The 52,420-nt window shown below is 72.5% G+C and carries 47 protein-coding genes; 27 read left to right on the top strand and 20 right to left on the bottom strand.

The genetic code is table 11. The features are described from left to right. Positions 1-136: 136 nt before the first annotated feature. From ABT015_RS33300 to ABT015_RS33280, 5 genes are all read right to left on the bottom strand, one after another. Positions 137-2,266 carry a 3-hydroxyacyl-CoA dehydrogenase NAD-binding domain-containing protein gene (locus tag ABT015_RS33300; protein WP_350885863.1) on the bottom strand — a complete coding sequence of 710 codons (2,130 nt, stop codon included), beginning with the start codon at positions 2,264-2,266 and terminating at the stop codon, positions 137-139. A gap of 2 nt (positions 2,267-2,268) precedes the next feature. Further along, positions 2,269-3,513 carry a thiolase family protein gene (locus ABT015_RS33295; RefSeq protein ID WP_350885861.1) on the bottom strand — a complete coding sequence of 415 codons (1,245 nt, stop codon included), beginning with the start codon at positions 3,511-3,513 and terminating at the stop codon, positions 2,269-2,271. Between the two features lie 227 nt (positions 3,514-3,740). Continuing rightward, a complete protein-coding gene (locus ABT015_RS33290) occupies positions 3,741-4,985 on the bottom strand; it encodes a ribonuclease D (protein ID WP_350885859.1) in 1,245 nt (414 codons plus the stop codon). A 163-nt stretch (positions 4,986-5,148) separates the two neighbouring features. Then, entirely contained in the window at positions 5,149-5,883 is a 735-nt protein-coding gene (locus ABT015_RS33285; RefSeq protein WP_063349472.1) for a response regulator transcription factor, read from the bottom strand. A 320-nt stretch (positions 5,884-6,203) separates the two neighbouring features. After that, on the bottom strand, positions 6,204-6,866 hold the full coding sequence (locus ABT015_RS33280) for a DUF3000 domain-containing protein (RefSeq protein WP_350885856.1): 663 nt from the start codon (positions 6,864-6,866) through the stop codon (positions 6,204-6,206). A 146-nt stretch (positions 6,867-7,012) separates the two neighbouring features. On the opposite strand from ABT015_RS33280, the gene hemE reads away from it, so the two are divergent. After that, complete coding sequence (gene hemE, locus ABT015_RS33275) at positions 7,013-8,116, top strand: uroporphyrinogen decarboxylase (RefSeq protein ID WP_502897460.1); 1,104 nt, start codon at positions 7,013-7,015, stop codon at positions 8,114-8,116. A gap of 55 nt (positions 8,117-8,171) precedes the next feature. Here hemE and ABT015_RS33270 read toward each other — a convergent pair whose 3' ends face one another. Both ABT015_RS33270 and ABT015_RS33265 read right to left on the bottom strand, forming a co-directional pair. Continuing rightward, a complete protein-coding gene (locus tag ABT015_RS33270; RefSeq protein ID WP_350885854.1) occupies positions 8,172-9,134 on the bottom strand; it encodes a DUF4349 domain-containing protein in 963 nt (320 codons plus the stop codon). Positions 9,135-9,222: 88 nt separating this feature from the next. After that, positions 9,223-9,675 carry a 2-thiouracil desulfurase family protein gene (locus tag ABT015_RS33265; RefSeq protein WP_350885852.1) on the bottom strand — a complete coding sequence of 151 codons (453 nt, stop codon included), beginning with the start codon at positions 9,673-9,675 and terminating at the stop codon, positions 9,223-9,225. A gap of 55 nt (positions 9,676-9,730) precedes the next feature. On the opposite strand from ABT015_RS33265, the gene ABT015_RS33260 reads away from it, so the two are divergent. The 3 genes from ABT015_RS33260 to hemQ are packed head-to-tail and all read left to right on the top strand — an operon-like array spanning position 9,731 to position 12,493. Beyond that, positions 9,731-10,303 (top strand): Uma2 family endonuclease, encoded by a 573-nt coding sequence (locus tag ABT015_RS33260; RefSeq protein WP_350885850.1) that lies wholly within the window; start codon positions 9,731-9,733, stop codon positions 10,301-10,303. A 34-nt stretch (positions 10,304-10,337) separates the two neighbouring features. Next, on the top strand, positions 10,338-11,771 hold the full coding sequence (gene hemG / locus ABT015_RS33255; protein ID WP_350885848.1) for a protoporphyrinogen oxidase: 1,434 nt from the start codon (positions 10,338-10,340) through the stop codon (positions 11,769-11,771). Then, positions 11,768-12,493, top strand: a complete 726-nt coding sequence (gene hemQ / locus ABT015_RS33250) for a hydrogen peroxide-dependent heme synthase (RefSeq protein WP_350885846.1) — start codon at positions 11,768-11,770, stop codon at positions 12,491-12,493. The genes hemG and hemQ overlap by 4 nt, the downstream gene beginning before the upstream one ends. A 52-nt stretch (positions 12,494-12,545) precedes the next feature. On the opposite strand, the gene ABT015_RS33245 is transcribed toward hemQ, so the two are convergent. The 3 genes from ABT015_RS33245 to ABT015_RS33235 all read right to left on the bottom strand — a co-directional run bounded on the left by ABT015_RS33245 (position 12,546) and on the right by ABT015_RS33235 (position 15,872). Next, positions 12,546-13,328 carry a TIGR04222 domain-containing membrane protein gene (locus ABT015_RS33245; RefSeq protein WP_350885844.1) on the bottom strand — a complete coding sequence of 261 codons (783 nt, stop codon included), beginning with the start codon at positions 13,326-13,328 and terminating at the stop codon, positions 12,546-12,548. 69 nt (positions 13,329-13,397) lie between these two features. Beyond that, the gene (locus ABT015_RS33240) at positions 13,398-14,492 is read right to left on the bottom strand and encodes a TIGR04222 domain-containing membrane protein (RefSeq protein ID WP_350885842.1); all 1,095 of its coding nucleotides are present in this window, start codon (positions 14,490-14,492) and stop codon (positions 13,398-13,400) included. A 66-nt stretch (positions 14,493-14,558) separates the two neighbouring features. Continuing rightward, positions 14,559-15,872, bottom strand: a complete 1,314-nt coding sequence (locus ABT015_RS33235) for an MbnB/TglH/ChrH family RiPP precursor modification enzyme (RefSeq protein ID WP_350885840.1) — start codon at positions 15,870-15,872, stop codon at positions 14,559-14,561. 268 nt (positions 15,873-16,140) lie between these two features. On the opposite strand from ABT015_RS33235, the gene ABT015_RS33230 reads away from it, so the two are divergent. From ABT015_RS33230 to ABT015_RS33195, 8 genes are all read left to right on the top strand, one after another. After that, positions 16,141-17,061, top strand: a complete 921-nt coding sequence (locus ABT015_RS33230; protein ID WP_350885838.1) for a GNAT family N-acetyltransferase — start codon at positions 16,141-16,143, stop codon at positions 17,059-17,061. Between the two features lie 116 nt (positions 17,062-17,177). After that, positions 17,178-17,981 carry a hypothetical protein gene (locus ABT015_RS33225; protein ID WP_350885836.1) on the top strand — a complete coding sequence of 268 codons (804 nt, stop codon included), beginning with the start codon at positions 17,178-17,180 and terminating at the stop codon, positions 17,979-17,981. Positions 17,982-18,102: 121 nt separating this feature from the next. Further along, complete coding sequence (locus tag ABT015_RS33220) at positions 18,103-19,116, top strand: MBL fold metallo-hydrolase (RefSeq protein ID WP_350885834.1); 1,014 nt, start codon at positions 18,103-18,105, stop codon at positions 19,114-19,116. Between the two features lie 60 nt (positions 19,117-19,176). Beyond that, positions 19,177-20,997 (top strand): ATP-binding protein, encoded by a 1,821-nt coding sequence (locus tag ABT015_RS33215; RefSeq protein WP_350885832.1) that lies wholly within the window; start codon positions 19,177-19,179, stop codon positions 20,995-20,997. Next, the gene (locus tag ABT015_RS33210) at positions 20,994-21,425 is read left to right on the top strand and encodes a roadblock/LC7 domain-containing protein (protein ID WP_063349487.1); all 432 of its coding nucleotides are present in this window, start codon (positions 20,994-20,996) and stop codon (positions 21,423-21,425) included. The genes ABT015_RS33215 and ABT015_RS33210 overlap by 4 nt, the downstream gene beginning before the upstream one ends. Further along, complete coding sequence (locus ABT015_RS33205; protein WP_350885830.1) at positions 21,422-21,775, top strand: DUF742 domain-containing protein; 354 nt, start codon at positions 21,422-21,424, stop codon at positions 21,773-21,775. Before ABT015_RS33210 ends, ABT015_RS33205 begins: the two co-directional genes overlap by 4 nt. Before the next feature lie 55 nt (positions 21,776-21,830). After that, positions 21,831-22,484, top strand: coding sequence for a GTP-binding protein (locus tag ABT015_RS33200; RefSeq protein WP_350885871.1), 654 nt, complete (start codon positions 21,831-21,833; stop codon positions 22,482-22,484). Then, positions 22,481-23,671 carry a cytochrome P450 gene (locus ABT015_RS33195; protein WP_350885828.1) on the top strand — a complete coding sequence of 397 codons (1,191 nt, stop codon included), beginning with the start codon at positions 22,481-22,483 and terminating at the stop codon, positions 23,669-23,671. The genes ABT015_RS33200 and ABT015_RS33195 overlap by 4 nt, the downstream gene beginning before the upstream one ends. A 126-nt stretch (positions 23,672-23,797) precedes the next feature. Here the strand turns inward: ABT015_RS33195 and msrB are convergent, their stop codons facing one another. From msrB to ABT015_RS33175, 4 genes are all read right to left on the bottom strand, one after another. Continuing rightward, positions 23,798-24,202: a peptide-methionine (R)-S-oxide reductase MsrB gene (gene msrB, locus ABT015_RS33190; RefSeq protein ID WP_350885826.1), complete on the bottom strand. Its 405-nt coding sequence runs from the start codon at positions 24,200-24,202 to the stop codon at positions 23,798-23,800. Between the two features lie 22 nt (positions 24,203-24,224). Then, on the bottom strand, positions 24,225-25,655 hold the full coding sequence (gene murC / locus ABT015_RS33185; protein ID WP_350885824.1) for a UDP-N-acetylmuramate--L-alanine ligase: 1,431 nt from the start codon (positions 25,653-25,655) through the stop codon (positions 24,225-24,227). Between the two features lie 104 nt (positions 25,656-25,759). After that, a complete protein-coding gene (locus ABT015_RS33180; RefSeq protein ID WP_350885822.1) occupies positions 25,760-26,221 on the bottom strand; it encodes an indole-3-glycerol phosphate synthase in 462 nt (153 codons plus the stop codon). A gap of 66 nt (positions 26,222-26,287) precedes the next feature. After that, entirely contained in the window at positions 26,288-27,055 is a 768-nt protein-coding gene (locus ABT015_RS33175; protein WP_350885820.1) for a pyrimidine reductase family protein, read from the bottom strand. Between the two features lie 102 nt (positions 27,056-27,157). On the opposite strand from ABT015_RS33175, the gene zapE reads away from it, so the two are divergent. From zapE to ABT015_RS33155, 4 genes are all read left to right on the top strand, one after another. Continuing rightward, positions 27,158-28,204, top strand: a complete 1,047-nt coding sequence (gene zapE / locus ABT015_RS33170; protein WP_350885869.1) for a cell division protein ZapE — start codon at positions 27,158-27,160, stop codon at positions 28,202-28,204. 211 nt (positions 28,205-28,415) lie between these two features. Then, positions 28,416-30,509: an excinuclease ABC subunit UvrB gene (gene uvrB, locus ABT015_RS33165; protein ID WP_350885818.1), complete on the top strand. Its 2,094-nt coding sequence runs from the start codon at positions 28,416-28,418 to the stop codon at positions 30,507-30,509. Between the two features lie 282 nt (positions 30,510-30,791). Then, positions 30,792-31,370, top strand: coding sequence for a TerD family protein (locus ABT015_RS33160; RefSeq protein WP_350885816.1), 579 nt, complete (start codon positions 30,792-30,794; stop codon positions 31,368-31,370). 278 nt (positions 31,371-31,648) lie between these two features. Continuing rightward, positions 31,649-32,647 (top strand): TerC family protein, encoded by a 999-nt coding sequence (locus tag ABT015_RS33155; protein ID WP_350885814.1) that lies wholly within the window; start codon positions 31,649-31,651, stop codon positions 32,645-32,647. A 107-nt stretch (positions 32,648-32,754) separates the two neighbouring features. Here the strand turns inward: ABT015_RS33155 and ABT015_RS33150 are convergent, their stop codons facing one another. Continuing rightward, a complete protein-coding gene (locus ABT015_RS33150) occupies positions 32,755-33,408 on the bottom strand; it encodes an MBL fold metallo-hydrolase (protein WP_350885812.1) in 654 nt (217 codons plus the stop codon). 48 nt (positions 33,409-33,456) lie between these two features. Beyond that, positions 33,457-34,191: a maleylpyruvate isomerase family mycothiol-dependent enzyme gene (locus tag ABT015_RS33145; protein ID WP_350885810.1), complete on the bottom strand. Its 735-nt coding sequence runs from the start codon at positions 34,189-34,191 to the stop codon at positions 33,457-33,459. Positions 34,192-34,459: 268 nt separating this feature from the next. Between ABT015_RS33145 and uvrA the strand changes: the two genes are divergently transcribed. The 11 genes from uvrA to ABT015_RS33090 all read left to right on the top strand — a co-directional run bounded on the left by uvrA (position 34,460) and on the right by ABT015_RS33090 (position 47,517). Continuing rightward, positions 34,460-37,369 (top strand): excinuclease ABC subunit UvrA, encoded by a 2,910-nt coding sequence (gene uvrA / locus ABT015_RS33140; protein WP_350885808.1) that lies wholly within the window; start codon positions 34,460-34,462, stop codon positions 37,367-37,369. A 111-nt stretch (positions 37,370-37,480) separates the two neighbouring features. Then, complete coding sequence (locus tag ABT015_RS33135; protein ID WP_350885806.1) at positions 37,481-37,933, top strand: Rieske (2Fe-2S) protein; 453 nt, start codon at positions 37,481-37,483, stop codon at positions 37,931-37,933. Positions 37,934-38,029: 96 nt separating this feature from the next. Continuing rightward, positions 38,030-40,114 (top strand): excinuclease ABC subunit UvrC, encoded by a 2,085-nt coding sequence (uvrC, locus tag ABT015_RS33130; RefSeq protein ID WP_350885804.1) that lies wholly within the window; start codon positions 38,030-38,032, stop codon positions 40,112-40,114. 172 nt (positions 40,115-40,286) lie between these two features. Then, positions 40,287-41,117 carry an RNase adapter RapZ gene (gene rapZ, locus ABT015_RS33125; RefSeq protein ID WP_387816332.1) on the top strand — a complete coding sequence of 277 codons (831 nt, stop codon included), beginning with the start codon at positions 40,287-40,289 and terminating at the stop codon, positions 41,115-41,117. Positions 41,118-41,180: 63 nt separating this feature from the next. Continuing rightward, the gene (locus ABT015_RS33120) at positions 41,181-42,278 is read left to right on the top strand and encodes a gluconeogenesis factor YvcK family protein (RefSeq protein WP_350885867.1); all 1,098 of its coding nucleotides are present in this window, start codon (positions 41,181-41,183) and stop codon (positions 42,276-42,278) included. After that, on the top strand, positions 42,269-43,249 hold the full coding sequence (gene whiA, locus ABT015_RS33115) for a DNA-binding protein WhiA (protein ID WP_063349505.1): 981 nt from the start codon (positions 42,269-42,271) through the stop codon (positions 43,247-43,249). The genes ABT015_RS33120 and whiA overlap by 10 nt, the downstream gene beginning before the upstream one ends. A 300-nt stretch (positions 43,250-43,549) precedes the next feature. Next, positions 43,550-44,557: a type I glyceraldehyde-3-phosphate dehydrogenase gene (gap, locus tag ABT015_RS33110; RefSeq protein ID WP_063349506.1), complete on the top strand. Its 1,008-nt coding sequence runs from the start codon at positions 43,550-43,552 to the stop codon at positions 44,555-44,557. 150 nt (positions 44,558-44,707) lie between these two features. Next, complete coding sequence (locus tag ABT015_RS33105) at positions 44,708-45,910, top strand: phosphoglycerate kinase (protein WP_350885800.1); 1,203 nt, start codon at positions 44,708-44,710, stop codon at positions 45,908-45,910. A 5-nt stretch (positions 45,911-45,915) separates the two neighbouring features. Beyond that, on the top strand, positions 45,916-46,701 hold the full coding sequence (gene tpiA / locus ABT015_RS33100; RefSeq protein WP_350885798.1) for a triose-phosphate isomerase: 786 nt from the start codon (positions 45,916-45,918) through the stop codon (positions 46,699-46,701). A gap of 86 nt (positions 46,702-46,787) precedes the next feature. Continuing rightward, entirely contained in the window at positions 46,788-47,024 is a 237-nt protein-coding gene (secG, locus tag ABT015_RS33095) for a preprotein translocase subunit SecG (RefSeq protein WP_063349509.1), read from the top strand. 205 nt (positions 47,025-47,229) lie between these two features. Beyond that, positions 47,230-47,517, top strand: coding sequence for an RNA polymerase-binding protein RbpA (locus ABT015_RS33090; RefSeq protein WP_063349510.1), 288 nt, complete (start codon positions 47,230-47,232; stop codon positions 47,515-47,517). Positions 47,518-47,585: 68 nt separating this feature from the next. Here the strand turns inward: ABT015_RS33090 and pgl are convergent, their stop codons facing one another. From pgl to tal, 4 genes are all read right to left on the bottom strand, one after another. Further along, positions 47,586-48,374, bottom strand: coding sequence for a 6-phosphogluconolactonase (gene pgl / locus ABT015_RS33085; protein ID WP_350885795.1), 789 nt, complete (start codon positions 48,372-48,374; stop codon positions 47,586-47,588). Further along, positions 48,371-49,483 (bottom strand): glucose-6-phosphate dehydrogenase assembly protein OpcA, encoded by a 1,113-nt coding sequence (opcA, locus tag ABT015_RS33080; protein ID WP_350885793.1) that lies wholly within the window; start codon positions 49,481-49,483, stop codon positions 48,371-48,373. The genes pgl and opcA overlap by 4 nt, the downstream gene beginning before the upstream one ends. Continuing rightward, complete coding sequence (zwf, locus tag ABT015_RS33075) at positions 49,480-51,036, bottom strand: glucose-6-phosphate dehydrogenase (protein WP_350885865.1); 1,557 nt, start codon at positions 51,034-51,036, stop codon at positions 49,480-49,482. The genes opcA and zwf overlap by 4 nt, the downstream gene beginning before the upstream one ends. 64 nt (positions 51,037-51,100) lie before the next feature. Then, on the bottom strand, positions 51,101-52,240 hold the full coding sequence (gene tal / locus ABT015_RS33070; protein WP_063349514.1) for a transaldolase: 1,140 nt from the start codon (positions 52,238-52,240) through the stop codon (positions 51,101-51,103). Positions 52,241-52,420: the final 180 nt, after the last annotated feature.

Below are 52,420 nucleotides of genomic sequence, written 5' to 3'. Positions count from 1 at the left end.
GAGCTTCCTGGGCCCCTGCGGCTGCCGGTCCTCGCGGATCTCGAAGGTCATTGCACTCCCCAGCTGGGGTGTTGCAACGATCCCTAGAACTCAAGGTCCAGGTCACCGGGGCTCCGGCGTGCGGTGGCGCTGCGCGTTACGCGGGCACCGAGGCCACGCCGGGGGCGAGGAAGCGCTTGCCGTTCACCCGCTCCGAGACGCCCTCACGGTCCAGGTACGGGGTGATCCCGCCCAGGTGGAAGGGCCAGCCGGCGCCGGTGATCATGCAGAGGTCGATGTCCTGCGCCTCGGCGACGACACCCTCCTCCAGCATCAGGCCGATCTCCTGGGCCACGGCCTCCAGGGAGCGGTTCAGGACCTGCTCCTCGGTCAGCACGGTGTCGCCGAAGGACAGCAGCTCCAGCACCTCGGGGTCGAGGACCTGCTTGCCGTCCACCCAGGTGTAGAAGCCGCGCTTGCCGGCCTTGACCACCTTGCCGAGGTTCTCGGAGACGGCGAACCGCTCCGGGAACGCGCCGTGCAGGGTCTCCGAGACGTGCAGCGCGATGGCCGGGCCGACCAGCTCCAGCAGCACGATCGGGGACATCGGCAGGCCGAGCGGCTCGACGCCCTTCTCGACGGTGGCGATCGGAGTGCCCTCGTCGATGATGGTCTGGATCTCGCCCATGAAGCGGGTCAGGATCCGGTTCACCACGAACGCCGGGGCGTCCTTGACCAGCACCGAGGTCTTCTTCAGCTTCTTCGAGACGCCGAAGGCGGTGGCCAGCGAGGCGTCGTCGGTCTGCTCGCCGCGGACGATCTCCAGCAGCGGCAGGATCGCGACCGGGTTGAAGAAGTGGAAGCCGACGACCCGCTCGGGGTGCTTCAGCTTCGAGGCCATCTCGGTGACCGACAGCGAGGAGGTGTTGGTCGCCAGCACGCAGGTCGGCGAGACCACGTTCTCCAGGTCCGCGAAGACGGTCTGCTTGACGCCCATCTCCTCGAACACGGCCTCGATCACGAAGTCCGCGTCGCCGAAGGCGGCGGCCTTGTCGAGCGAGCCGCTGACCAGGCCCTTGAGCCGGTTGGCCTTGTCCTGGCCGATCCGGCCCTTGCCGAGCAGCTTGTCGATCTCGGCGTGGACGTAGCCGACGCCCTTGTCGACGCGCTCCTGGTCGATGTCGGTGAGGACCACCGGCACCTCCAGACGGCGGGCGAACAGCAGCGCCAGCTGCGAGGCCATCAGACCGGCGCCGACGACGCCGACCTTGTCGACCTGGCGGGCCAGCGACTTGTCCGGCGCGCCGACCGGGCGCTTGGCCCGGCGCTGCACCAGGTTGAAGGCGTAGATGCCGCTGCGCAGCTCGCCGCTCATGATGAGGTCGGCCAGGGCCGCGTCCTCGGCGTCGAAGCCCGCCTGGAGGTCGGAGTCCTTGACCTGCTGGATGATGTCCAGCGCCTTGTAGGCGGCCGGCGCGGCGCCGTGCACCTTGGCGTCGGCGACCAGGCGGCCCCAGGCGACGGCGTCGTCCCAGGCCTTGCCGCGGTCGATCTCCTCGCGCTCGACGACGACGTCGCCCTTGAGGACCTTGGCGGCCCACAGCAGCGACTGCTCCAGGAAGTCGGCCGGCTCGAAGATCGCGTCGGCGATCCCCAGCTCGAACACGTCCTTGCCCTTGAGCTGCTTGTTCTGGTTCATCGAGTTCTCGATGACGACCTTGATCGCCTTCGAGGGGCCGATCAGGTTCGGCAGCAGGGTGCAGCCGCCCCAGCCGGGGACGAGGCCCAGGAAGACCTCCGGCAGCGAGAACGCCGGGACGCCCGCGCTGACGGTGCGGTAGGTGGCGTGCAGGCCGACCTCGACGCCGCCGCCCATCGCCGCGCCGTTGTAGAAGGCGAAGGAGGGGACGGGCAGCGCGGCGATCCGCTTGAAGACCTCGTGGCCGCCCTTGCCGATGGCCAGCGCGTCCGCGTGCTCCTTGAGCAGCTCGACGCCCTTGAGGTCGGCGCCGACCGCGAAGATGAACGGCTTGCCGGTGACGGCGACGGCGACGACCTTGCCCTCGGCGGCCTCGGCCTCGACCTGGTCCAGCGCGGCGGACAGCTTCAGCAGCGAGCCCGGGCCGAAGGTGGTCGGCTTGGTGTGGTCGAAGCCGTTGTCCAGGGTGATCAGGGCCAGCTTGCCGGCCTGCAGCGGCAGGTCCAGGTGGCGCACGTGCGCGGTCGTGACGACCTCGCCGGGGAACAGCTCGGCGCCGTGCTGCAGCAGCTCAGTGGTGCTCGTCATGTTCACTTACCACCCTCGAGCTCGGACGACTTTTCCGCTCCGCTCCAGTGCGGGTTCTCCCAGATGACGGTCCCGCCCATGCCGAAGCCGATGCACATCGTGGTGAGGCCGTAGCGGACGTCCGGGCGCTGCTCGAAGCGGCGGGCCAGCTGGTTCATCAGGCGCACGCCGGAGGAGGCCAGCGGGTGGCCGAAGGCGATCGCGCCGCCGTACGGGTTGACCCGCTCGTCGTCGTCCGCGATGCCGTAGTGGTCCAGGAAGGACAGTACCTGGACGGCGAAGGCCTCGTTGACCTCGAAGGCCTGGATGTCGTCGATGGTCAGACCGGCCTTGGCCAGCGCCTTCTCGGTGGCCGGTACCGGGCCGATGCCCATGACCTCGGGCTCCACGCCCGCGAAGGCGTAGGAGACCAGGCGCATCTTGACCGGGAGGCCGAGCTCCTCGGCGACGTCCTCGGCGGCCAGCAGCGAGGCGGTGGCGCCGTCGTTGAGGCCGGCCGAGTTGCCCGCGGTGATGTTGCCGTGCGGGCGGAAGGGGGTCTTCAGTCCGGCCAGGCTCTCCATCGTGGTGCCCGGGCGCATCGGCTCGTCCACGGTGGCCAGGCCCCAGCCGGTCTCGCCGACCTCGGGGTTGGTGTTGCGGATCGAGATCGGCACCAGGTCGGGCTGGATGTCGCCGTTGGCGTACGCCTTGGCGGCCTTCTCCTGCGAGCGTACGGCGTAGGCGTCGCAGCGCTCCTTGGTCAGGTGCGGGAACCGGTCGTGCAGGTTCTCCGCCGTCATGCCCATGAACAGGGCGGACTCGTCGACCAGCTTCTCGGAGACGAAGCGCGGGTTCGGGTCGACGCCCTCGCCCATCGGGTGGCGGCCCATGTGCTCGACGCCGCCGGCCACGACGACGTCGTACGCGCCGAAGGCGATGCCGCCGGCGGTGGCGGTCACGGCCGTGAGCGCACCGGCGCACATGCGGTCGATCGAGTAGCCGGGGACGGACTTGGGCAGGCCGGACAGCAGGGCGGCGGTGCGCCCGATGGTCAGACCCTGGTCGCCGATCTGCGTGGTGGCCGCGATGGCGACCTCGTCGATGCGCTCGACGGGCAGGCTCGGGTTACGGCGCACGAGCTCCCGGATGCACTTGACGACCAGGTCGTCGGCGCGCGTCTCGTGGTAGATGCCCTTCGGGCCGGCCTTGCCGAACGGGGTGCGGACGCCATCGACGAAGACGACGTCCCTCACGGTACGAGGCACGGGGGCTCTCCTCCCAGGGACCAACATTTGAGGTGGGCGGGCTGCCGCCGGTGAAGACCCGAGCGGCGCCGCTTCACCGTCATGCTACCGGTCGGTAACCAACCTGCCCAGGCCTCACGGAGGGTTCACCCCGTGTGTCCCGCGACACGTCCGACCGGCGGAGGAGCCCGAATGCGCCGAAGGGGGCGCCGTCACAAGGACGGCACCCCCTCCGGACCCGCTCCAGGTCAGTCCTGGGCGGCCGCGGCCTCGGCGAACGCGGCGGCCACCACCGGCGCCACCAGGTCGACCTGCCACTGCCGGGCGCCGAGCCGGCGCAGCGCGGCGGCCACGCCGTCGGCGGCCGGATCGGCCGGCGGCTCCCAGGAGACCCGGCGCACCAGGTCCGGGGTGATCAGGTTCTCGGCCGGCAGGTTGTGCCGCTCGGCGAGGTCCGCGACGGCGGCGCGCGCCCCGGACAGCCGGGCGGCGGCCACCGGGTCCTTCTCGGCCCAGGCCCGCGGCGGCGGCGGCCCGTCGTGCGGCGCGGAGGCCGGCGGCAGCTGGTTCTCCGGGATCTCCCGGCCCCGCTGGACGGCCGCCAGCCACTGCTCCAGCTGGCGCCGGTGGACCCGCGGCCCGAAGCCCTGGACGCCCTGCAGCGCGGCGATGTTCAGCGGCATGGCCAGCGCGGCGTTGACGATCGCGGCGTCCGAGAGCACCCGGCCCGGCGAGACGTCGCGCTCCTGCGCCAGCCGGTCCCGGGCCAGCCACAGCTCGCGCACCACGGCCAGCTGGCGGCGCCGGCGGACCTTGTGCAGCTGCGAGGTGCGGCGCCACGGGTCGGTGCGCGGAGCCGGGCGCGGTGCGGCGGCGATCGCCGCGAACTCCTCCAGGGCCCAGCCGAGCTTGCCCTGGGCGTCCAGCTCCTGTTCGAGTGCGTCGCGCAGCTCGACCAGCACCTCGACGTCCAGAGCTGCGTAGCGCAGCCACGGCTCGGGCAGCGGGCGGGTGGACCAGTCGACCGCGGAGTGCTCCTTGGCCAGGCTCAGCCCGAGCACGCTCTCGGTCATCGGCCCGAGGCCGACCCGGGCGAAGCCGGCGATCCGCCCGGCCAGCTCGGTGTCGAACAGCTGCCGGGGTCTCATGCCGACCTCGGCCAGGCAGGGCAGGTCCTGGGTGGCCGCGTGCACCACCCATTCGGTGTCGGCGAGGGCGTCGCCCAGGCCGCTGAGGTCGGGGCAGGCGATCGGGTCGATCAGCGCGCTGCCGGCGCCCGCACGGCGCAGCTGAATGAGGTACGCGCGCTGGCCGTAGCGGTAGCCGGAGGCCCGCTCGGCGTCGACGGCGACCGGTCCGGTGCCCCCGGCGAAGGCGGCGACGGTGGCGGCCAGCGCCTGCTCGTCCGCCACGACGGGCGGGATCCCCTCCTTCGGTTCGAGGAGCGGGACCGGGGCTGCTTCTTCTGGGATGGCTGCTACGGCGTCGGTCACCCACCAAGGGTACGACGGTCCTCGCGGCCGGGAGTGTTGTCGGACTGGTCAGACCGGGTCCGTGACTATGCCACGGGGCCCGGTCGGCGGCCGAAGGGCACGGCCACGGCGGTCGAGGAGGAAACGTTCCTCCTCGACCGCCGTGGCGGGGCCGTCCGGGGACTCAGTGGATGATGCCGGTGCGCAGCGCGACCGCGACCATCCCGGCGCGGTCGCCGGTGCCCAGCTTGCGGGCGATCCGGGCGAGGTGGCTCTTGACGGTCAGCGCGGACAGGCCCATCGCCACCCCGATCGCCTTGTTCGACTGTCCTTCGGCGACCAGCCGCAGCACCTCGACCTCACGGCCCGACAGCTCGCGGTAGGCGGACTGCTGCGTGCCCGGCGCACCGGGCGCACCGGGGGCTCCATGGGTTCCGTGGGCGCCCGGCGCACCCACGGCGCCCGGCATGCCCGGCATGCCGGGGCGGCGCATCCGTCCGGCCAGCCCGGCGGCGCCGAGCGGCAGGCCCGGGCGGCCTGGCATCGCCACGTTGGTGCGGGTGCCCGTGACGACGTATCCCTTGACGCCGCCGGCCAGCGCGCTGCGGACGGCACCGATGTCGTCGGCGGCGGACAGGGCCAGGCCGTTGGGCCAGCCCGCGGCGCGGGTCTCGGCCAGGATGGTCAGGCCGGAGCCGTCCGGCAGGTGTACGTCGGCGACGCAGATGTCGCGCGGGGTGGAGACCCGGGGGCGGGCCTCGGCGATCGAGGACACTTCGATCACGTCCCGGACGCCGAGCGCCCACAGATGGCGGGTGACGGTGTTTCGGACGCGGGGATCGGCGATGACCACCATGGCGGTGGGCTTGGTCGGCCGGTAGGCGACCACGTTTGCGGGGTGCTCAAGAAGGACCGACACCAGGCCTCCTGCGGGGAGTGGCGGACGGAACCCCGAGGGGGCGGTCGGAGTGTTCCGCGTTCGGAAAGGGTCACAGTCTGCTTCGGCAGCTACCGTGCCCGGCTTTAGCGAAAGATCACGATCTAGTGAGTAACAATACGGACAAATCGCGCATATGAGTGATACGACCCGTCCCGAATTCGCACAAAATCGATCAGATCTGGTGCTAATCGGTCGGTTTCAACCGGTTAATTGACCCAGAGCGGGTTCGAAGTCACACTCCGTCAGCCCTGGGGGTGGCATCGGGCCGGCCGGGGCCGCCCGGCGCGGGGCGCCACTCCTCAGTGCGAACGAGGCCGCCGCCGCGCGGGCATCGGGACCACCCCACCGAGTGACGGCACATCGGCCGGCGCCTGCGGGGCCGGCGCGGCCGGCGGCAGGCCCGCGCTGATGCACAGCAGGTCCCCCCAGGCCGCCAGGTGCCGCTCGAACCGGCCGTCGGCCGGCGTCCAGGAGGCCCGGATCTCGATCTCGGTCGAGGACGGGCGGTCCGCCAGCCCGCCGAAGTACTGCGAGGCGCAGTGGCTCACCGTGCCGGACGGCTCCGCGTACCCGGCCCCGTGCGCCTGCAGCGAGTCCAGCAGCCAGGCCCAGCCGACCTCGGAGAGCATCGGGTCGCCGGCCATCTCCGGCTCCAGCTCCGCCCGGGTCATCGTCACCACCCGGAACTCCCCGTTCCAGGCCTCCTGCCCGGCCGGGTCGTACAGCAGCACCAGCCGGCCGTCCGCCAGCTCCTCGTCGTTCACCTCCACTGAGGCGGTCACCGCGAACGCGTACGGGGCCAGCCGGCGCGGGGCCGGCGCGGGGGAGAGCTGGATCTCGGGCCGCAGCCGGGCTCCGTCGAGGGCCTCCACGGCGGCCCGGAACTCGCTCGGAGCCCCCTCCCGACCTGTTCCGCCACCTGCTCCGCCACCCTGCGCGGGGTGCCCGCCGACCGCTGCCATGACCCGAAGACTAGGTCGAAAACCGCGGTTAAGGCCGCAACTTCCGTCCGAGCGGCGTGCCGGAACGGCAAACCCGGCCAGATCTTGGAGGAACCGACGAGACCGGCCGGGAGGAGCGCCCCGAGGCGCATGCGAAGATTTGGACCGTGAGCGAGACTACGGCAGACACCACGGCGGCCACCCCCGACGGCAGGCCCACCCCCGCGCGCCGCGGCGCCGCGTACGACTCCGCGTTCCTGCGCGCCTGCCGGCACGAGCCCGTGCCGCACACCCCGGTGTGGTTCATGCGCCAGGCCGGCCGCTCGCTGCCCGAGTACCTGAAGGTCCGCGAGGGCATCCCCATGCTGGAGTCCTGCATGCGGCCCGAGCTGGTCAAGGAGATCACCCTCCAGCCGGTCCGCCGGCACAAGGTGGACGCGGCGATCTTCTTCAGCGACATCGTGGTGCCGCTCAAGGCCGTCGGCATCGACGTCGAGATCAAGCCCAACGTCGGCCCGGTCATCGCCGACCCGATCCGCACCGCCGAGGACCTCAAGCGGCTGCGCCCGCTGGAGCCCGACGACGTCCCCTACATCACCGAGGCCGTCGGCCTGCTGGTGGACGAACTCGGCGAGACCCCGCTGATCGGCTTCGCCGGCGCCCCCTACACGCTGGCCAGCTACCTGGTCGAGGGCGGCCCGTCCAAGAACCACGAGCACACCAAGGCCATGATGTACGGGCAGCCCGAGCTGTGGGCCGCCCTGGTCGACCGGCTCGCCGACATCACCTCCACCTTCCTGAAGGTGCAGATCGAGGCCGGCGCCTCGGCCGTCCAGCTCTTCGACTCCTGGGTCGGCTCGCTCGCCCCCGACGACTACCGCCGCTCGGTCATGCCGTCCAGCACCAAGGTCTTCGACGCCGTCGCCTCCTACGGCGTGCCGCGGATCCACTTCGGCGTCGGCACCGGCGAACTCCTCGGCCTGATGGGCCAGGCCGGCGCGGACATCGTCGGCGTCGACTGGCGGGTGCCGCTGAACGTCGCGGCCGAGCGCGTCGGCCCCGGCAAGGGCCTCCAGGGCAACCTCGACCCGGCCGTGCTGTTCGCCCCCACCAAGGTCGTCGAGACCAAGGCCCGCGAGGTGCTGCACGCCGCCCAGGCCCTCGGCACCAGCGGCCACATCTTCAACCTCGGCCACGGCGTCCTGCCGTCCATGGACCCGGACGCCCTCTCCCGCCTCGTCGCCTTCGTCCACGAGGCCAGCGCCCGCTGACCCCGCGGCGTGCCCCCTCCCGACCGGGCGGGGGCACGCCTGTTTCAGTCGTCGCTCAGTCCTCCGCGGGCCCTTCCCGCGGGCCGGACTCCGGGGGCAGCGCGGCCGCCGGGCGGCGCCGGCGCCGCAACCGGTACACCAGCGCCGCCGGGACGCCCAGCACCAGCAGGAACGGCGCCACCGCCGCGAGCCCCACCGCCAGGGCGCGCACGATCGCCACCAGCACGTGCCAGCCGCCGCCGAGCGCGGAGCCGACGGACGCCCCGAAGCCCTCGCCGCCGCCCTTCGGCGGTCCCGGGGTGGGCGTCGGCGAGGCGTCCGCACGGCGCACGTCCAGCGTGACGGTCGAGAGCGAGGTCTTGCCGGCCAGCTCCTTCTGCTGCTTCTGCAGCGACTCCAGGTCGGCCTCCCGGCGGCTCAACTCGGCCTCCAACGTGGTCACCTCGCTCAGCGACTTCGCCTGCCCCATCAGCGCCCGCACCCGCTCCACGCTCGCCTGCTGGGTCTGCACCCGGCTCGCCACGTCCGCGACCTGCTGGGTCAGATCGTCCGCCTGGCTCCTGCGGGACACCACCTGGCCCAGCGCGGCCAGCTGGTCCAGCGTCTGCTGGTAGGCGGCGGAGGGGATCCTCAGCGTCAGCTGGCCGCCCGCCTCGCCCCCCGCCGCGCTTCCCGGCCCGCCCTCCACGGCGCCGGAGACCGACTCGGCGCCGACGTAGCCGCCCGCGGCCGCCGTCAACTCCCGGGCCTTCGCCAGCACCTGGGCGACGTCCCCGGTGCGCAGCGTCAACTGTGCCGTGTACGCGATCAGCCGGTTGTCCGCGACCGGCTGGGCGCTCGCCCCCGCCGGCGGCGCCGTCCCGGCGGCGCTCGGCGCGGCCGCCGGTGCCGCCGGGGCGACGGCGTCCGCCTTCGCCGCCTCCCCCGCCCGGCCCGCACCGCCGGCGCTGCACGCCCCGACCAGCAGCACGCCCGCGGTCGCTACCGCCAGCGCCCCCGCCCCTGCCCGTCTCCCCATTCCGAAGCCCTCCCCAAGTCCGCTGTGAGATCTCCCCATTGGACGAAGGAAAGCCCCGAGCGGACCCCGCCGGAAGGTCGCGACTCGATCACAGCTCGGCAGCGGACCGGACAACCTCGATGCCCGCCCGCCGCAGCAGCGCCGCCGTCACCCCGTCCCCGGGGCGCAGCTCCCCGGTGAACGTCCCGTCGTACACCCGCCCGCAGCCGCAGGACGGGCTGCGCGCCATCAGCACCGCCCGCCGCGCCCCCGCGGCCTCGGCCGCCGCCAACGCCGCCCGGGCCCCGGCCACGAACTCCGCCGTACAGTCCGCGCCCGTCGCGTCCACCACCCGGGCCCGCCCGTCCAGCACGTCCGCCCCGTCCCCGCCCACGATCTCCGCCGGAGCGCGCGGGGTCGGCAGCCCGCCCGCCCCCTCCGGGCACACCACCACCGCCCGCCCCGCCTCGACCAGCCCCACCACGTCCGGCGAGGTCTTCGCCCGCCCGTCGTACCGGCACGGCACCCCGGCCAGACACGCACTCACCACGATCGGTTCCATAGCACACAGCCTAGGCAGCGGCTCGCAGGGCCTCGGAACTCGCTATCTTGGGAGCATGAGCGAGCTGCCGGACTGGATGTACGCGCCCAGGGACGAGGGCTGGTTCGCCGATGACCTCGACCACCTGCCGCAGGCGCCGCGGCACACCGAACTGATCGATGGAGCACTGGTCTTCATGATGTCTCCGCAGCGCTGGTGGCACGGTGAAGTCGTCGACAACCTGAAGATGGCGCTGATTCCCCAGGTCCCGGAAGGGGTCAGGGTCGGGCGGGAGATGTCGATCAAGCTCGACAGGCGGAACCGTCCCGAGCCGGACGTTCTCGTCGTCAAGGCCAATTTCGAGAGAAAACGCACGCAGTTCACTCCTGATGAAGTCCTGCTCGTCATCGAGGTCGTCTCGCCAGAGTCCGTGGACCGTGACGGTTTCGTCAAGGTCCGCAAGTATGCCGAGGCCGGGATCCCGCACTACTGGATCGTCGAGGAGGAAGAGGGCGGTCGGCCAGCCGTACACGTCTACGAGCTGGACCAGGCGACCTCGGCGTACGTGCCCGCCGGGATCTTCCGGGAGTCGTTGGAGCGCCCGGTGCCGTTCCCGATCATGATCGACCTGAACGCGCTGGCGGATTGAGGGCCCGGTGTAAAGACCTGCGAGACTGCGAGGCATGTCGGATGCACAGGTCGTCGTCGTCGGTGGTGGGATCGCGGGGCTGGCTGCGGCCGCTTTTCTGAGCGGGGCCGCCGGGGGGCCGGTGCGGGCGCGGGTGACGCTGCTGGAGGCGTCGGAGCGGGTCGGCGGGAAGCTGCGGGGCGGCGAGGTCGGCGGGGTCCGGGTGGACCTGGGGGCCGAGTCGATGCTCGCGCGGCGGCCGGAGGCGGTGGAGCTGGCCCGGGCGGTCGGGCTGGGCGAGGAGTTGGAGCCGCCGACCACCGCGAAGGCCTCGATCTGGACGCGGGGCGCGCTGCGCCCGCTGCCGGGCGGGCAGGTGATGGGCGTCCCGGGCGATCTGGACGCGCTGGCGGCCTCCGGGGTGCTCACCGCCGAGGGGCTGGAGCGGGCCCGGCACGAGGGCGCCACCGAGGTCGGGGACGACGTGGCGATCGGCCGCTACGTCGCCGACCGGCTGGGCCAGGAGGTGGTGGACCGGCTGGTCGAGCCGCTGCTGGGCGGCGTCTACGCCGGGCGGGCCGAGGAGATCTCGCTGCGCGCCGCCGTGCCGCAGCTGCTGGCGATCGCGCGGGGTGGCGGCTCGCTGGTCGACGGGGTGCACGAGCTGGCCTCTCGGCCGAAGGTGGTCGGTACCCCGGTGTTCCAGGGCCTGCGCGGCGGGCTCGGCACCCTGCCGGAGGCCGTCGCGGCCGCCTGCCGGAAGGCGGGCGTGGACCTGCGCACCGGTACGGCGGTGGACGGGCTGCGCCGCACCCCCGAGGGCTGGCGGGTGGTGACCGGCGACGGCGAGGTGCTGCACGCGGACGCCGTGGTGCTGGCCGTCCCGGCACCGGCCGCGGCCCGGCTGCTGCGCGCGGACGCGCCGGCGGCGGCCGCCGAGCTGGACGCCGTCGAGTACGCGGGCATGGCGCTGGTGACCCTGGCGTTCCGCCGGGCCGACCTGGCGGAGCTGCCGACCGGCAGCGGGTTCCTGGTGCCGCCGGTGGACGGGCGGCGGATCAAGGCGTCGACCTTCTCCTCCAACAAGTGGGGCTGGCTGGAGCGTTCCGCCCCGGACGCGTTCCTGCTGCGCACCTCGCTGGGCCGCTACCGCGAGGAGGAGGCGCTGGAGCTGCCGGACGAGGAGCTGGTGGCCCGCTCGCTGGCGGACCTCGGGGAGGCGATCGGCCTCACCGCCCGGCCGTACGACACCGCCGTCTCGCGTTTCCGGGCGGGCCTGCCGCAGTACCCGGTGGGCCACCTGGACCGGGTGGCCCGGATCCGGGCGGCGGCCGCCGGGGTGGGAGGACTGGCGCTGTGCGGCGCCGCGTACGACGGGGTCGGCATTCCGGCCTGCATCGGCTCGGCGGCCGCCGCGGTGGCCGCCCTCGACAAACTGTTGACCCCGGCAACCGGGGAAGGTTCCACGGAGAGGACAATGGGCGCATGACTGAGACCGTTGAGCGGCAGCCGGAGCAGCAGCCCGAGAAGAAGAAGGCGCGCGACCTGAACCAGGTCATCCGCTACACCATGTGGTCGGTGTTCAAGCTCAAGGGCGCGCTGCCCGAGGACCGCACGGCGCTGGCCGCCGAGGTGGACGAGCTGTTCGCCCAGCTGGCCGCGAAGGACGTGACGGTGCGCGGCACGTACGACGTGTCCGGTCTGCGCGCGGACGCCGACCTCATGGTCTGGTGGCACGCCGAGGACTCGGACGACCTGCAGGAGGCGTACAACCGCTTCCGCCGCACCGGCCTGGGCCGCCAGCTGGAGCCGGTCTGGTCCAACATGGCGCTGCACCGCCCCGCCGAGTTCAACAAGTCGCACATCCCGGCGTTCCTCGCCGACGAGCGCGCGCGCGACTACGTCTGCGTCTACCCGTTCGTCCGCTCCTACGAGTGGTACCTGCTGCCGGACGCCGAGCGGCGCGCGATGCTCTCCGAGCACGGCCAGATGGCCCGCGGCTACCCGGACGTGCGGGCCAACACGGTGGCCTCGTTCGCGCTCGGCGACTACGAGTGGCTGCTCGCCTTCGAGGCGGACGAGCTGCACCGCATCGTCGACCTGATGCGCGACCTGCGCCCCTCCCGGGCCCGGCTGCACGTCCGCGAGGAGGTGCCGTTCTTCACCGGCCGCCGCAAGCCGCTCAGCGAGCTGCTCAACGGTCTGGCCTGAGTTCCGCGGGATCGGTGAACGGGGTCCGCTTCGGCGGGCCCCGTTTCGCGTGTCACGTCCGGTGGGGGCGCAGGGCGGCGCGCAGGCGGGGGTCGGGGAGGACGGCGGGGCCGTTCATGGCGACGGCGGTGAGCAGTTCGCGCTCCTCGTCGTCGGCGAGGCCGTGCTGGCGGGCCGGGCGGACCTCGCGCAGCACCTCCTGGCCGACCGGGGACGCCCAGCGGGTGTAGGGGTAGACGTCGACCCGGGCCATCAGCAGGGTGCCCGAGGTGAGCACCAGCGGCAGCGAGAACCAGGCGAGCGGGGCGACGGTGTCACCGCCGGTGAAGCCGGTGAGGGCCAGCGCGGCGGCCAGCAGGAGGAGCGTCAGCAGCAGTGCGTGCCGCACCTGCCGGACCACCAGGACGGTGCTGCGCTGGATCAGGGCCGGGGTGGCCAGGCCGGCCAGCGAGAGCCGGGCGCCGATCTCCAGGACGGTCGGGTGCTCGGCCATCGCCCGGCGCAGCCCGTCGGTGCGGCACTGGCCGTCGGAGCCGACGGTGATGATGACCGCGCGCTCCAGGCGGCTGCGGCCCCGGGGGTCGACCACCGTGGTCCAGCCGGTGTGCGCCAGGTGCAGCCGGCCCCGGCCGGCCATCAGGACGAGGGCGAGTTCGACCACCCGGTCCGGGCCGCCGGCCAGGTAGGCCGTCTCGTACAGCCCGATCCCGACGGCCTCGGGCGGGCGCAGGCCGTCCGCCTCGGCCAGGGCGTCGGCGGTGGCGGTCGTCCGGATGAGCCGGAGACACGAGAGGACCGCCGCGACGCACGCCGGTATCAGGAACAGCAACCACATGGGCTTGTTGTATGCCTGGGCCGACGGCGCGGGGAACGGCTTCCCGGACCGCGATACCGAACTGTGACGTCAGGAGCCGCAGCCGCCGCCACCGCAGCTCGACGAGGACGACCCGCAACCGGAGGAGGACGACCCGCAGCTCGACGAGGAGGAGCCGCAACTGCTGGAGCCGGAGCCGCAGCTGGAGGACGAGGATCCGCAGCTGCCGCTGCTTCCCCCGCAGCCGGAGGAACCGGAGTGGGAGGAGCCGCACCAGGCCGTGGAGCCCCCGCAGGAGGACCCGGACGAGCTGCACGAGCTGGGGGGAAAGCTGCTGGAGGAGCCCGTCGAGGAGGAGGCGGCGTAGGAGCTCGCGGCGGCCGACTTCATCGCCTCGTCCTGGGCGGCCGCAGCCAGCATCGCGGACTGCAGCTCGTCGTCCTCCAGCCCGGCGGCGGCCAGCCCGCCGAGCGCGAGGGCGCCCAGCAGCACGCCGCCGGTCATCTTCGGCGACAGGCCGGCGCTCGGCGTCCACGGCGTGCCGACCTTCATCAGGGAGAGTTGGCGCCGCCCGGCCGGGGTGATCCGGCCCTTGGTCGGCCAGGTGACGAGCAGGCTGAACGCGCCGAAGACCAGGAGCACCACCGGGATCCACGGCGCGGGGCGGTCGGAGCCGGCGCCGCCGTCGTCCAGCACGTGGGCGAGGACGGTCGAGACGGCGACGCCGAGCAGCGCGAGCCAGAGCAGCCGCCGGGCGGTGCGGGCCCGCCGCAGCCGCTCGGGGTGGCGCATCAGGCCGCGGTCGGCGAGCCGGTCGCCGATCTCCTGCACGGCGGCGGAGCGCATCACGGCTCGGCGCAGCGGCGCGAGTTCACGGCTGCGGCCCGGGCCGACGGCGTCCAGGACGGCCTGGTCGACGGCGTCGTACGGCTTGTGCCCGGTGAGGGTGACCAGGCCTGCACGGCTGATCACGGCCCGCTCGGAGAGGTGCATCCGGATCAGGGCGGTGTCGAAGACCCGGCCGGGGCCGCCGGACAGGAAGGCGGTGTCCATCAGCGGCAGGCCGCGGCCCGGCAGACCCTGGACGTGCGGGACGTGGCCGACCCGCTGCTTGGTGCGGGACGCGTACAGCGAGGCCGCCACCAGCAGGACGGCGGGGATGACGAAGTAGGTGTTGTGCCACATGGGCGGGTTCCCCCCGAAGGTGTGCGGTGAAGACGGGTGCCCAGCGCCTGCTCAGTGCCGCAGGGCTCAGTGCCGCAGGGCTCGGCGCAGGCGGGCGAACGCGCCGGGCGGCCGCTCGGCGGCCGGGTGGAGCCACTGCTCCAGGGACCGGCGGTTGTCGGCGGCGAGCGGGCCGCCGTCGGCGAGCGCCCAGGCGGCGAAGGCCCGGGCGTCGGCGCGGTAGCCGCCGGTCTGCGGGTGCCGGCGGGCGTAGTCGAGGAACAGCGGCCCGTACGGCCGGCCGAGCAGGCGGGGCAGTTCGGGGGCCACCTTGGCGACGGTGTCCCGCCGTTTGGCGGCCAGGCCGGTGGACTGGGCGCGGACCTGGTCCGGGTCGAAGCCGGGCGGGACGGGCCCGCCGGCCACCAGGGCGGCGAGCAGGTCCTCCTGGCGCCGCGCCAGCCGGGCGCGGGTGCCGCTCGGGCAGGCGCCCGCCGCGGTCTCCCGGGGTTCGGCGCGGGGGGCCGGTGGGGCCGTCCGCGGGGTGCTCCCCTCCAGCACCCGGCGGATGGCGTCCAGTTCGCCGGCCAGCTCGCTGGGCGGCGGGAAGTCGGCGTCCCGTTCCAGCAGGACGCCGGGTGGTGCGACCCGTGCGCAGAGTTCGGCCAGGACCTCCAGCACCGGTTCGGTGACGGGATGGGCGTGGGTGTCGTGCCAGACGCCGTCGACCAGGCTGCCGCCGGCGACGTGGACGTAGGCGAGCGCCTCCAGCGGCAGGCGGTCCAGTTCGGCGGCCGGGTCGATGCCGAGGTTGACCCGGTTGGTGTGCAGGTTGGCGACGTCGATCAGCAGCCGGACGCCGGTCCGCTCGACCAGTTCGGCGAGGAACTGCCCCTCGGTCAGCTCGTCGTCGGGCCAGGCCAGCTGGGCGGCGATGTTCTCCAGGGCGAGCGGCACCGGGAGCTGGTCCTGGGCGATCCGGACGTTCTCGGTGATCACCCGCAGCGAGTCCCGGGTGCGGGGGACGGGCAGCAGGTGGCCGGCCTCCAGGCCGCCGGCCCGGACGAACGCCAGGTGCTCGGTGACCAGCGGGGAGCCGAGGGCGAGCGCCGCCTCGGCGAGCTTGGCGAGCCGGGCGGGGTCGGGCAGGTCGGCGCCGCCGAGGCCGAGCGCGACGCCGTGCGGGATGACGGTGACGCCGCGGGCGCGCAGGACCGTCAGGGACTCGGGCAGGTGGTCGGCGCAGATGTTCTCGGCGACCACCTCGACCCAGTCCAGGCCGGGTTGGCGCTCGACGACGGTGTCGATCTCGCTGCGCCAGCCGAGGCCGACGCCGAGGCGGGGTGCGCCGTCCCGCGCCGGGGTGGCGGAGCCGGGCAGGTCCAGGGCAGGGGAGGTCATCGGTTCGCCCCCTTTCGGAGGGCCGGGTGGGGAGGCCGCCCGGTGGTGCGGGCTTCGTCGCCAGGACCGCGCGGCCGTGTTGCTGAGGATGTCCCCGGGTGGGGCGGCTGCCAAGCCCCGCCCGGTCTTCTCAGAGCATTATTTGAGCTTGCCGCTGCGGGGGTGAGGGACTTTGGTCCCGAGCCGGTGCCGTTGCCGCAGGTGAGGCGCATCGGCGAGGGGGAAATCCGAAGGCGCCGGACGGGCAACGGAGCTAGCGTGGGAACCCATGACTTCTTTGACGATCCGTGACTTCCGCCCCGCCGACGCCGAGGCCGTGGCCGCCGCCCACCGGGCCGGGCGCGAGCACCTGGTGATGACCGCAGAGGCCCTGCTCTGGCTGAACGGCCGGCAGAGCCCGGGCGAGCACTTCCGCACCTTCGTCGCCGAGCTGGACGGCCGGGTGGTCGGCGCGGTGCGCTGTGCGGTGGTGCTCGGCACGACGACCACCGGCGTCGGGTACGCCAACGGCAGCGTGCTGCCGCGGTTCCGGCGGCGGGGCGCGGCCACCGCCCTGCTGGCCGCGGCCGAACGGCACCTGGCCGGGCACGGGGTGAGCGAGCTGCACAGCTGGTTGGACGACGAGCCCGCCTCGCTGGCCTTCGCCGCCGCCCGGGGTTACGAGCTCGGGCGCGCGGCGCAGTTCGGCGGACGTGACTTGGCGCTGCCGCTGCCGCCGGCGCCCGTACGGCCGGCCGGCGTCGAGCTGCGCCCGGCCACCGACTGGGCGGCCGACCCGCGCCCGCTGTTCCTGGTCGACGCGGACGCCGCCCGGGACGAGCCCGGCGAGGTGCCGATGGACGCCCTGGAGTACGAGGACTGGCTGCGGGGCGACTGGGCCCGGCCGGACCTGGACCGGGCGCTGACCGTCGTCGCCGTGGTGGACGGCGAACCGGCCGCGTTCAGCATGGCGCAGACCGACGGGGTGGACCGCTACTGGTCCGCGTTCACCGCCTGCCGCCGGGAGTTCCGCGGGCGCGGGCTGAGCAAGCTGGCCAAGCTGGAGTCGCTGCGCCTGGCGGCCGCGGCGGGCTACCGGCGCGCGTACACCTCGAACGACGAGACCAATGCGCCGATGCTCGCGATCAACGCGTGGCTGGGGTACGAGCGGTGCGCGGGGGAACGCAAGGGGATCAAGCGCCTGAAGTGACGCCGGGTGCGGCAATCCTGACGGTCGGAATTGCCGCGAGGGGGGTATTTCCGGCCACGGAGGGGACTTAACCAGGGCACACAGTTCGTGGTCGAGTCTTTCTCCGTGGGGATGATATGGAGATCCTGCTCCAGGTGTTCATCGCATCGGTTCCGGCCGTGATCGGCTTCCTCGCGGCCCGCTCCCTCGCCCGGACCAGACTGTTCCTGCGCTACGGCTTCCTGCGGGCGCTGCTGGCCCCGTACAGCCGGGTGCAGATCATCACGCCGAGCATCGAGGTCGCGGAGTTCGCCTTCACCACGGACGGCTGCCAGCTGACCAGCCGCGGGCCGAAGAACGTGTTGTTCATGCCGATGGCCGAGGCCAGGGCGATAGCGGGGCTCACCGATCTGCTGCGGAAGGTCAACCGGAAGGCGACGATCGAGCTGGTGGTGGCCGGCGCGCAGGATCCGCGGATGCCGACGTTCTCGATCGGGGGCCCGAGCGTCAACTCCTATTCCGGCGGGGTGCTGGACGCGGTGTTCCCGGATTTCGCCATCGAGTACCCGGACGAGGCCCGTGCCCGGTGGGGCGGAATGACCTTCGAGGCGCTGTACAACCCCGCCGGGGAGCTGATCCGCGACCACGGCTTCATCTTCGTGACCCGCACGCCCCGGCAGGCGCCCTGCGTCGTGCTCTGCGGGGTGTTCGCCTTCGGCTCCGCGATGGCGGTGGAGGCGTTGACCGCGGCGAGCCGCAACTCCCCGCTGGCGGCGCTGTTCCGCTCGGGGGAGAAAGGATTCGTCGCGGTGGAGGGGCGGGTGATAGGCCTGGACACCGTCGACGTCACGGTCGAGGTCTGCCGCACCCTGCCCGCGCCCCGGTCCGACGTCCCGTCGGGATTCCGGGGCGAGGTGTCCACGGGTCGTCCCGACGGTTGAGACGATTGGTCTCGACCAGGAGGGGCGAAACCGGACAGCTCGGGAGAGTCTGGGGCAGTAACTCCTCGCGGCCGTACAGGTTTTGCCCCGCTCCTGACACGCTTTGGGCATAATCGCGCACATGACGATCAACCGTGCGAACGTGAGCGCGATTGCCGAGGACCTGTACGTGTGGCTCCCCCCGAAGCGGGGCTGGGGCCTGGCCAACTGCGGACTGCTGGCCTCGGCGAAGACCGCGCTCTGGATCGACACCCCCTACGACCCCACCCTGGCCGGGGAGTTCCTCGCCGCCAGCCGCCGCCTGCTGCCGGCCGGGGTCGAGGTCGACCGGGTGATCGTCACCCACGCCAACGGCGACCACCTGTGGGGCGCCGGAGTCGTCCCGGACGCCGAGGTGATCTCCACCCGCGAGGCGCTGGAGCACATCCACTACGAACCCACCCCGCAGCAGCAGCACGCCCTCGTCGTCAACGGCGACCCGGACTCCCCGCTCGGCGGCTACCTCAGGGAGCACTTCGGACGGTTCGACTGGTCCGACACCGACCCCGTGCACCCGGACACCGTCTTCACCGGCGAGCTCGAACTGCGGGTGGGGGAGTACCCGGTGCAGGTGACCGGCCTGCCCGCCGCCCACACCGGCGGCGACCTGATCGTCCACCTCCCGTACCAGCGCGCCGTCTTCACCGGCGACGTGATCTTCGGCTCGACCCCCGAGTACCCCGGCGACCACCCGGTGCACTGGGCCGGCCCGCTGGAGAACGTGATCACCGCCTGCGAGCGGATCCTGGCCACCGGCGCCGAGATCTTCGTCCCCGGCCACGGCCCCGTGCTCGACCGCGACGGCGTCCGCCACCACATCGCCTACCTGACGTACGTCCGGGAGCGCGCGCACGCCCTGCACACCGCCGGGATCCCCGCGCTGGACGCCGCCCGGCGGGTGATAGCCGAGCAGCGCCACCCCGAACTCGGCCTGCCCGAGCGGCTGGTGCTCACCGTCGCCGCCGAGTACCGGCACCTGGACGGCACCGAGGTGCCGAACGTCCTGGAGGCCATGGGCCAGGTCGCCCAGGTGGCCCGCGAACTGGCCGAGGACGCCGCCCGCAGCCCGCGCCCGCGCGCCGCCGCCCGGGGCTGACCGCCACCGGCCCCGGCAGCAGCCGACCAGCCGGACCCCCAGAGGACTCCGAGGACTTCGATGACGCAGATCGCGCTGATCGCCCTGGCGCTGGTCGCCGCCGCGACGGCGGGCGTGCTCGCCCGCGGCCGGGCCCGGGCCCTCACCCGGGCGGTCGCCGCCGAGACCGCCCGCGGCCACGGCGAGGAACGCGCCCGCGCCGCCGAAGGCCGGCTGGCCCGCGCCGAGCAGCAACTGCGCGACGCGCAGGAGGCCGCCCGGCGCGCCACCGAGGAGACCCACCACGCCGAGAGCCGCTACCGGGCCGCCGAGGAGCGCACCCGGGAGGCCGAGAGCCGCGCCCGCGCCGCCGAGGACGTCACCCGGGAGACCGACCAGCGGGCCGCCGCCGCGAGCACCCGGGCCGCGGCGGCCGAACAGCGGCTCACCGCCGCCGAGGAGCGCACCGCCGCCGTGCTCGCCGAGATCGGCCACCTCGCCCAGGAACGGGTCGCCGCCACCGCCGTCCGGCTCAGCCACGCCAACGCCCCGCTGGTCGGCCCGCTGGACGGGAAGGCCATCGGCCCCGAGGCCGTCCGGGCGCTGCAGTCCGTCCTGGACGCCGCCTCCGCCGCCCTCACGGACGAGCGCGAACGCGTCGACGCCGCCGCCCGCGCCGCCATGCGCGGCGCCACCTCCCGGATCCAGACCCTGCTCTACCAGATCCAGAGCCTGGTCCAGCAGCTCCAGCACGACAACGACGATCCCCGGCTGCTGGAGGTCGACTTCCGCAACGAGGTCGCGCTGCGCCGGATCCAGACCGTCGCCGTGCTCTGCGAAGCCTGGCCCGGCCTGGCCCGCACCGACTCGCCGCTCGCCGAAGTGGTGGTCGGCGCGCTCTCCCGGGTGCCCGGCTACGCCCGGATCAAGGTCGCCAACCATCTGCGCGAGCAGCGGCTCGCCGTGGTCGCCCGGGCCGCCGAGCCGCTGGCCATCACCGTCGCCGAACTCCTCGCCAACGCCTCCGCCTACTCGCACCCGGAGACCGACATCCCGGTCACCGTCCAGCAGGGCGGCCGCGGCGCGCTGGTGATCATCGACGACAGCGGCATCGGCATGGACGATGACCAGCTGCGCCGGGCCCGCCGACTGCTGGCCGGCCCGCCCGACGTCCTGCTCACCGAACTCGGCAACCCGCCCAAGACCGGCTTCGCGGTGATCGGCAAACTGGCCCGCCAGTACGGCTTCTCCTGCCACATCGAGCCCTCGCCGTACGGCGGGATGCGCACCATCCTGCGCATCCCGGCCGCGCTGGTGACCGTCGTCGACGACGAGCAGCCGCTGTCGGTGCTCACCCCGCTGCCGCTGCGGGCCGGCGCGGGCCCGGCCCCCGCGCCCACCGTCCAGGCCGTCCCGCCGATGCGGGACGCCGACGAGGACGACGGGCCGCCCCCGCTCGCCGACCGGCACAACCAGCCGGGCCCGCACCCCGCGCCCGTCATCCACGCGGTGCCCGACGCGCCGCCCGGCCCCGCCGACCCGGTCGACGACGGCACCGGCCTGCCCAGCAGGCGACGCCGCCGGCCGGTCACCGCCGACGGCCCCGGCGCACCCGAGCCCGCCGCCCGGCCGTCCGCCGCACCGGCCGAGCCGCCCGCCCGGGCCCCCGAGCGGACGCCCGAGCGCGCCGCCGCCCACTGGCAGGCGCTCCAGGAGGGCACCGACTCCGGCCGCGCCGCCGTGGCGCAGGCCGCCCGCGAGACCGGCGCGACGGGCGGGACCAGCACGACCGCTGAGACCGGCACGACCGGCGGCACCGGCCCGACCGCGGCCGCCCGCGACGCCGCTGCCCGCACCACCGTCCGCCTGACCGCCCCGACCCCCGAAGGAGCCGAGCAGTGACCAGCACGCCCAGCCCGACCACCACCGACGAGATCTCGTGGGTGCTGACCCCGCTGCTGGAGCTGCCGGGGGTGCTGCACGCGGTCATCGCCACCGGTGACGGCCTCGTCGAGGGAGCCTCGGACGGGCTCGACCGCGCCTCCGCCGAGCGGGTCGCCGCGATGACCGCCACCGTGCACGCCGCCGCCCGAGCGTTCACCAGCGCCTTCACCGACACCGAACGGCCCCGGCTGGCCCAGACCGTCGTCGAGTCCGACCTCGGCTACGCCGTCGTCGTCCCGGCCGGGGAGAACACCTCGCTCGCCGTGTTCACCTCCCCGGAGGCCCAACTCGGCAACGTGGCCTACCAGATGCAGGTACAGGTCGCCGCCCTGGGCCGTGCCCTCGCGAGTCCGACCCGGCAGCAGGACACCACCGTCCGATCATGACCGCCGTACCCCGCAGGCGGATGGTGCCCGCCTACCTGGCCACCGGCGGACGCAGCCGCCCCGGCACCGCCGGCTTCGACCGGCTCACCGTGCTGTTCGCGGACCGCGTCGAACCGCCCCGTGAGCTGGAACCCGAACACCAGCGGCTCTGGGAACTGCTGCGCCCCGGCGCGCTGACCGTGGTGGAGGCCGCCGCGCACCTGCGCCTGCCGGTCAGCGCCACCGTCTTCCTCGCGGCCGACCTGGTCGAGGCGGGCTGCCTGCGCGCCCGCGCGCCGATCCCGCGCGCCCAGCAGACCGACCGCTCCATCGTCGAGAGGCTCCTCGTTGGACTCCGTGCGCTCCGGTAGCCCGGCCGACCGGCCGAGCCGGGTGGGCTACCTGCCCGACCGGGACCAGACGCTGATGAAGCTGGTGGTGGCCGGCCCGTTCGGGGTCGGCAAGACGACGCTCATCCGCACCCTCTCCGAGATCGCCACCCTGCACACCGAGGAGGCGATGACCGAGACCGGACGGCCGGTGGACGACCTGGCCGGCCTGCCCGAGAAGGCCACCACCACGGTCGCCGTCGACTTCGGCCGGCTGACCCTGCCCGGCAACCTCGTGCTCTACATGTTCGGCACCCCCGGCCAGCGCCGCTTCTTCCCGCTCTGGCAGGACATCGCCCGCGGCGCCCTCGGCGCGCTGGTGCTCGCCGACACCCGCCGGCTCGCCGACTCCTTCGAGATCATGGACATGGTCGAGGAGCAGGGCCTGCCCTACGCCGTCGCCGTCAACTGCTTCCCGGACGCGCCGGTCCACTCGATCGAGGTGCTGCGCGCCCACCTGGACCTGCACCCCACCACCCCGCTGCTGCTCTGCGACGCCCGCGAGCGCGGGGCCAGCCTGGACGCGCTGATCGCGCTGGCCGAGCACGTTCTCGACGGCCTGCCCACCGCCCCCGCGGACGCCGCCGAACCCGCCGTTCCGGCGGACGGCACCGAACCCGCCGCTCCGGCAGCGACCGTCCCTGCCGCCCCTGCCGCCCCTGCCGCCTCCGCCGCCGAGGAGCGCCCGTGACCACCGACACCCGCCCGACCCCGATCTACGGCCCGGTCTTCGCCGCCGACCCGCAGCTGGTCTACGACCGGCTGCGCCGCTACGGCGCGGTCGCCCCGGTGGAGATCGCGCCCGGCGTCGAGGCCCTGCTGGTCACCGACTACCAGGCCGCCCTGGACCTGCTGCGCGACACCGACACCTTCTCCAAGGACTCCCGTGCCTGGCAGCGCACCGTGGCCCCCGACAACCCGCTGCTGCCGGTGCTCGGCTACCGCCCGACCGCCCTGTTCAGCGACGGCGAGGTGCACGCCCGCTACCGCGCGGTGATCACCGACGGCCTCGCCCTGCTCGAACCGCACCGGCTCCAGCGCCGGGTCGCCGAGGTCGCCCACCAACTGGTCGACCGCTTCGAGGCGGCCGGCACCGCCGACCTGATCGCCGAGTACGCCCGCCAGCTGCCGGCCTTCGTCCTCACCACCTGGTTCGGCGTGCCCGAGGAGCACAGCGCCCGGCTGGTCGCGGGGATCGCCGGGATGATCGAGTCCACCGAGAAGGCCGTCGTCGCGTACGGGGACCTCGTCGCGGTGGTCACCGCCATGGTCGCCGAGCGGCGCGAGCGGCCCCGGCACGACCTCACCTCCTGGTTCGTCACCCACCCGGCCGGGCTGGAGGACGACGAGGTGATCCGGCAGATCACCCTCACCATGATCGCCGGACACGAGCCGACCACCAACCTGATCGGCAACGCCCTGCTGCGCCTGCTCACCGACGCCCGCTACGCCGGCTCCCTCATCGGCGGCGCGATGACCGCCTACCAGGCGATCGACGAGGTGCTCTGGCACGAGCCGCCCCTGGCCAACCTCTCCGCCCACTACCCGCGCTACGACATCACCTTCCACGGCCGGGAGATCCCGGCCGGCACCCTGGTGCTGGTCTCCTACGCGGCCGCCAACTCGCAGGCCGCGCCGCCCACCGACGGCACCGAGCTGCGCAGCGGCGAGAGCGCCCACCTGGCCTGGGCGGCCGGCCCGCACGGCTGCCCGGCCCGCGACCCGGCGCTGCTGATCGCGATCACCGCGATCGAGCAGCTGACCAGCCGGCTCAGCGACCTGGAACTGGCCATGCCGGCCGATGACCTGCTCTGGCGCCCCGGCCCGTTCCACCGGGCCCTGGTCCACCTCCCGGTCCGCTTCGCCCCGACGGCCTGAGCCCCGGTGGCCCGAACCCTGCTGGCCTGGGCCCCGACGGCCTGAGCCCCGGCGGCCCGGCACGCGCGAGGGCCCGGGTGTCCGTCCGTACGGAGACCCGGGCCCTCGCGGTGCGACCGGCCGACGCTACCCGGCCGGCTTCAGCGTCAGCGAGACGCTGTTGATGCAGTACCGCTGGTCGGTCGGCGTGCCGTAGCCCTCGCCCTCGAAGACGTGGCCCAGGTGCCCGCCGCAGCGGGCGCACCGCACCTCGACCCGGCGCATGCCGAGCGTGGTGTCCTCGATGTACTGGACCCGGTCCCCGGCCAGCGGCGCGTAGTACGACGGCCAGCCGCAGTGGCTGTCGAACTTGGTCTCGGAGCTGAACAGCTCCGCGCCGCAGGCCCGGCAGCCGTAGACGCCGACGGTCTTGGTGTCGGTGTACTCACCGGTGAACGGGCGCTCGGTGCCGGCCTCGCGGAGCACGTGGTACTCCTCGGGGCTCAGCTCGTCCCGCCACTCGGCCTCGGTCTTCTCGATCTCGTAGCTCATCACGGCTCCCGGTCGGGGTACGTCAGACGTTGGAGGCAACGTTCGAGAGGTGCTGCACGCTTCCCCGGATCTCGTCCAGGATGGAGGGGCCCAGGTTGGTGACGTCGCCGGCGCCCATGGTGAGCAGCAGGTCGCCGGGGCGGGCCAGGCCGGCCAGCACGGCGGGGGCGGCGGCGAAGGAGTGCTCGGCGGTGACGTCGGCGCCGGCCCGGTGGGCGGCGTCGATGATCAGCTCGCTGGTCACGCCGGGGATCGGGTCCTCGCGGGCCGGGTAGATGTCCAGCACCACCGAGGCGTCGGCCAGCGCCAGGGCCTGGCCCATCTCCTCGGCGAGCTGCTGGGTGCGGCTGAACAGGTGCGGCTGGAAGACCACCAGCACCCGGCCCTCGCCCTCCAGGCCCTCCCGGATCGCCTCCAGGTCGGCGGTCATCTCGGTGGGGTGGTGGGCGTAGGAGTCGATCACCTGGACGCCGCCGGCCTCGCCCTTGAGCTGGAGGCGGCGCCGCACGCCGGTGTAGGCGCCGAGGGCCTTGGCCAGGTCGGCGGCCGGGACGCCCAGCGCGACGCCGGCGGCCAGCGCGGCGACCGCGTTGTGCGCGTAGTGCCGGCCGGGCACCGAGACGGTGAAGGACAGCTCGGCGCCGTCCAGCTCGACGGTGACCTCGCTGGTCATGCCGCGGGCGACCACCGAGCGGACCCGGACGTCGGCGTCCTCGGCGGCGCCGACGGTCACCACGGTGAGGCCCTCGCGGCCGGCCACCCGGGCGGTCAGCTCGCGGGCGCCGTCGTGGTCGGCGGAGACCACCAGGGTGCCGCCGGGGGTGATCCGGCCGACGAAGGTCTCGAAGGACTCGTAGATCTCCTCGATCGAGGCGTAGTTGGCGTGGTGGTCCAGCTCCACGTTGAGCACGATCGCCACCTCGGGCGCGTACTTGTGGAAGCTGCGGTCGCTCTCGTCGGCCTCGGCGACGAAGATCTCGCCGGCGCCGTGGTGGGCGTTGGAGCCGGGCGTGTCGAGGTCGCCGCCGATCGCGTAGGACGGGTCCAGGCCCAGTTCGCCGAGGGCGACGGCGAGCATGCTGGTGGTGGTGGTCTTGCCGTGGGTGCCGGCCACCGCCAGCGCCCGGCGGCCGCCCATCAGAGCGGCCAGCGCGTCGGAGCGGTGCACCACCGGGATGCCGCGCTCGTGGGCGGCGACCAGCTCCGGGTTGTCGGCGCGGATCGCGCTGGAGACCACCACGCTGCTGGTGCCGTCCGGCACGTGCTCGGCGGCGTGGCCGACGTGCACGGTCGCGCCGAGGGCGCGCAGCGCGAGGACGGTCTCGGACTCCTTGGAGTCGCTGCCGGAGACGCTGGCGCCGCGCACCGCGAGGATCTTCGCCAGGCCGGACATCCCGGCGCCGCCGATGCCGATGAAGTGCGGGGCGTGCAGGTCGTGCGCGGCGTCGTTCAAGGCGGGGCTCCGTAGGGCGGGGGCGGAATGGTCGGGCGGACGGGATGGCGAATCGTCCTCGCGGGCGGACCGCAAGGACGATTCTGCACCACCGGCCGGGATCCCTAGGAGTCGCTGGCGAACAGCCGCAGCACCGGGACCCCCACCTTGTGCCGGGCCTGGGAGGCCCAGTCGCGGTGGAAGAACTCCTCCACGAAGTGCGGGGAGGTGAGCACCACCACCTCGTCCGCGCGGTGCTCCTCGACCGCCGCCCGCAGCCGGTCCAGGGGCTTCTCCTCGACCAGCTCGCCGACCGCCTCGGCCCCGGCGGCGCGCAGGTGGCGCAGGCTGTGTTCGAGCGACTCGGAGGCCACCGTCGGCCCGGACTCGGACTCGTCGTGCTCGTGCACCACCTTGTCGAGGTGGCCGAGCGCCACGTCGTCCAGCGCCCGCAGCAGCTCGTCCTGCTTGCCGCGCGGCTGCATCAGGACGACGAAGGAGACCTTCTCGTCGCTGTGGAGCGTGGTGACGAGTTCCACGTCCGCGTCGGAGAGAGCCTTTTCGATCATCAGTACCGTCTTGAACACGTGAGTCCCTTCCAGTGGCCGGCCCCCGGGCCCCGGCATCGCATTAACGGGATCACGACCCGTCGGTCACGGGGTCGGCGGACGCAGGTAGCGGGTGAAGAGGAATCCTTTCTGCTCGATCAATGAGACCAGCCGCATCCGCTGCACGTCAGGCATTTCCGCATCGCGGATGATGCGCGGCGCGTCGCCGCCCGTGATCAGCGGAGCCAGCGACAGGCACAACTCGTCCAGCAGACCGGCCGCCGCCAGCTGCCCCAGCAGCCGCGGGCCGCCCTCGCTCAGCAACCGCGTCCAGCCCCGCTCCGCCAGCGCCGACACGCCCGCCCGCAGGTCCACCGACCCCTCCCCGGCGAGAACCAGGTCGGCCACCTCGGCGACCGCCCGGCGCCGCTCCTCGGGCGCGTCCGCGGTGGTGATCACCACCGTCCTGACCAGCGGGGCGGTGAACAGCGGCGCGGTCAGGTCCAGGGTCAGCGAGCGGCTCACGATCGCGATCGCCGGAGCCGGGGCCTGCCCGGCCGCCGCCCGCGCCGCCGCGAACTCGGCCCGGGCCCGGGCCGGCCGGTAGCCCTCCGCGCGGACCGTCTCCGCGCCCACCAGCACCACGTCCGACAGCGCGCGCAGCACACCGAAGATCCGCTTGTCGGCGTCCCCGGACAGGCCCTCCGAGAGGCCCTCCAACCTCGCCCCGCCGTCCAGCCCGGCCACCATGTTGGCGCGCAGCCAGGGCCGCCCCCGATTCACCTGGTCGGGGTAGGCGTAGACGGCGGCGAGCGACTCCAGCGAGGCCGGGTCGGCGACCGGCTCGCCCAGCGGGCTGATCAACTGTTGCATGCCCTCAGTCTTCCACCGGCCGCCGTCCCGAGGGGCTCCGCACCAGGCGTACCCTCTACTAACGTGCCAGCAGCCCCCCGCCCCGACACCGCGACCGAGTCCATAGCCGCCGCGAGCGCGGCCGGCTCCCCGATCGCGCTCGCCGACCGCCGCCCCGTCGTGCCCGCCGAGCGGCTGGTCGCCGAGATGGTCCCGCCGCCCCGGTTTTCCGACGTGAGCTTCGGAACGTACATTCCGGACCCGAACCAGCCCAGCCAGTACGAGGCCGTCCAGGTCCTGGAGCAGTTCGCCACCACCCTCGGCGGGGGAAACGGTTCCGCACCCAAGCGCAGCTGGTTCCGCCGCTCCGCCCCGGCGCCCACCGGCCCGGCCGGCGTGTACCTCGACGGCGGCTACGGCGTCGGCAAGACCCACCTGCTCGCCTCGCTCTGGCACGCCGCCCCAGGCCCCAAGGCCTTCGGCACCTTCGTCGAGCTGACCAACCTGGTCGGTGCGCTCGGCTTCCAGCAGGCCGTCCGGACCCTCTCCGGGCACACGCTGCTGTGCATCGACGAGTTCGAGCTCGACGACCCGGGCGACACCGTCCTGGTCTCCACGCTGCTCGGCCGCCTCGTCGACAACGGCGTCAAGCTCTGCGCCACCTCGAACACCCTGCCGGAGAAGCTCGGCGAGGGCCGCTTCGCCGCCGCCGACTTCCTGCGCGAGATCCAGGGCCTGTCCGCGCACTTCCGCCCGATGCGGATCGACGGCCAGGACTACCGCCACCGCGGCCTCCCGGACGCCCCGCCGCCCTACCCCGACGCGGCCGTCGACGCCGTCGCCGCCCGCACCCCCGGCGCCTCCCTCGACGACTTCGACACCCTCCTCGCCCACCTCTCCGCCGTCCACCCCAGCCGCTACGGCGCGCTGCTCGACGACGTCACCGCCGTCTGCCTGCGCGGCGTCCGCCAGGTCGACGACCAGTCCACCGCCCTGCGCCTGGTCGTCCTCGCCGACCGCATGTACGACCGCGAGCTCCCCATCACCGCCTCCGGCCTCCCCTTCGACCAGGTCTTCCCCGACGACATGCTCCGCGGCGGCTACCGCAAGAAGTACCTCCGCGCCATCTCCCGCCTGGTAGCCCTCGCCCGCGACAGCGCGAAGACCTGACCCCGTAACCCCCGCCCCGGCCGGGCGTTGCTCCCTGGCGGAGCAGAGGGGGACGCATGGCCGGTGGCGGGTGAGGCCGAGCATCTGCCCGCCGCCGCCTTCGACTCGGTCGTCCGCATCGACCCGGCCCATGAGCCCGCCATGAGGTTCGAGGGGTACGCGGCCTGAGGGAGCCGCACCGCTTGTCGGTGGTGGGTCGTACGGTGGACTCGTGCGACCCATCACGAGTATTGAGCGGTCAGTGGCGCCCTTCGAGGTCGTCAGTCCCTTCCAGCCGAACGGGGACCAGCCGGCGGCGATCGCCGATCTGGAGCGGCGGATCAAGGGTGGGGAGAAGGACGTCGTCCTGCTCGGTGCCACCGGTACCGGGAAGTCGGCCACCACGGCCTGGATGATCGAGCGGCTGCAGCGGCCCACCCTGGTGATGGCGCCGAACAAGACGCTGGCCGCCCAGCTGGCGAACGAGTTCCGCGAGCTGCTGCCGAACAACGCGGTCGAGTACTTCGTCTCGTACTACGACTACTACCAACCCGAGGCGTACGTCCCGCAGACGGACACCTACATCGAGAAGGACTCCTCGATCAACGAGGAGGTCGAGCGGCTGCGGCACTCGGCGACCAACTCGCTGCTGACCAGGCGGGACGTGATCGTGGTCGCGTCGGTGTCCTGCATCTACGGCCTCGGCACCCCGCAGGAGTACGTGGACCGGATGGTCCCGCTCAAGGTCGGCGAGGAGATCGACCGGGACGTCCTGCTGCGCCGCTTCGTGGACATCCAGTACGCCCGCAACGACGTGGCGTTCACCCGGGGCACCTTCCGGGTCCGCGGCGACACCATCGAGATCTTCCCGGTCTACGAGGAGCTGGCCGTCCGGATCGAGATGTTCGGCGACGAGATCGAGGCGCTGTACACCCTGCACCCGCTGACCGGCGAGATCATCAGCCAGGACGAGTCGGTGTACGTCTTCCCCGCCTCGCACTACGTGGCCGGCCCGGAGCGCATGGAGCGGGCGATCACCGGCATCGAGAAGGAGCTGGAGGAGACGCTCGCCCGGCAGGAGAAGCAGGGCAAGCTGCTGGAGGCCCAGCGGCTGCGCATGCGCACCACCTACGACATCGAGATGCTGCGCCAGATCGGCACCTGCTCGGGCGTCGAGAACTACTCGATGCACTTCGATGGCCGCGAGCCCGGCTCCCCGCCGAACACCCTGCTCGACTACTTCCCGGAGGACTTCCTCCTGGTCATCGACGAGTCGCACGTCACCGTCCCGCAGATCGGCGCGATGTACGAGGGCGACGCCTCGCGCAAGCGCACCCTGGTGGAGCACGGCTTCCGGCTGCCCTCCGCGATGGACAACCGCCCGCTGAAGTGGGAGGAGTTCCTGGGGCGGATCGGCCAGACGGTGTACCTGTCGGCGACGCCCGGCCCGTACGAGCTGTCCCGCGGCGACGGCCAGGTCGAGCAGATCATCCGCCCGACCGGTCTGATCGACCCGGAGGTGATCGTCAAGCCGACCGAGGGCCAGATCGACGACCTGGTGCACGAGGTCCGCAAGCGGGTGGAGCGGGACGAGCGCGTCCTGGTGACCACGCTGACCAAGAAGATGGCCGAGGACCTCACCGACTACATGCTCGGGCTGGACATCCGGGTCCGGTACCTGCACAGCGACGTGGACACCCTGCGCCGGGTGGAGCTGCTGCGCGAGCTGCGCGCGGGCAGGTACGACGTGCTGGTCGGCATCAACCTGCTGCGCGAGGGCCTGGACCTGCCGGAGGTGTCGCTGGTCGCAATCCTGGACGCGGACAAGGAGGGCTTCCTGCGCTCCGGCACCTCGCTGATCCAGACGATCGGGCGCGCCGCCCGAAACGTCTCGGGCCAGGTGCACATGTACGCGGACCGGATCACCCCGTCGATGGAGAAGGCGATCGACGAGACCAACCGCCGGCGGGTGGTGCAGCAGGCGTACAACAAGAAGCACGGGATCGACCCGCAGCCGCTGCGGAAGAAGATCGGCGACATCCTGGACACCCTCGCCCGCGAGGACGTGGACACCGACGAGCTGCTGTCCACCGGCTACCGCGGGGCCGCCGGGAAGGGCAAGGCCCCGGTGCCGGCCCTGGGCATGGAGCGCAAGCAGGGTGAGAGCCTGCCGGCCGCCGAGCTGGCGGAGCTGATCCAGTCGATGACGGACCGGATGCACGCGGCCGCCGCCGACCTCCAGTTCGAGGTCGCGGCCCGGCTGCGCGACGAGGTGAAGGAGCTGAAGCGGGAGCTGCGCCAGATGCGGGAGGCCGGCGTGGCCTGAGCGGGGTCCGAGGGGGCCGACGGGGGCCTGAGGCGGGTCGAGGCGGCCGTCGGGCCGGGCCGGTGTGACACCGGTCAAGCCCGGCGGCGTCTCAGCCTTGCCACAATGCGGCGACCGCCGGGAGGCGCGGGGTGCCGCAGGCCCTAGGCTGGCCTGCGGCATCGACCTCGGGACGGGGTGGTGCGACAGCAACAGGGGGCCTCAGCCGGGGGACGGCACGGGGTGTTCCACCGTGGCGCCGCGCGGGGAGCGACCGCGTGGCCGGGTAGAGAGGGCAACGCCGTGTCGGTGAACCTTGCCAAGGGACAGCGGGTCAGTCTCCAGAAGGGGCCGGGCGGCGCGTTGACCGTGGTCCGGATGGGGCTCGGCTGGCAGGCCGCGCCGAAGCGGGGTCTGTTCGGCAGCCGTACCAGGACGATCGACCTGGACGCGTCGGCGCTCCTGTACGCCGAGAAGACACCGTCCGACGTGGTGTTCTTCCAGCACCTGGAGAGTACGGACGGTTCCGTCCGGCACACCGGGGACAACCTGGAGGGCGGCTCGGGCACGGAGGACGACGAGGCGATCCTGGTGGACCTGCTGCATGTGCCGGCGCACATCACCCAGGTGGTGTTCACGGTGAGCTCGTACACCGGGCAGACCTTCGCGGAGGTGCGGGGCGCGCACTGCCGGCTGGTGGACGAGACCACGGGCGAGGAGCTGGCCCGGTACGAGCTGGCCGGGGGAGGGCCGCACACCGGGCAGATCATGGCGAAGGTGTTCCGGGACGGGGCCGGCGGCTGGGAGATGCAGGCGATCGGCGCGCCGGCCAAGGGGCGGACCTTCCAGGACCTGCTGCCGGCGATCGAGCCGTACCTCTGACGGCACCTTCGGCGGCATCTCCGGCGGCATCTCCGACGGGCGCCGAGGACGGCGTCCCTGATGGTTCTTTACCTTCTTTACCTTTCTTTGGGCTTCCTGTTACTCTCGATGGCAGCGGAGGGGAGTATTCCCCCGCAGTCGTCCCCGTCATCACGGGCGCCCACGAGTGGCGCCCCGGGGCGCTGGTCCGTGCGGATGCCCCGAGAGCGGGCCCGACGGGCGGAAGAGACCTCCGGCAGTGACGATGACTGTCTCGCCTACCTGCCGGAGGAGCAGTAGTGGACGTTTCCGTAGCCATGTGGGTCACCACGATCGGTGTGCTGATCGCACTGATCGTGGCGGACTTCTTCATCGGAGGGCGCAAGCCGCACGAGGTCTCGATCAAGGAGGCCGGGATCTGGACCGCGGTCTGGATCGTGCTGGCGCTGATCTTCGGCGGGTTCCTCTGGTGGCACTCCGGCGCGCAGCCGGCCGGTGAGTTCTTCGCCGGTTACATCACCGAGAAGTCGCTCAGTGTCGACAACCTGTTCGTCTTCATCCTGATCATGGGCAAGTTCGCGGTGCCGAGGATCTACCAGCAGCGCGTGCTGATGTTCGGTGTGATCATCGCGCTGGTGCTGCGGGCGGTCTTCATCGCCGGTGGCGCGGCGCTGGTCACCCAGTTCTCCTGGGTGTTCTTCATCTTCGGCGCCTTCCTGATCTGGACCGCCTGGAAGCTGATCAAGGAGGCCCGGGCCGGCGAGGAGGAGGACGAGTTCGAGGAGAACCGCCTGCTCAAGTCGATCGAGCGGCGCTTCCCGTCCACCGACACGTACCACGGCACCAAGCTGTTTGTGAGGGAGAAGAGCAGCATCCGGGAGAACGGCCGCCGGCTGATGACCCCGATGCTGATCGTGATGCTGGCGATCGGCACCACGGACGTGCTGTTCGCGCTGGACTCCATCCCGGCGATCTTCGGCCTCACCCAGGACCCGTACATCGTCTTCACCGCCAACGCCTTCGCCCTGATGGGCCTGCGCCAGCTGTACTTCCTGATCGGCGGCCTGCTGAAGAAGCTGGTCCACCTGTCGTACGGCCTGTCGGTGATCCTCGGTTTCATCGGCGTGAAGCTGGTGCTGCACGCGGCGCACGAGGCCGGCGCGAACGTGCCGGAGATCGGCATCCCGCTCTCGCTGGGCGTCATCGTGGTCGTGCTGGCCGTCACCACCGTGACCAGCCTGATCGCCTCGAAGAAGCAGGAGCGGGCCGAGCGCGAGGCCCAGAAGCTGGACGCCTGACCCCCGTGTGACGGCCGAGGCCCCCGCGATCCGCAAGGGTCGTGGGGGCCTCGTCGTTCCCGCTGCCCGGTGTCCGGTGCTCGGCGCCCGGTGCCCGGAGGCCGAGGTCACCAGCCGCGCTCGCGCCACTCGTCGAGGTGCGGGCGCTCGGCGCCGAGGGTGGTGTCGTTGCCGTGGCCGGGGTAGACCCAGGCCTCGTCCGGGAGGACGTCGAAGATCTTCTCGTTGACGTCCCGGAAGAGGCTCGTGAAGGCCTCCGCATCGCCCCAGGTGTTGCCGACGCCGCCCGGGAAGAGGCAGTCGCCGGTGAAGACGTGCGGGTGGCCCTGCGGGTCGTCGTAGATCAGCACGATCGCGCCCGGGGTGTGTCCGACCAGGTGCCGGACGGTGAGTTCCACGTCGCCGACCCGCAGCTTGTCGCCGTCCGCGAGCAGCAGCTCGGTGGGCACGTCGACGCCCTCGGCGTCGTGCGCGCCGGCGGCGGTGCGGGCCCCCGTCACGGCGACCACCTCGGCGAGCGCGGCCCAGTGGTCGTGGTGCCGGTGGGTGGTGACCACGGTGGCCAGCTCGTCACCGACGGTCTCCAGCAGCACCGGGGCGTCGGCGGCCGCGTCGATCAGCAACTGCTCGTCGGTGGCCCGGCAGCGCAGCAGGTAGGCGTTGTTGTCGTACGGGCCGACGGCCACCTTGGTGATGATGAGGTGCGCCAGCTCCCGCACGTCCGGCGGCCCGCCGACCTTGACCGCTCCGTGGTACGTCATCCGTCCGCTCCTCGTCCGGTGAAGGGGTTCAGGATCATCTTCGCGCCGTCAGCCCAGCGGGGGAAGCTGGGGGAGGGCGGTGTCGGGGGTGGTCCGGAGGCCGGCGCCGTCGGAGCGGCCGGAGAGCCAGGCGAGCAGGGAGCGGAGGGGGCCCCGGACGGTGAGGACGGGCTCGCCGGTGCCGATCAGGCCGATGTCCCCGGTGTCCTCGGCGACGAGCTCGACGCCGGGCAGGGCGGTGCCGCGCAGCTTGTTGGCGATCCTGTGGAACTCGGTGACGGCGAAGACCTCCGGCCAGTGCGCGGGGGTGTGGCCGGCGTCCAGGTCGACGTGGTGGTACTCGACCTCGGCGAGGCGCTTCCACGGGAGGTCGTGGGCGGGGAAGACGTAGCCGGTGCGGTGGCGGACCTCGACCGTCCAGGCTTCGGCGGGCAGCAGCGCGGAGGCCGCGGCGAAGCGCTCGCGGGAGTCGCGCAGGTCGGCGAGCTGGACGTCCACCGGGCGGGGCGCGCCCTCCTCGATCTGCCGGTCGCGGGCCTCGGTGCTGGCGTACTGCGGGATGTCGGTGCCGGTGCGGGCGCCGTCCAGCAGGTTGACCAGCGAGTCGGCGTTGCGGGCGAGGTGGGCCAGCACGTGACCGCGGGTCCAGCCGGGCAGGGCGGAGGGCTCGGCGACGGCCTCGGGCTTCAGCTCGGCGACGGTGTTCAGCAGGTGCCGGGTGCTCTCCTCGACCAGGGCCAGGTACTGCGCGGCGGCCTCGGCGGCGGTCTGCGGGTCGGTCATCGGATCGGCCTTCTGTGGGAGACGGCGCGTTGCCCGCGGGGGGCTCCGCTCGTTGACCAGCCGACGCTATCGCCGAATCCGACCGCTGAGCAGGGCCTTTTTCGGTCCGGGTACGGAGGGTCCGGAGGGCGCTCTCACTCGTTCGGGTGGACTCCACTGGACACGGTCGATATTCGAACGTCTGAGCTAGTAGGCTGGCTGCCGCATCCTGGAAGAAGCACACATCTCCCCGCAAGTCCCTTCGCCCCGGAGAAAGGCGCCAGAAGCAGTGGCCGACCGCCTCATCGTCCGCGGTGCTCGCGAGCACAACCTCAAGAACGTCTCGCTCGACCTGCCCCGCGACTCCCTCATCGTCTTCACGGGCCTCTCCGGCTCCGGCAAGTCCTCGCTCGCCTTCGACACGATCTTCGCCGAGGGCCAGCGCCGCTACGTCGAGTCGCTGTCCTCCTACGCCCGCCAGTTCCTCGGGCAGATGGACAAGCCCGATGTGGACTTCATCGAAGGCCTCTCCCCGGCCGTCTCGATCGATCAGAAGTCCACCAACCGCAACCCCCGTTCGACCGTCGGCACGATCACCGAGGTCTACGACTACCTGCGCCTGCTGTTCGCCCGGATCGGCAAGCCGCACTGCCCGCACTGCGGCCGCCCGATCGCCAAGCAGTCGCCGCAGGCGATCGTCGACAAGGTGCTGGAGCTCGCCGAGGGCACCCGGTTCCAGGTGCTCAGCCCGGTGGTGCGCGAGCGCAAGGGCGAGTTCGTCGACCTCTTCGCCGACCTCCAGTCCAAGGGCTACTCGCGCGCCCGGGTGGACGGCGAGACGATCCAGCTCGCCGAGCCGCCGAAGCTCAAGAAGCAGGAGAAGCACACCGTCGAGGTGGTCATCGACCGCCTGACCGTCAAGGAGAGCGCCAAACGGCGGCTCACCGACTCGGTGGAGACGGCCCTGCGGCTGTCCGGCGGCATGGTCGTGCTCGACTTCGTCGACCTCGCGGAGGACGACCCGGAGCGCGAGCGGATGTACTCCGAGCACCTCTACTGCCCGTACGACGACGTGTCGTTCGAGGAGCTGGAGCCGCGCTCGTTCTCCTTCAACTCGCCGTTCGGCGCCTGCCCGGACTGCTCGGGCCTGGGCAACCGGATGGAGGTCGACCCGGAGCTGGTCGTCCCGGACCCGGAGCGCTCGCTGGAGGAGGGCGCGATCCACCCGTGGTCGGCGGGCCACGCCAAGGAGTACTTCCAGCGGCTGATCGACGCGCTCGCCGGGGAGCTCGGCTTCCGCACCGACATCCCGTGGGCCGGGCTGCCGGCCCGCGCCAAGAAGGCGCTGCTGTACGGGCACAAGCACCAGGTGCAGGTCAGCTACCGCAACCGCTTCGGGCGCGAGCGCTCGTACAGCACCGGCTTCGAGGGCGCCGTCCCGTTCATCCAGCGCCGGCACACCGAGGCGGAGAGCGACAGCAGCCGCGAGCGCTTCGAGGGCTACATGCGCGAGGTGCCCTGCCCGACGTGCGAGGGCACCCGGCTCAAGCCGGTGGTGCTCGCGGTCACCGTCGAGGAGAAGTCGATCGCCGACGTCTCGGCGATGTCGATCAGCGACTGCGCCGAGTTCCTGGGCGCGATGAAGCTGAACGACCGGGACAAGCAGATCGCCGAGCGCGTCCTGAAGGAGGTCAACGAGCGGCTGCGCTTCCTGGTCGACGTCGGCCTGGACTACCTCTCGCTGAACCGCGCGGCCGGCACCCTGTCCGGCGGCGAGGCCCAGCGCATCCGGCTGGCCACCCAGATCGGCTCCGGCCTGGTCGGCGTGCTGTACGTGCTGGACGAGCCGTCCATCGGCCTGCACCAGCGGGACAACCACCGGCTGATCGAGACGCTGGTGCGGCTGCGCGACATCGGCAACACGCTGATCGTGGTCGAGCACGACGAGGACACCATCAAGACGGCGGACTGGGTGGTCGACATCGGCCCGGGCGCCGGCGAGCACGGCGGCAAGGTGGTGCACTCCGGCTCGTTGAAGGGGCTGCTGTCCAACAAGGAGTCGCTGACCGGCCAGTACCTCTCCGGCAAGCGGTCCATCCCGATCCCGGCGGGCCGCCGCGACCGGGACAAGAAGCGCCAGCTGACCGTCCACGGCGCCCGCGAGCACAACCTCAAGGACGTCACGGTCGGCTTCCCGCTCGGCACCTTCACCGCGATCACCGGCGTCTCCGGCTCCGGCAAGTCGACGCTGGTCAACGACATCCTCTACACCCACCTCGCCCGGGAGCTGAACGGCGCCCGCAGCGTGCCCGGCCGGCACACCCGGATCACCGGCACCGACCTGGTGGACAAGGTGGTGCACGTCGACCAGTCGCCGATCGGGCGCACCCCGCGCTCCAACCCGGCCACCTACACCGGGGTGTTCGACCACGTGCGCCGGCTCTTCGCGGAGACGCAGGAGGCGAAGGTCCGCGGCTACCTGCCCGGCCGGTTCTCCTTCAACGTCAAGGGCGGCCGCTGCGAGAACTGCTCGGGCGACGGCACCATCAAGATCGAGATGAACTTCCTGCCGGACGTCTACGTCCCGTGCGAGGTCTGCCACGGCGCCCGGTACAACCGGGAGACGCTGGAGGTCCACTACAAGGGCAAGTCCATCTCCGAGGTGCTGGACATGCCGATCGAGGAGGCGCTGGCCTTCTTCGAGGCCGTCCCGGCGATCGCCCGGCACCTCAGGACGCTCAACGACGTCGGCCTCGGCTACGTCCGGCTCGGCCAGTCCGCGCCGACGCTCTCCGGCGGCGAGGCGCAGCGCGTCAAGCTCGCCTCCGAGCTGCAGAAGCGCTCGACCGGGCGGACGGTCTACGTGCTGGACGAGCCCACCACCGGCCTGCACTTCGAGGACATCAGCAAGCTGATCAAGGTGCTCAGCGGGCTGGTGGAGAAGGGCAACACGGTGATCGTCATCGAGCACAACCTCGATGTGATCAAGACCGCGGACTGGGTCGTCGACATGGGCCCCGAGGGGGGTTCCGGCGGCGGCATGGTGGTCGCCGAGGGCACCCCGGAGCAGATCGCCGCCGTCCCGGAGAGCCACACCGGCAAGTTCCTCCGCGACATCCTTCCGGGCGAGTTCGCGGACGCCCCGGTCGCCCCGGTGAAGAAGGCGCCGCGCAAGCGCGCCGCCGCGGCGAAGAAGTAGCGAAGAGGGAGAAGCGGCCCCGCTCCGCCGCCCCGCCCCCGGGGCGGCGGAGCGGGTGCCGCATAGACTTCCGTGGTCCCTCGTAGGAAGCCGAACCGCAGGAGCGCACCGATGTCAGAGGCCCCCGAGACCAGCCCCGCCACCTCCCGCCGCACCGTGCTCTGCGGTGCCGCCGCCGTACTGGCGGCCGGCGGCACCGTGGCGGTCGCCGGCTGCGGTTCCTCCTCGGGCTCCTCGGGCTCCTCCGGCGCCGGCAGCGCGGCCAAGAGCCCGGTGGACCTCGGCCCGGCCTCGGCGGTGCCGGAGGGCGGCGGCAAGGTCTTCCGCAACCAGAAGATCGTCGTGACCCAGCCGACCGCGGGGGAGTACAAGGCCTTCAGCGCCGTCTGCACCCACGCCGGCTGCGTCGTCGACCAGGTGAAGAGCCAGCAGATCCAGTGCCCCTGCCACGGCAGCCGGTTCGCCATCGCCGACGGCGCCGTCCAGGACGGCCCGGCCCCCAGGCCGCTGCCCGCCTACGCCGTCACGGTCGACGGCGGGAACCTCAAGGTGACCCCGAGCTGAACCAGTTGATCTCCGCCAAGTCGATCTACGCCCAGTCGATCCCCGCCCAGTTGATCTCCCCTTCGCGGCCCCGGCTCCACTCGGTACGGTGGACCCATGGCTGACCCGAGCACCTACCGCCCGGCGCCGGGCGCGATCCCGACCTCACCGGGCGTCTACAAGTTCCGTGACGCCCACGGGCGGGTCATCTACGTCGGCAAGGCCAAGAGCCTGCGGCCGCGCCTGTCGTCCTACTTCCAGGACCTGGCCGGCCTGCACCCGCGCACCGCGACCATGGTCACCACCGCCGCCTCGGTGGAGTGGACGGTGGTGGCCACCGAGGTCGAGGCGCTCCAGCTGGAGTACTCCTGGATCAAGGAGTTCGACCCGCGGTTCAACGTCAAGTACCGCGACGACAAGAGCTATCCGGAACTCGCCGTCACCCTCAACGAGGAGTACCCGCGGGTCCAGGTGATGCGCGGGGCGCACAAGAAGGGCGTGCGCTACTTCGGCCCGTACGGGCACGCCTGGGCGATCCGCGAGACGGTCGACCTGCTGCTGCGCGTCTTCCCCGTCCGCACCTGCTCCAACGGCGTGTTCAAGCGCGCCCGGCAGGTCGGCCGGCCCTGCCTGCTCGGCTACATCGGCAAGTGCGCCGCGCCCTGCGTCGGCAAGGTCTCGCCGGACGAACACCGGGCGCTGGCCGAGGACTTCTGCGACTTCATGGCCGGGCGCACCGGCAACTACCTGCGCCGGCTGGAAGAGCAGATGCGGGAGGCCGCCGAGGAGATGGAGTACGAGAAGGCGGCCCGGCTGCGGGACGACATCGGCGCCCTCAAGCGCGCGATGGAGAAGAACGCCATCGTCCTCGCCGATGCCACCGACGCCGACCTGCTGGCCGTCGCCGAGGACGAACTGGAGGCCGCCGTCCAGATCTTCCACGTCCGCGGCGGCCGGGTGCGCGGCCAGCGCGGCTGGGTCACCGACAAGGTCGAGGACGTCGACACCGCCGGCCTGGTCGAGCACGCCCTCCAGCAGCTCTACGGCGGCGCCGGCGGCCCGGACGAGCGCAACGAGTCCGTCCCGCGCGAGGTGCTCGTCCCCGCGCTGCCCGAGCCGGCCGGCCCGGTCCGGGACTGGCTGAGCGGCCTGCGCGGCAGCCAGGTCGACCTGCGGATCCCGCAACGCGGCGACAAGAAGGACCTGATGGCCACCGTGCAGCGCAACGCCCAGCAGGCGCTGGCACTGCACAAGACCAAGCGCGCCTCCGACCTCACCACCCGCAGCCGCGCCCTCCAGGAGATCGCCGACGCGCTGGAGCTGGACTCGGTGCCGCTGCGCATCGAGTGCTTCGACATCTCCCACCTCCAGGGCGAGGACGTGGTCGCCTCGATGGTCGTCTTCGAGGACGGCCTCGCCCGCAAGAGCGAGTACCGGCGCTTCCAGATCAAGGGCTTCGAGGGCCAGGACGACGTCCGCTCGATGCACGAGGTGATCGGCCGGCGCTTCCGCCGCTACCTCCAGGAGCGCGAGCAGACCGGCGAGTGGGTCGTCCCCGAGGCCGACGACCCGGGCGCCGCCGCCGCCGACGGCACCGGGGCCCCGGCCGGCCCGATCGACCCGGAGACGGGCCGCCCGCGCCGCTTCGCCTACCCGCCCCAACTGCTGGTCGTCGACGGCGGCCAGCCGCAGGTCGCCGCCGCCAAGCGCGCCCTGGACGAACTCGGCATCGACGACGTCGCGCTGTGCGGCCTGGCCAAGCGGCTGGAGGAGGTCTGGCTGCCCGGCGAGGACGACCCGGTCGTGCTGCCGCGCTCCAGCGAGGGCCTCTACCTGCTCCAGCGGGTCCGCGACGAGGCCCACCGCTTCGCGATCAGCTACCAGCGCAGCAAGCGTTCCAAGCGACTCACCGCCGGGGAACTGGACTCCGTCCCGGGCCTCGGCGAGACTCGCCGCCAGGCGCTGCTCAAGCACTTCGGCTCGCTGAAGAGGCTTCGGGCCGCCACCGTCGACGAACTCTGCGCCGTACCCGGCATCGGACGCCGCACGGCGGAGACTGTTGCGGCGGCGTTGTCCTCCCGTACACCCGTCGCACCAGCGGTGAACACCGCTACCGGCGAGATCATCGAGGACGGGGCCGAACCGGCCGCCGAGCCGGTGGCCGCAGCATCCCAGACCGCACCATCCCAGGAGACGCCATGACGGTCGACGCCGACCGTCAGACGGCGCGCCCAGCCCCCGCCCGCCTGTCCGGGCAGGGGAAGGGCGGCCGCGCCGTGCGCGTTCTCCCCAGCAGAAAGACCGAGAGCGGGGAACCGAAGTGACCGTGTCAGACGTGGCCGAGAACGCGCCGGAGCTGGTGATCATCTCCGGTATGTCCGGAGCCGGCCGCTCCACCGCCGCGAAGTGCCTGGAGGACCTGGGCTGGTTCGTGGTGGACAACCTGCCACCGGCCCTGATCCCGACCATGGTCGACCTGGGCGCCCGCTCCCAGGGCAACGTCGCCCGGATCGGCGTGGTCGTGGACGTCCGGGGCCGCCAGTTCTTCGACGACCTGCTCACCTCGCTCGACGAGTTGGAGAAGCGCGGAGTCCGGCTCAGCGTGGTCTTCCTGGACTCCTCCGACGACGCGCTGGTCCGCCGCTTCGAGAGCGTGCGCCGCCCGCACCCGCTGCAGGCCGACGGCCGGATCGTCGACGGCATCGCCCAGGAGCGCGACCTGCTGCGCGACCTGCGCGGCGAGGCCGACCTGGTGATCGACACCTCCAACCTCAACGTGCACCAGCTGCGCGCCAAGCTGGACGCCCAGTTCGCCGACCACGACGAGCCCGAGCTGCGCGCCACCGTGATGTCCTTCGGCTTCAAGTACGGCCTGCCGGTCGACGCCGACCTGGTGGTGGACTGCCGCTTCCTGCCCAACCCGCACTGGGTGCCCGAGCTGCGCGCCCGCACCGGCACCGACGCGGACGTCGCCGACTACGTGTTCCAGCAGCCTGGCGCCAACGAGTTCCTGGACGGCTACGCCGAGCTCCTGCGCATCATCACCGAGGGGTACCGCCGGGAGGGGAAGCGCTACATGACGCTTGCCGTAGGCTGCACCGGTGGCAAGCACCGCAGCGTCGCGATGTCCGAGCGCCTGACCAAGCGTCTCATCGCCGACGGAGTGGAGACGGTGCTCGTCCACCGTGACATGGGACGGGAGTGACCGCCGCCTCCTAGCCGGGCCGCCGGCGGGGCCGGCGGCCGCGGCGAGGAACGCGAGGTGAGTGTGGCGGGATATGTGCCCGGGCGGCAGCCGCAGAACAGGAGTGCCGACCGGGCGGGTGGCCCGGCCCGGCCGCCGGTCCCGAGCCGGCCGCGCAGCAGCCCCGCCCGGGCCAACCCGGCCCCCCGGATCACCGCGCTCGGCGGCGGCCAGGGCCTGTCCGCCTCGCTCTCCGCGCTGCGCCGGCTCACCAGCGACCTGACCGCCGTGGTCACCGTCGCCGACGACGGCGGCTCCAGCGGCCGGCTCCGCACCGAGCTGGGCGTGCTGCCCCCCGGCGACCTGCGCAAGGCGCTGGCCGCGCTGTGCGGGGACGACGACTGGGGGCGCACCTGGTCCGAGGTGATCCAGCAGCGCTTCACCGGCACCGGTGAGCTGGGCGGCCACGCGGTCGGCAACCTGCTGATCGTCGCGCTCTGGGAGAAGCTCGGTGACCCGGTGGCCGCCCTGGACTGGGTCGGCCGGCTGCTGAACGTCCAGGGCCGGGTGCTGCCGATGTCGGCGGTGCCGCTGGACATCGAGGCGACCGTGCGCGGCCACGACCCGGAACGCCCCGGCGAGCTGTCGGCCGTCCGCGGCCAGGCCAGCGTCGCGGTCACGCCCGGCACCGTGCAGTCGATCCGGCTGCTGCCGGACGGGCCGCCGGCTGTCCCGGAGGCGGTCACGGCCGTCCGGGAGGCGGACTGGGTGGTGCTCGGGCCCGGTTCCTGGTTCACCAGTGTGCTGCCGCACCTGCTGGTGCCGGAGCTGGCCAAGGCGCTCACCGAGACCCGCGCCCGCCGCCTGCTCACCCTGAACCTGGCCCCCCAGCCCGGCGAGACCGAGGGCTTCACCCCGCAGCGCCACCTGGAGGTCATCGCCGACCACGCCCCGGGCCTCGCGGTGGATGCGATCCTGGTGGACGAGCGCGCCGTCACCGGCGGCGCCTTCGGCCAGGCGGATCTGGCCGGTCTGGAGAAGGCCGCCGAGCGGATGGGCGCCGCCCTGGTCCTGGGCCGGGTGGCCCGCACCGACGGCACCCCGCGACACGACCCGGAGCTGTTGGCCGCCGCGTACGACCGGATTTTCCGGACACATGGAAGGATCGGGCCATGGCGATGACTCCAGCGGTGAAGGACGAGATCAGCCGGCTCCCGGTCACCAGGGCCTGCTGCCGCAAGGCGGAGGTGTCGGCGATCCTGCGGTTCGCGGGCGGGCTGCACATCGTGAGCGGCCGGATCGTGATCGAGGCGGAGCTGGACACCGGCGCGGCGGCGCGGCGGCTGCGCAAGGACCTGCTGGAGATCTTCGGACACTCCTCCGACCTCGTGGTGATGGCCCCCGGCGGGCTGCGGCGCGGCAGCCGCTTCGTCGTCCGGGTGGTCAAGGACGGCGAACTGCTCGCGCGCCAGACCGGCCTCGTGGACGGCCGGGGCCGGCCGATCCGGGGGCTGCCCCCGGCGGTCGTCTCCGGGGCCACCTGCGATGCCGAGGCGGCCTGGCGCGGGGCCTTCCTGGCGCACGGCTCGCTCACCGAGCCGGGCCGCTCCTCCTCGCTGGAGATCACCTGCCCCGGCTCCGAGGCCGCCCTCGCCCTGGTCGGCGCGGCCCGCCGGCTCGGCATCCCGGCCAAGGCCCGCGAGGTGCGCGGCGTGGACCGGGTGGTGATCCGCGACGGCGACGCGATCGGCGCGCTGCTGACCCGGCTCGGCGCGCACGAGTCGGTGCTCGCCTGGGAGGAGCGCCGGATGCGGCGCGAGGTCCGGGCCACCGCCAACCGCCTGGCGAACTTCGACGACGCCAACCTGCGCCGCTCGGCCCGCGCCGCGGTGGCGGCCGGCGCCCGGGTGGCGCGGGCGCTGGAGATCCTCGGCGAGGAGGTGCCCGAGCATCTGGCCGCGGCCGGCCAGCTGCGGATGCAGCACAAGCAGGCCTCGTTGGAGGAACTGGGCGCGCTCGCCGACCCGCCGCTGACCAAGGACGCGGTGGCCGGCCGGATCCGCCGCCTGCTGGCGATGGCGGACAAGCGCGCCTCGGAGCTCGGCCTGCCGAGCACCGAGGCCAACCTCACCGACGAGATGGCGATGAACTGACCGCCGCACCGAGTGGCTGTTCCGCGGCCGGTGTCCGGATTCCGGGCACCGGCCGCCGCCGTGTCCGGAGGCGATACCCGGACGCGCCCGGTGTGCGCAAATTGGTAGAGACCACTGACCAGGACCAACTGCCCTGACGGCCAAGGACGGTCGGCCTGTTTTCGCGCCACGCCAGGTCGTCGCACGTGGCGCGATGTGCCCTCCCAGGCCTGGGAGGGGTAGGGTCATAGGCGGTCGGGGACTTCCCAAATCTCACCCCCGTCGGCTTAGCTCCGGCGTACCTAACGAGGAGATCGGTTCGTGACGATCCGGGTAGGCATCAACGGATTCGGCCGCATCGGCCGCAACTTCTTCCGCGCGGTCAAGGCGCAGGGCGCGGACATCGAGATCGTCGGTGTCAACGACCTCACTGACACGAAGACCCTGGCTCACCTGCTCAAGTACGACACCACCCTGGGCACCTTCCCGGGCGAGGTCTCGCACACCGAGGACAGCATCACCGTCGACGGCAAGACCTTCCAGGTCAGCGCCGAGCGTGACCCCGCCAACCTGCCGTGGGCCGCCCTGGGCGCCGACATCGTCGTCGAGTCCACCGGCATCTTTACCAAGGCCGAGGCCGCGAAGAAGCACCTCGCCGCCGGCGCCAAGAAGGTCATCATCTCGGCGCCCGCGAGCGACGAGGACGTCACCATCGTCCTCGGCGTCAACGAGGACAAGTACGACGCCGCCAACCACTCGATCATCTCCAACGCCTCCTGCACCACGAACTGCGTGGCGCCGATGGCCAAGGTGCTGCACGAGAACTTCGGCATCGTCAAGGGTCTGATGACGACCGTCCACGCGTTCACCAACGACCAGGTGACCCTGGACTTCCCGCACAAGGACCTGCGCCGCGCCCGTGCCGCGTCGCAGAACATCATCCCGACCTCGACCGGTGCCGCCAAGGCGACCGCCCTGGTCCTGCCGGAGCTGAAGGGCAAGCTGGACGGCACCTCGCTGCGCGTCCCGGTCCCGACCGGCTCCATCACCGACCTGGTCGTCACCCTGGAGCGCGAGGTGACCAAGGACGAGGTCAACGCCGCCTTCCAGAAGGCCTCGCAGGAGGGCCCGCTCAAGGGCATCCTGACCTACACCGAGGACCCGATCGTCTCCTCGGACATCGTCAACGACCCGGCCTCCTGCATCTTCGACTCCCAGCTCACCATGGTCCAGGGCAACCAGGTCAAGGTGCTCGGCTGGTACGACAACGAGTGGGGCTACTCGAACCGCCTCGTCAACCTGACCTCCCTCGTCGGCGGCCAGCTCTGACGCAGCGGGAGCTGACGTGATGTAGGGGCGAGGGCCCGGCTGGCGCACTGTGCCGACCGGGCCCTCGCTCTGCGCACCAGGACTTCCCAGGCGGCCCCTGCGCCGTGCCGCCTCTGCGCATCAACCATCTCCCCAGGAGAGCCAATCCCCGTGAAGACCATCGAAGACCTCGACGTCGCCGGCAAGCGCGTGTTCGTCCGTGCCGACCTGAACGTCCCGCTGGACGGCACCACGATCACCGACGACGGCCGGATCCGTGCCGTCGCCCCGACCATCGCCAAGCTCGTCGAGCGCGGCGCCCGGGTCGTCGTCGCCTCCCACCTCGGCCGCCCGAAGGGTGCGCCGGACCCGAAGTTCTCGCTGGCCCCGGCGGCCGTGCGCCTCGGCGAGATCCTCGGCAAGAACGTCGCCTTCGCCACCGACACCGTGGGCGAGAGCGCCGAGTCCACCGTGGCCGCCCTGGGCGACGGCGAGGTCGCGCTGCTGGAGAACCTGCGCTTCAACGCCGGCGAGACCAGCAAGGACGACGCCGAGCGCAAGGCCTTCGCCGAGCAGCTGGCCGCCCTCGCGGACCTGTACGTCGGCGACGGCTTCGGCGCCGTGCACCGCAAGCACGCCTCGGTCTACGACCTGCCCGGCCTGCTGCCGCACGCGGCCGGCGACCTGATCGCCACCGAGGTCGGTGTGCTCAAGAAGCTCACCGAGGAGGTCGCGCGCCCGTACGTGGTCGTGCTCGGCGGCGCCAAGGTCTCCGACAAGCTCGGCGTGATCGACAACCTGCTGAAGAAGGCCGACCGGATCCTGATCGGCGGCGGCATGGCGTACACCTTCCTCAAGGCCAAGGGCCACGAGGTCGGCATCTCGCTGCTGCAGGAGGACCAGATCCCGGTCGTCCTGGACTACCTGAAGCGCGCCGAGGAGACGGGCGTCGAGTTCGTCCTGCCGGTGGACGTCCTGGTGTCGGCGGAGTTCCCCGACCTCAAGACCAAGGCCCCGGCCAACCCCGAGCTCGTCGCCGCGGACGCGATCCCGGCCGACCAGGAGGGCCTGGACATCGGCCCGAAGACCCGCGAGCTGTACGCGGCGAAGCTGGCCGACGCGGGCACCGTGTTCTGGAACGGCCCGATGGGCGTCTTCGAGCACCCGGACTACGCGAACGGCACCAAGGCCGTGGCCCAGGCGCTGCTGGACAGCGACGCGTTCACCGTGGTCGGTGGCGGCGACTCCGCCGCGGCCGTCCGCATCCTGGGCTTCGACGAGAACGCATTCGGACACATCTCGACCGGCGGTGGCGCCAGCCTCGAGTACCTGGAGGGCAAGACCCTCCCCGGTCTCGCCGCCCTGGAAGGCTGAAAGCAATGACTGAGCGTCTCCCGCTGATGGCGGGCAACTGGAAGATGAACCTCAACCACCTTGAGGCCATCCAGCACACCCAGAAGCTGGCCTTCGCGCTGGCCGACAAGGACTACGAGGCCGTCGAGGTCGCCGTCCTGGTGCCGTTCACCGACCTGCGTTCGGTGCAGACCCTGGTCGACGGCGACAAGCTGAAGATCAAGTACGGCTCGCAGGACATCTCGCAGCACGACTCCGGTGCCTACACCGGCGAGGTCTCCGGCCCGATGCTGGCCAAGCTGAAGTGCACCTTCGCGGTGATCGGCCACTCGGAGCGCCGCCAGTACCACGGTGAGGACGAGGCGATCGTCAACGCCAAGGTCAAGGCCGCCTACCGGGCCGGGATCACCCCGATCCTGTGCATCGGCGAGCCGCTGGACGTCCGCAAGGCCGGCACCCACGTCGAGCACACCCTCGCCCAGCTGGACGGCGCCCTGGCGGACATCCCGGCCCACCAGGCCGAGTCCATCGTGGTCGCCTACGAGCCGGTCTGGGCGATCGGCACCGGCGAGGTGGCCACCCCGGAGGACGCGCAGGAGGTCTGCGCCGCCATCCGCAAGCGGATCGCCGAGCTGTACGACGCCGAGCTGGCCGACAAGGTCCGCGTGCTGTACGGCGGTTCGGTGAAGTCGTCGAGCGCGGCCGGCCTGATGGCCAAGCCCGACATCGACGGCGGCCTGATCGGCGGTGCCTCGCTGGACGCCGACGAGTTCGTCAAGATCGTGCGCTACCGTGAGCAGGCAGTAGGCTAACGCCGCTGCAGCAACGTAGGCTTTGGGGCCGGACCGCCGTCGCGGTCCGGCCCCGTCGCCGAAGATACGAGAGAGTTGGTCCCGTCGTGGTTCTCGGGTTCTCGATTGCCCTGATCATCTTCAGTCTGCTGATGATCCTGCTGGTGCTGCTGCACAAGGGGAAGGGCGGCGGCCTGTCGGACATGTTCGGTGGCGGCGCGATGTCCACCGGCGGCGGCTCGGCGGTGGCCGAGCGCAACCTGGACCGCATCACGATCGTGGTCGGTCTCGCCTGGTTCGCCTGCATCATCGTGCTGGGCCTGGTGCTGAAGTACAAGAGCTGACGTAACCCTGACGCCCCGTCGCCCGAGCGCCTATCCTGGGACGGTCGGGGGCGGAGGCGATGGCGGTGGACGCTTAACTCCTGCTTACACTAGGACGACTTTCGCCACCGACGCGCACCGCGGAGGGTCGGCGCACCAGCACGCAGGGAGTCAGACCGTGGCAAGTGGCAACGCCATCCGTGGCAGCAGGGTCGGAGCGGGCCCGATGGGCGAGGCGGAGCGCGGCGAGTCCGCCCCGCGCAACCGGATCACCTTCTGGTGTGCCAACAAGCACGAGACCCGGCCGAGCTTCGCCGCCGAGGCCGTCATCCCGGACACCTGGGACTGCCCGCGGTGCGGTTTCCCGGCCGGGCAGGACGAGCACAACCCGCCCGCGCCCTCGCGCAACGAGCCGTACAAGACCCACCTCGCCTACGTCCGCGAGCGGCGCACCGACGCCGACGGCGAGGCGATCCTGGCCGAGGCGCTGGCCAAGCTGCGCGGCGAGATCTGACCCGGACGACAGACAGCGAAGGGCGCCACCGTCGAGGACGGTGGCGCCCTTGTGCGTTGCCGGGCCCGTTACGCCGAGGCCGGCGGGTACAGCTGGGGCGGGATCTGCTCCGCCGCGGCCCGGTCCAGCAGCCACAGGGTGCGGCTGCGGCCGTACGCGCCGGAGGCGGGCGCCTGGATCTCGCCGGGGCCGGACAGGGCCATCGCGACCGCGTCCGCCTTGTCCGCGCCGGCCGCCAGCAGCCAGACCTCGCGGGCCGCCCGGATCGCCGGGAGGGTGAGCGAGACCCGGGTCGGCGGGGGCTTGGGGGCCCCGCGCACGCCGATCACGGTCAGCTCGCTCTCCCGCACGCCCGGGTGCTCGGGGAAGAGCGAGGCGACGTGGGTGTCCGGGCCGACGCCGAGCAGCAGCACGTCGAAGGCCGGGACGCCGAGCCGGTCGCCCGGGCCGGAGGCCTTCGCCAGCTCCTCCGCGTAGCGGGCGGCGGCGGCCTCCACGTCCGAGCCGTCCACACCGTCCGAGGCGGGCATCTCGTGCACCCGCGCCGGGTCGAGCGGGACGGAGTCCAGCAGTTCGGCGCGGGCCTGGACGGCGTTGCGGTCCGGGTCCCCGGCGGGGACGAAGCGCTCGTCGCCCCACCAGAGGTCCAGCCGCGCCCAGTCGACCGCGTCGCGCGCCGGGGAGGCGGCGATCGCGGCCAGCAGGGCGTTGCCGTTGCGCCCGCCGGTGAGCACCACCGAGGCGGTGCCGCGGGCGGCCTGGGCGTCCACGATCCGGGTGATCAGCCGGGCCGCGGCCGCCTGGGCCATCAGCTCCTTGTCCCGGTGGACGACCAGCTGCGGGGTCGCGTTGGTCATGCGCTCCCCTTGGCGGCGCGCTTGGCGGGCTTCTTGGCGGGAGCCTTCTCGGCGGCCTCGGGCACGTCCTCGGACGCGCCCTCGGACGCGACCTTGGCGGTCACCCGGGCGGGGTTGGCCACCGCGGCCTCGGCGACCGCCGCGCGGGCGACCCGCTCGGCCGCCGCCGTCTCGGCGGTGTCCGGCTCGCGCAGCCGGTCGACGGGCGTGCGCACGGCCGTCGCGTAGATGTCGTCCGGGTCGAGCCGGCGCAGTTCCTCGGCGATCAGCTCCGAGGTCTCGCGCCGCTTGAGCGCCACCTGGCGGTCGGGGGAGCCGACCATGGAGAGCGTGCCCATCAGGCCGTCCGGGCGGTCCAGGGTGATGTCGCCGTCCTTGGTGCGCAGGTGCACCGCGGTGATGCCGGGGCCGCCGGTGACGACCCGCTCGACCGGCACGTGCAGCCGGTTGTGCAGCCAGAGGCCGAGCAGTTCGACGCTGGGGTTGTAGGACTCGCCCTCGACCACCGCGGAGGTGATCGTGACCGGCCGCTGGTCCAGCGCGGCGGCCAGCATCGAGCGCCAGCCGGTGATCCGGGTCCAGGCCAGGTCGGTGTCGCCCGGGGTGTAGCTCTGGGCCCGCTGGGCGAGCTGGCCCACCGGGGACTCGGCGGTGACGGCGTCGGTGATCCGGCGCTGGGCGAGCGCGCCCAGCGGGTCCTGCGCCGGGTGCAGCGGCGCGTTGTCGGGCCACCAGACGACGACCGGGGCGTCCGGGAGCAGCAGCGGCAGGACCACCGACTGGGCGTGCGCGGCGAGTTCGCCGTGCATACGCAGGATGACCGTCTCTCCCGAGCCGGCGTCGGTGCCGACCAGGATCTCGGCGTCCAGCCGGGTCTCGGCGCGGGCCCGGGGCGAACGCCCGGCGCGCTTGATCACCGCGAGGGTGCGCGAGGGGTGCTCGCGGGAGGCGTCGTTGGCGGCCTTGAGGGCGTCGTACGCGCTGCCCTCGTCGGTCACGATCACCAGGGTGAGCACCATGCCGGCGGCGGTGGAGCCACTGGCCCGGCGCGCCTCCATCAGCGCGGCGTTGATCTTGCTGGACGTCGTGTTGGTGAGGTCGATCTTCATGGCCGGCGCCAGCTCCTGCCGTCTCGTGCGAGCATCTCGTCCGCCTCGGCCGGGCCCCAGGTCCCCGCGGAGTACTGGGCGGGCTTGCCGTGGGTGTCCCAGTACTTCTCGATCGGGTCGAGGATCTGCCAGGAGAGCTCGACCTCCTGGTGACGCGGGAACAGGTTGGCGTCGCCGAGCAGCACGTCGAGGATGAGCCGCTCGTACGCCTCCGGGCTGGACTCGGTGAAGGACTCGCCGTAGGCGAAGTCCATCGTGACGTCCCGGACCTCGAAGGAGGTGCCCGGCACCTTGGAGCCGAACCGCACCGTCACGCCCTCGTCCGGCTGGACCCGGATGACCAGGGCGTTCTGCCCCAGCTCCTCGGTCGCGTAGGAGTCGAACGGCAGGTACGGGGCGCGCTGGAAGACCACCGCGATCTCGGTGACCCGGCGGCCCAGCCGCTTGCCGGTGCGCAGGTAGAACGGGACGCCCGCCCAGCGGCGGTTGTTGATCTCCAGCTTGATCGCGGCGTAGGTGTCGGTCTTGGAGTCCGGGTCGATGCCGTCCTCGTCCAGGTAGCCGACCACCTCCTCGCCGCCCTGCCAGCCGGCCGCGTACTGGCCGCGCACGGTGTGCCGGCCGAGGTCGGCCGGGAGCTTGACGGCGCTGAGCACCTTGAGCTTCTCGGCCACCAGCGCCTTCGGGTGGAAGGACGCCGGCTCCTCGATGGCGGTGAGCGCCATCAGCTGGAGCAGGTGGTTCTGGATGACGTCGCGGGCGGAGCCGATGCCGTCGTAGTAGCCGGCCCGGCCGCCGATGCCGATGTCCTCGGCCATGGTGATCTGCACGTGGTCGACGTACGACCGGTTCCAGATCGGCTCGAACATCTGGTTGGCGAAGCGCAGCGCCAGGATGTTCTGGACCGTCTCCTTGCCCAGGTAGTGGTCGATCCGGAAGACCTCGTCCCGGGGGAAGACCTCGTGGACGATCCGGTTCAGCTCCTGAGCGCTCTCCAGGTCGTGGCCGAAGGGCTTCTCGATGACCGCGCGGCGCCACGAGCCCTGCGGGGGGTCGGCCAGGCCGTGCTTCTTGAGCTGCTGGACGACGGTCGGGAAGAACTTCGGCGGGACGGACAGGTAGAAGGCGAAGTTGCCGCCGGTGCCCTGCGCCTTGTCCAGCTCGTCGATGGTCTCGCGGAGCTTGTCGAAGGCGTCGTCGTCGTCGAAGGTGCCGTGGACGAAGCGCATGCCCTTGGCGAGCTGCTGCCAGACCTCCTCCCGGAACGGGGTGCGGGCGTGCTCCTTGACCGCGTCGTGGACCTCCTTGGCGAAGTCCTCGTCGTCCCACTCGCGCCGGGCGAAGCCGACGAGAGAGAAGCCCGGCGGCAGCAGACCGCGGTTGGCCAGGTCGTAGATGGCCGGCATGAGCTTCTTGCGGGACAGGTCGCCGGTGACTCCGAAGATGACCAGACCGGACGGCCCCGCGATGCGCGGGAGCCGTCGGTCGGCCGGGTCACGAAGCGGGTTGACGGGGGCCGGCGGGAGATCGTCCGCGTCCGACTCCGAGGTCAACTCGGGGAAATCAGTGCTCACTTGTTGGGCTCCGCTTTCGTGCGCTGGCTGTGTGAGCGAACGGTCACTTCTCGCCGGCGAAGGAGGCGAGCGAGGCGGTGACGGTGTCGAGCAGCTCGTTCCAGGACTGCTCGAACTTCTCCACGCCCTCGTCCTCCAGCACCTGGACCACGTCGTCGTAGTCCACGCCGGCGGCGGCGATGGCGTCCATCACGGCCTTGGCGTCGGCGTAGTTGGGGACGATGGTGCCGCCGGTGACCACACCGTGGTCGGCGGTGGCCTCCAGGGTGGCCTCGGGCATGGTGTTGACCGTGCCGGGGGCGACCAGCTCGGTGACGTACAGGGTGTCCGGCAGGGCCGGGTCCTTGACACCGGTGGACGCCCACAGCGGGCGCTGCGGCTTGGCGCCGGCGGCCTCCAGCGAGCGCCAGCGGGCGCTGCCGGCGGACTTGCCGTCGACCGAGCCGAAGACCTCCTCGTACGCCTGGTAGGCGAGGCGGGCGTTGGCCAGGGCGGCCTTGGAGCGAAGGTCCCGGGCGTCGCCGCCGATCTTCTCCAGGCGCTTGTCGATCTCGGTGTCCACGCGGGAGACGAAGAAGGAGGCGACCGACTCGATCTGGGAGAGGTCCAGGCCCTTGGCCTTGGCGGCCTCCAGACCGGTCAGGTAGGCGTCGATGACGGCCTTGTAGCGCTCCAGCGAGAAGATCAGCGTGACGTTGACGCTGATGCCACGGCCGATCACCTCGGCGATCGCGGGCAGGCCGGCCTTGGTGGCGGGGATCTTGATGAAGACGTTCGGGCGGTCGACCAGCCACCACAGCTGCTTGGCCTCGGCCACGGTGGCCGCGGTCTCGTGCGCCAGGCGCGGGTCGACCTCGATGGAGACCCGGCCGTCGCGGCCGTTGGAGGCGTCGTAGACCGGGCGCAGCACGTCGGCCGCGTCGCGCACGTCCGAGGTGGTGATCATGCGGACGGCCTCGTCGGTGGTGACCTTGCGGACGGCGAGGTCGCGCAGCTGGCCGTCGTAGGAGTCGTCGCCGCCGCCGATGGCCTTCTGGAAGATGGTCGGGTTGGTGGTCACGCCCACCACGTGCTTGTTCTGCACCAGCTCGGCGAGGTTGCCGGTGTTCAGCCGCTTGCGGCTGAGGTCGTCCAGCCAGATCGCCACGCCTTCGTCGCTGAGGCGCTTCAGTGCGTCAGTCATGGTGCTTCAGTCCTTTTTGTTCTGCTTCGTGGGGTAGTCAGAGGGGGCCGTAGCCTGCACGGCGCGCTGGCCGCGCTGGAGTGGGCCGCCCAGGGCATCGACGCGTACGCGGTCGGGGTGCCGGAAGTGCACGACGGCACCTGGCTGTACGGCGGGCTGCGGGAGATCCCCGGGGCGGGC

The organism is Kitasatospora sp. NPDC094016, assembly GCF_040304045.1.
Lineage (GTDB): Bacteria > Actinomycetota > Actinomycetes > Streptomycetales > Streptomycetaceae > Kitasatospora.
The sequence above is the reverse complement of the archived record's forward strand: the minus strand, read 5'-3'. Positions and strand labels throughout refer to the sequence as shown.

What these genes read in the sequence shown, in the direction of transcription:
- ABT015_RS33215 (WP_350885832.1), top strand. Translation starts at nt 19,177, where the DNA reads ATGACGCAGATCGCGCTGATCGCCCTGGCGCTGGTCGCCGCCGCGACG.
- tal (WP_063349514.1), bottom strand. Translation starts at nt 52,240, where the DNA reads ATGACTGACGCACTGAAGCGCCTCAGCGACGAAGGCGTGGCGATCTGG.
- uvrC (WP_350885804.1), top strand. Translation starts at nt 38,030, where the DNA reads ATGGCTGACCCGAGCACCTACCGCCCGGCGCCGGGCGCGATCCCGACC.
- ABT015_RS33220 (WP_350885834.1), top strand. Translation starts at nt 18,103, where the DNA reads ATGACGATCAACCGTGCGAACGTGAGCGCGATTGCCGAGGACCTGTAC.
- ABT015_RS33135 (WP_350885806.1), top strand. Translation starts at nt 37,481, where the DNA reads ATGTCAGAGGCCCCCGAGACCAGCCCCGCCACCTCCCGCCGCACCGTG.
- whiA (WP_063349505.1), top strand. Translation starts at nt 42,269, where the DNA reads ATGGCGATGACTCCAGCGGTGAAGGACGAGATCAGCCGGCTCCCGGTC.
- ABT015_RS33300 (WP_350885863.1), bottom strand. Translation starts at nt 2,266, where the DNA reads ATGACGAGCACCACTGAGCTGCTGCAGCACGGCGCCGAGCTGTTCCCC.
- opcA (WP_350885793.1), bottom strand. Translation starts at nt 49,483, where the DNA reads ATGAAGATCGACCTCACCAACACGACGTCCAGCAAGATCAACGCCGCG.
- ABT015_RS33235 (WP_350885840.1), bottom strand. Translation starts at nt 15,872, where the DNA reads ATGACCTCCCCTGCCCTGGACCTGCCCGGCTCCGCCACCCCGGCGCGG.
- ABT015_RS33260 (WP_350885850.1), top strand. Translation starts at nt 9,731, where the DNA reads ATGAGCGAGCTGCCGGACTGGATGTACGCGCCCAGGGACGAGGGCTGG.
- hemG (WP_350885848.1), top strand. Translation starts at nt 10,338, where the DNA reads ATGTCGGATGCACAGGTCGTCGTCGTCGGTGGTGGGATCGCGGGGCTG.
- hemQ (WP_350885846.1), top strand. Translation starts at nt 11,768, where the DNA reads ATGACTGAGACCGTTGAGCGGCAGCCGGAGCAGCAGCCCGAGAAGAAG.
- ABT015_RS33205 (WP_350885830.1), top strand. Translation starts at nt 21,422, where the DNA reads ATGACCGCCGTACCCCGCAGGCGGATGGTGCCCGCCTACCTGGCCACC.
- pgl (WP_350885795.1), bottom strand. Translation starts at nt 48,374, where the DNA reads ATGACCAACGCGACCCCGCAGCTGGTCGTCCACCGGGACAAGGAGCTG.
- ABT015_RS33240 (WP_350885842.1), bottom strand. Translation starts at nt 14,492, where the DNA reads ATGTGGCACAACACCTACTTCGTCATCCCCGCCGTCCTGCTGGTGGCG.
- rapZ (WP_387816332.1), top strand. Translation starts at nt 40,287, where the DNA reads ATGTCCGGAGCCGGCCGCTCCACCGCCGCGAAGTGCCTGGAGGACCTG.
- tpiA (WP_350885798.1), top strand. Translation starts at nt 45,916, where the DNA reads ATGACTGAGCGTCTCCCGCTGATGGCGGGCAACTGGAAGATGAACCTC.
- ABT015_RS33175 (WP_350885820.1), bottom strand. Translation starts at nt 27,055, where the DNA reads ATGCAACAGTTGATCAGCCCGCTGGGCGAGCCGGTCGCCGACCCGGCC.
- ABT015_RS33150 (WP_350885812.1), bottom strand. Translation starts at nt 33,408, where the DNA reads ATGACGTACCACGGAGCGGTCAAGGTCGGCGGGCCGCCGGACGTGCGG.
- ABT015_RS33145 (WP_350885810.1), bottom strand. Translation starts at nt 34,191, where the DNA reads ATGACCGACCCGCAGACCGCCGCCGAGGCCGCCGCGCAGTACCTGGCC.
- ABT015_RS33265 (WP_350885852.1), bottom strand. Translation starts at nt 9,675, where the DNA reads ATGGAACCGATCGTGGTGAGTGCGTGTCTGGCCGGGGTGCCGTGCCGG.
- ABT015_RS33245 (WP_350885844.1), bottom strand. Translation starts at nt 13,328, where the DNA reads ATGTGGTTGCTGTTCCTGATACCGGCGTGCGTCGCGGCGGTCCTCTCG.
- ABT015_RS33270 (WP_350885854.1), bottom strand. Translation starts at nt 9,134, where the DNA reads ATGGGGAGACGGGCAGGGGCGGGGGCGCTGGCGGTAGCGACCGCGGGC.
- msrB (WP_350885826.1), bottom strand. Translation starts at nt 24,202, where the DNA reads ATGAGCTACGAGATCGAGAAGACCGAGGCCGAGTGGCGGGACGAGCTG.
- ABT015_RS33090 (WP_063349510.1), top strand. Translation starts at nt 47,230, where the DNA reads ATGGGCGAGGCGGAGCGCGGCGAGTCCGCCCCGCGCAACCGGATCACC.
- ABT015_RS33230 (WP_350885838.1), top strand. Translation starts at nt 16,141, where the DNA reads ATGACTTCTTTGACGATCCGTGACTTCCGCCCCGCCGACGCCGAGGCC.
- ABT015_RS33200 (WP_350885871.1), top strand. Translation starts at nt 21,831, where the DNA reads ATGAAGCTGGTGGTGGCCGGCCCGTTCGGGGTCGGCAAGACGACGCTC.
- ABT015_RS33280 (WP_350885856.1), bottom strand. Translation starts at nt 6,866, where the DNA reads ATGGCAGCGGTCGGCGGGCACCCCGCGCAGGGTGGCGGAGCAGGTGGC.
- ABT015_RS33225 (WP_350885836.1), top strand. Translation starts at nt 17,178, where the DNA reads ATGGAGATCCTGCTCCAGGTGTTCATCGCATCGGTTCCGGCCGTGATC.